A 57671-nucleotide genomic window follows, 5' to 3' on the forward strand; every position below is an offset into this window, starting at 1 on the left:
CCACCAGGTACGACAAACTCGCCATCACATACCGCGCTGGCGTCACCCTCCGCGCCATCCTCACCTGGCAACACCTATTAGGAGACACGCCCTAGCCGACTATTCCTTGGGGATTACCATCTCGAGAAAGTCCGCAATTACGGCACGCATGTGCATTCTGTCTTGCTCATACAGCCATTGCACTTGAAGTCCGTCAAGCAAAGCAATGAATGTGATAGCGAGAGCCTCGGGTGACATTGTGGAGTTCGATTCACCGCGCGAGGCCAGTACTTGGAATATGCCGGTATAGAACTGCCTCAGTGCACGATACCGGGACTGAAAATACTCGTAGGCCGGGTGGTCAGGCGTAGTTGCTTCAGACGACAATGTCGAATGGAGGGCAATGAGACCGGGTTCCGTCTCGTTCTGAACCGCCACTTCTAGCATCGCCCGCACCGCGTTGGCGGGCGTGTCCTCGATAGAAGAACTCGCTTCGAAGTAAACCTGGGTTCCTTTGCTGTCTCGGTACTCGAGCACAGCCAAAAGCAAGGTCTCCTTCGTGGGGAAGTGGTGAAGCAGTCCTGTGTAGCTGATGCCTGCGCGCGCTGCGACATCCTTCATCGTTGCCCCGTAGAAGCCAGAGATACCGAAGGCGTCAACGCACGCTTCGAGAGCGCGTTGGCGCACGGCCGCACTCTTCGCGTATCGGCCGCGAGATCCGGGGTTTGTCACGATCATCGACGTACCTGCCTTCATCTTTGTTGCTTCGCTCACATGCGAATGCCGTAGTTCGATTCGGTTTATGGTAGCGTCTGCGTGAAGTTCGTATTGTGATTCTAGTTTCAAGCGACGTTGATCAAGGGAGATCAGATGACAACCCATAGTTCTGCCAGCGCGCCAAGCTCACTCGAGGAGCTGGCGCCGTCCGCGCCAAAACTCTTGAAGCGGGAGCTGGTCGCCCTCTTTCTGGCGCAGTCCACGCTGTACCTGGCCCTCGTCGTCCCCCCAGCTTTTCACTGGCCATCAAGATCGGGGCGATCGACCCAGTCAACAAGGACACGATCCTGGCCTTGTGCATCGGCATCGGCGGGACACTCATCCTCTTCACGAACCCCATCGCAGGAGTGCTCAGCGACCGGACTCGATCGCGTTTTGGTCGCAGGCGACCTTGGTTCCTCGGTGGGATGCTCATCGCCCTCGCCGGTTCCGCTCTCGTGGGGCTTGGAAACGACGCCGTCACCATCGTTGCTGGATGGGCAGTGGCAGTTGTTGGCTACACCCTGAGTACTTCCATGCTTCTCGCGTACCTCGGTGACAGGCTGCCGGAGGAACAACGCGGGAAGGTCATGGGCATCAACGGCGCGATTACTCAAATCGGTCCGATCGTGGGAATTGTGATTGCTGGTTCTTTCGCCTCGCAGCTTGGGCTGATGTTCCTCATTCCCGCTGCAATCGCATTTCTCGGACCAGTCTGGTTCCTGGTGTCCATGAGAGACAGCCAATACTCCGGTGCTCTCCCGCCGTTCCGTTTCAGCGACTTGACGCGAGGGTTCTACTTCAATCCCCGCCGGCACACGAATTTTGGTTGGGTCATCCTGAGCAAGCTTTTCGTGTACGCATCGCTTGCCTTCGGCGGTCTCTACGGTATCTATTTGCTGCAGGCCCGTCTGGGGCTCGACACAGGCGCGGTCGCCACGCTGATCGCTACAGTGGCGGGTCTCGGAGTCTTCACTGCGATCATTGGTGCCATTGGCGCCGGTTGGCTCTCAGACAAGTTGCGGTCGCGCAAGCCGTTCCTAATCGCCAGCGGTGTGCTACTCGTCGCGAGCCCTCTTATTGTCGGAACGACCACGAGCACGTTGCAGTTCATTGTGGGCGGACTAGTTGGGACATTCGCAATCGGAATCTACGGTTCGGTTGATCAGGCTCTGGCTCTCGACACCCTCCCGTCCGATGAAAACGAAAACGGGCGCTACCTAGCAATCTTCGGTCTGGCCAATGGGATCCCCCAGGCGTTCGGGCCCTTCGCGGCGGCCTTTGTTCTTACCTTGGCGGGCGGTGACTACAGCTGGGTCTACTACGTCGCCGCTGCTTTCGCGGCACTCGGAGCCCTAAGCATCATCCCGATCAGCGTCGGCAAGCGTGCATCCCTGTCCACCGTCAGCATCGACGCTGTGAGCTAGACCAACCGGCAAGCCGACAACGCGCGCACACCGCTCCCTCAACCAGTGACACGAAACCTATGAAGTTGCCTTATCTCAATTCCGACGAGCACACAGAAACGGAGGAACCATGAAGACGTTCAAAAAGAGCTTTCTATGGGGGGCGGCGACAGCGCCGCATCAGGTCGAAGGCAACAACACCAACAGTGACTGGTGGATGCGCGAGGGCCTGATCCCTGGCATGGAACCCAGTGGCGATGCCGTGGACAGCTACCACCGCTACGAAGAGGACATGCAACTGCTGGCCGACGCGGGACTGAACGCGTATCGCTTCGGCATCGAGTGGGCACGCATCGAGCCGCGCCCCGGGCAGTTCTCACTTGCGGAACTTGCTCACTACCGACGAATGATCGAGACCGCGATCAACTTCGGCTTGACTCCGGTCGTTACGCTTCAGCACTTCTCTAATCCCCGGTGGTTCGCTGAGGAGGGGGGCTGGTATGGCCCGCATGCAGTGGAACGCTTTCGGTCATACGTGACCAAAGCCACGACGATCCTCGATGGCGTGGAATGGGTCGCCACCATCAACGAACCAAACATGCAGGCGATGATGGGAATGATGATGGAGGCCTTCGCATCCGGGCCCGTACCGGACTGGCAAAGCCCAACCGTCGAAGGTGAGCCGGACGTGGGAGCTCACTCACTGCCGACACCAGAGCCTCGATTCGGCGCTCCGCTGGTGGAGGCACATCACGCGGTGCGAGACATCATCCGCGAACGTGTCGGCGCAAAAGTGGGCTGGACCGTCGCGAACGGTGCGCTCACAGCAAAGCCCGGGGCTGCGGCGACGCTCATCGACATCCGATATAGAACTGAGGACCTTTACTTAGAAGCTGCGCGCAACGATGACTTCATCGGTGTCCAGTCTTACTCGTCGCAGGAAGTTGACGAGAACGGCCTTGTGCCCCACCCCGCCCACCCCGACAACACCATGGTCGGCACAAGCTATCGGCCCGATGCGCTCGGCATGGCAGTGCGCCACGCGTGGGAGGTCACTGGAGGTGTTCCGGTCCTCGTAACGGAAAACGGAATTGCCACAGATGACGATCGACGGCGCATCGCTTACACCTCCGGTGCGTTGACCGGGCTGCAGGCCGCCATCGCTGATGGCGTGGACGTGCGCGGCTATCTCCACTGGAGTGCGCTGGACAACTACGAATGGGGGCATTGGGGTCCCACTTTTGGCCTCATCGCCGTCGACCGCGCAACATTCGAGCGAACGCCCAAACCGAGCCTTGCGTGGCTAGGCAACATCGCCCTGGACGGGCACCTGTGATCAGCTCGGTACTGCCAGACAAGGACCGATTCGGAACAGATCTGGGCGTGCTCAACATCGCTTCCACACTGCCCGGAGTCATTGGACCGGCCATCGCCGGCGTCATCGTCATTGCCTTTGGTGGGTACCTCGCGATCTACATCGCAGTCGTCGTCATCGCTCTGCTGGGTGCCCTCGCCGTCCTGCCCATCAAGAGTGTGCGCTAAGCGACGCCTCGCACGCTCAGCCAGTCTTCGCCGCCCCGCCCCGCCCCGCCCCGTCACGGACACCACACAGAGTTTGTCGCACCAAAGGAGAAGCACTTGACCACTCTTGCCGTCAATCCATTCCTACCCGACTGGGAGTACGTTCCGGACGGTGAGCCACGCATCTTCGGCGATCGTCTGTACCTTTTCGGATCGCATGACAGGTTCGGCGGACTTAAGTACTGCATGAACGACTATGTGGTGTGGTCGGCGCCCTTGCACGATCTTGGGAACTGGACGTCGCACGGCGTCGTGTACCGCAAGGATCAGGATCCGGGGAACCCGAAGGGAAAGATCGCGCTTTGGGCCCCCGATGTGGTCCAAGGAGCAGACGGGCGATTCTATCTGTACTACGGGATGCAGTTCGTGCCGCGCCTGTCGGTGGCGGTGGCGGACGCCCCCGAAGGGCCGTACGAGTTTCTCGGTCACGTCACTGATCGGGACGGCGCGCCTCTCGGCTCTATCGCCGGCCAGCCATTCCCCTTTGATCCCGGCGTGTTGGTAGACGACGACGGGCAGGTATACCTCTACTTCGGATTTGCGCCGGACAACGCGCTCACCTCGCGGGTGATGGATAAGCACAAACTCGAACACGAAGGAGCCTACGTCGCGACTCTCGAGCCCGACATGATGACGATCGCGGTCGGGCCACGGTTGATCGTGCCGATGGTGGGAAAGAGTGAAGGAAGCGGCTTCGAGGGGCACGAGTTCTTCGAAGCTGCGTCCATCCGGAAGATCGGTGACACGTACTACTTCGTGTACTCCTCGATACATGGACATGAGCTCTGCTACGCGACAAGCAGTCGCCCCAGCGAGGGCTTCCGATTCGGTGGGGTACTGATCAGTAACGGCGACATCGGACTCAACGGGCGCACGCCGAGGGACGCGCTGAACTACACCGCGAACAATCACGGCGGGCTCGTCGAGATCGATGGTCAGTGGTACATCTTCTATCACCGACACACCAACCGGGATCAGGTCAGCCGTCAGGCGGCTGCCGAACCCATCGCCATCGATGGCCATGGGCAGTTCACGCAAGCCGAGATGACCAGCTCTGGGCTAAACAACGGTCCATTGCCTGGAATCGGAGAGTATCCGGCGCGTATCGCCTGCGTACTGCAGTCCGCCGCTGGTGCGAAACCCGTTCCGTACCTGAGCTTTTTTCGAAGCAGGAGCTCGCATCCGTACTTCACGCAGACTGGCCGGGATCGAGAAGGTGACGGCGATCAGTACATCGCAAACCTCCGCGATGGTGCCGTCGCCGGATTCAAGTACTTCGATCTCACCGAGACGCGATCGATCGCGGTGGATTCTCGTCGTGGCGACGGCAAGATTTTCATCAGTACCGAGCTCGACGGCGCCCCCATCGCCAGCGTTCGAGTGCCCACTCATTCGGGACTCAGTCGCGCGTCCCTTCCCGAGGGCCTCGGCAAAGAAACGGCACTGTACTTCCGGTATCGCGGAACGGGCGCAACGGACTTCCACACATTTACCCTTGGTGGCGCCAGCGATGTTTGAGCAACGCTGCAATTCGCACGACTTTGACAGGAGATTCAGATGACCGACACCTTTGAGATCGAGGCCGCTGATCTTGTAGCGAGGTTGAGCCTCGCGGAGAAAGCAACGCTAGGGGGTGGGGCATCTTTCTGGGAGTCGGCGCCAGCGCAAGGCGTGCCGACGTTCGTTATGTCCGATGGCCCGCACGGACTTCGCAGACAGGAAGGTGACGCGGCTGATCACCTAGGTCTCGGCGCAAGTGTGCCTGCTACCTGCTTTCCTCCCGCCGTTGGGCTTGGACAGAGTTGGGATCACGATCTCGTTCGCCGTGTTGGCGGGGCACTCGCGCTGGAAGCACAAGACCAAGGCGTGAACGTACTTCTCGGTCCGGGTATCAACATCAAGAGAGATCCGAGGTGTGGACGCAACTTTGAGTACCTCAGCGAAGACCCGTATCTCACGAGCTTCCTTGCAAGCTCGTGGGTGAATGGTCTCCAGGCGGGCGGTGTGGGCGCATCACTGAAACACTTCGCCGCGAACAATGCTGAATACGACCGCATGCGGCTGAGTTCAGACGTCGCGGATCGGCCGCTCCGAGAGATCTACCTACGTGCGTTCGAACGAGTCATCCGTGACGCGCAACCTTGGACCGTGATGTGCTCGTATAACCGCATCAACGGAGTGCTCGCGTCCCAGAACAAGTGGCTGTTGACGGACGTCCTTCGTCGTGACTGGGGCTTTAAGGGTGCTGTTGTGAGCGACTGGGGTGCGGTCGAAGATCGTGTGGCCGCTGTTGCCGCGGGCCTGGACCTCCAGATGCCCGGAGGCACGGAGTTCTTCAACGGTGCGGTCGTGGACGCGGTGCTCGAGGGAGAACTGTCTGAGACCGACGTGGATCGCGCGGCAACTGCAGTGGCTCGTACTTCGCTGCTGGCTCAACATCACGGTCGAGATGTTTCCGTCGACTACGAAGCGCACCACGCTCTGGCGCGCGAAGCGGCAGTCCGAAGCATCGTGCTCCTCAAGAATGACGGCAACCTGCTGCCCCTCGAGCCTCACGGACGCATCGCCGTGATCGGTGCGTTCGCGTCAGCGCCGCGATACCAGGGTGGCGGTAGCTCACATGTCCGAGCCACCCATCTCGACATCCCCCTTTCGGAGATCCGGACTGCGGCTCCTCGGGCGACCGTGGAGTACGCACTCGGATTCACAACTGATGGATCCGGTGACGCGGCTGCTCTGCGACTTGAGGCAGCGCAGCGGGCACACGACTCCGACATCGCAATCGTCTTCCTGGGGCTCGCTGAGGCGCACGAATCTGAAGGGTTCGATCGCGAGACGATCGACCTGCCCCCAGAACAGCTGGCTGTTCTCGAAGCGGTCGCTGCGGAGCAACCAAATACCGTCGTTGTTCTCTCAGCCGGCGGCATTGTGCACCTCGCCCCCGTGCATCAGCTCGCACCGGCCATTCTATCTGGCGGCCTCCTTGGTCAGGGCGGAGGCGCCGCGATTGCGGATGTGCTCTTTGGGGCAGTGAACCCGTCAGGACGTTTGGCGGAGACCGTGCCTCTTCGTTTGCAAGATGCGCCCAGCTACCTCCAATTTCCGGGTGAGCACTCCCGCGTCGTGTACGGTGAAGGACTGTTCGTTGGCTACAGGGGTTACGACGCCCGCGCGCAAGACGTCCTCTACCCCTTTGGACACGGACTGTCCTACACGGACTTCTCCTTCGATGCTCTGGCGGTCGAAGGGGACCAGGACGGAATCGCTATCGCTGTCAGCGTCCAAAACCTCGGCCCGGTCGCCGGGCGGGAGATCGTCCAGATCTATGCCTCGAAGGTGGATTCGGCCGTAAGTCGAGCCCCTCGCGAGCTGGTCGGTGTTTCTGTCGTCGAGGTGGAGCCCGGAGACAGCGTCACCGTGCATATTCGGGTGGATCGACGAGACCTGGCGTACTGGGATGACCGCTTCAACCGATGGATCGTCGAGGACGGCGTCTATCGCGTTGCCGCCGCGAAGTCCAGTCGCGACATTCAGCTTGAATCCCTCGTTGAAGTCGTCGGCGACGTCGATCGCAGCGTCTTCACGCCGAACTCGACTGTTGCTGAACTGATGTCGAACCCCGCCGCCTCGCCCATCGCGATGGCAGCGTTCGGTGGACTGATGCCCTCCGCCGACGCTGGCGCAGAACTGGGGATGGACGTGATGAAGATGGTTGCATCGATGCCATTGAATCGGCTCATCACCGGAACTCCCGAGGCAGAAGGGCAACTTGGAGCGCTCCTCGAAGCTGTCAACTCCGCTGCTACGGCTCCCAGTGCCGACAACAACTAAGCGCTTCGCCAGACCACCTCAACGAAAGGATCGACTATGACGGAACGATTGACTGGAAAGACCGCCCTCGTCACGGGTGGAGGCAACGGCGTCGGCAAGGCTGTGGCGCTTGCACTCGCAGCTCAAGGCGCTCGGGTCGTTGTCAACGACCTGGGCACAAGCGAACAAGCCGAGGGAGTCAGTCGTGGCGCGGCCGACATCACTGTAGAAGAGATCCATGCCGCAGGTGGCGAGGCCGTCGCGAGCTACGATTCGGTCGCGACCGCGGAAGGCGTGCAGAACGCCGTGGCGATTGCCGAATCGGCCTTCGGTCCAGTTGACATCGTCGTGGCGTGCGCGGGCGCCATCTTCCCGGGAGACCTGTCCGCGACCGATGAGACATGGCACCGCTTCATCGATCTGTTCCTCTCCCAGAAGTTCTTCCTCGCACGCGCAACCGTTCCCGGAATGGCAGAGCGCGGATGGGGACGGTTCATCACAGTCACCTCTGAAGGCGCTCGCGGAACTCTGGGTAACCCGATCTTCGCCGCAGCAATGGGCGGCGTAATCTCTCTCACGAAAGCGATCGCGAATGACTACCGCGCGCACGGTGTCACCGCCAACAGCTTCAACCCCGCAGCTGCCACTCGCCTGTACCACGCGACGATCGCCGACTGGAAGGTCAAACACGACGCGGGAGAGATCACAGACGAGATGTGGGCAGCCATTGAGGCGGGTCCGGGTCCGGCCAGCTACGTCGCACCGATGGTCACTTGGCTGACCACGGATGCGGCGGCGAAGACGACCGGCCAGGTCTTCACCATTGGCGGTGGCTCGGTCACACGGTGGTCATCGTTCGAGCAAGTACGGAGCATCTACAAGGGCGATCATAGATCCACGCCCGAATGGTCTTTGGACGAGCTCGACCAGACCGTTCCTACCGGCCTCTTTGAAAACTAGCCGCCGGCCGCCGGCTCCATTGCCGCCGAACCAAGGACTCTCCGTTGTCGCGATTTCCTGCCAACATCCTCTGGGGTGCATCCGCGCCACCGCATCAGACCGAGGGGAACAACGTCAACAGTGATGGGAGGGCGCGGGAAGGAGTGATTCCGGGGATGGAGCCGAGCGGCGACGGCAATCGACGAGGACGCCCTCGCGGACGTGCTCACGTCGATTGCCGTCTCCGCTCTCTCGACGGGGTCATTCTCAGCCCCCCACGCCGCGCATTTCAGCGTCGAGCCGCTGGGGAGACCTACTCGAAGTCTTACGACGAAGTGCACAGAGCTCTCAGCGGTGTCCCCCTCACAAATGTTGTCAACGCCCCCACGCTCGCCACGATTTGATCCCGGAGCCCTAATGACTTTCATTGACTATCAGGACAAGCGCGTCGTAGTTACCGGCGCCTCGTCGGGCATCGGCGCTGCGGTTGCCACAGCGCTTGTCAAACTCGGCGCGGAAGTGCACGCAGCTGCACGACGCGAACCTGAAGCGAAGAGCGCCGAGTTCCATCCGTTGGACCTTAGCGACCCTGCATCAATCGAGGGGGCAGTGCACAGCATCGGAGGACCTGTCGACGCACTGTTCAACTGTGCCGGCGCCGTGCCCATGAGTCCGGCGCTCGACATCCTCAAAGTCAATTTTCTCGGCACGAGGCTGTTCACCGACCTGGTTGCGGCGAACATGACTGCCGGAGGCGCCATCGTCAATACCTCCTCTGACGGAGGATACGGTTGGCGACACAAGCGGACCCTGCTCCTGGACTTCGTCTCCCATGACTTCGACGACGCGCTCGAGTGGTATGTACGGAATCAGGAAGCAGCGGGACACGCGGACGCGTTCGCGAAGGAAGCACTCAACGTGTGGACGATGCAGCAGTCCGCGGTCCTGATCCAGCGTGGCATCCGGATCAACACCGCAAGCCCTGGCGCTGTGCAAACGCCAATGCTCGAGGCGATCGAAGCCGCGTATTCGACTGAAGCGATCGATCCTGTTCTTTACCCGAGTGGTCGTCGATCGACCGCGGAGGAGCAGGTGGGGCCCCTGCTGTTCCTCAATAGCGACAGCGCCTCCTACGTCAACGGGGCCGATCTGTCCGTGGACGGTGGGTTCTGGGCGAGCTTGTCGCTGACGGGCAGTCTCTGGAACTCCGACGGGGGCCTCAAATGAGCAAGACGAGACCGCAGTGGCTCGGTAGCGGTGACCGATTCGCGCGCTTGAAGCGCATCCAGACGCTCGATCCCGAAGTCGACTACCGCGAAATCACCGAACTGTTCTACACCGATTTCCAGTCCGTGATGGTCGTGCAAGGCGTCTCCGGCTTTCTCTTTACCTTCGCCGCTCCTCGAATGTCGCGGATCCTCAAGGCAAGCGGACAAGCTGAGCATCACACCGCTAAACGATTCGTCGACACGAGCCTCCTCACCGGAGCCGTCATGTCCCACGGCCTGGAGCCCGGGGAAGGCAGGCACGCCGCCCGACGCGTAAACGCAATGCACAGACACTACGACATCCATCCCGACGACTTCATCGCCGTCGGGTGCGATGTTCCCATCATGTCGCTCGAACTCGCCGACAGGTTTGGATGGAGGCCGGTCACCGACACGGAACGCCGCGGCGTGTTAACCCACTACGCGAAAGAAGCCCGCGCGTTCGGCTCACACAAGCCCATCCCTGACACGATCGAAGAGGCGCGTGCGTTCTGGGAGAACTATCTCGACACCGAACTCGCGTTCGAGCCGCAGAACAAGGAACTCGCCGACGCGCTGCTGCAATTCATGCCGACACTAGGGCGTGTCTCCTAATAGGTGTTGCCAGGTGAGGATGGCGCGGAGGGTGACGCCAGCGCGGTATGTGATGGCGAGTTTGTCGTACCTGGTGGCGATGCCTCGTCATTGTTTGGCGAGCGCGAAGAATCGCTCGACGACGTTGCGGCCCTTGTAGGCGTCGGCGTCGAGCCCGGGCGGTCTGCCGCCCTTGCTGCCGCGCCGTTTCCGCGCAGCCGCCTGGTCGCGCTTGTCGGGAATGACGGTCTTGATCCCGCGGCGGCGCAGCTCGGTGCGGATCACCCCGGTCGCGTACGCCCGGTCCGCGATCACCGCATCCGGCCGGGTGCGCGCACGGCCCTTCCCGTGCCGGGGGACGTGGATCTGGGCGAGTACCTCGGCGAGCATCGCGCCGTCGTTGCGCTGCCCGCCGGTGACGATCATCGCCAACGGCCTGCCGCGCCCGTCGACGGCCTGATGGATCTTCGTGGTCAGACCGCCGCGGGAGCGGCCGATGCCGTGGCCCGCCGGTTCAATCTCGTGCCAGGGCAGATTCTTGTGATTCGATCCCGCCCCCTGTGTCCTGCTCGGGCCGGGTGGTGTTCGTCGCATGCTGATGCGCACGCGCGATCGTCGCGTCCACCGACACTGCCCAGTCGATCTTTCCCGCCGCGTCCGCCTCCGCGAGAATCCGCGTCAGCACACGGTCCCAGGTGCCATCCCCGGCATAGCGGCGGTGCCGCTTCCACACCGTCTGCCACGGACCGAACTCGTCACCAGGCAGGTCACGCCACGGGATCCCCGTCCGGAACCGATACGCGATGCCCTCCACCACGCGACGGTTGTCACCGAACGGGTGACCACGCCGACCAGAATTCGACGGCAGCAGCGGCTCAATCCGCTCCCACTGCTCGTCCGTGAACACCCGATACCGCGAACCCGTCGACCTCACCCGACCAGACTGCCGCGAGCTTCACCGAACATATGGGAGACACGCCCTAGTTGGCTCAGCCCGGATGCGATTTGAGGTGAGTTCCGAGCGTTGGATGGTCAAACCGTTTGGGTACGCCTGTTGACTAAGGCATCGACCGGGTCCTCTTTGGAGCCAGATGCGTTGGCTTTCGGGGCGCTCTTCCCGAGCGCCCTCATCGCTGACGGCGAAGGACGCTTGCGCAGACGGGAGGGCGAGCCAATCCCGTAGCCTTTGGGAATGCGTTGATCGAAAATCTCTTTCCGGAGCTCGTCCACCCGGTACTGGGCGGCTTGTGGGTCGCCGCTTGCACTGGCCGCAATTTCTTGCAAAGTCGCGGCGTACGAATCAGTCGGATTCGCCGACCGTTGCCAGCGCACGCGGTGACGACTTCAAAGAACTCAAGAATGATTTCCGCCATACTGATGCTCGGGTCGTACAACCAGCGTACCTGCAGCCATCTGCTTGGAGTTCCGAGAGTCTGTCGGCCGTGGTGACGGGCATCCTGACCGCCGCCATCCCGGCGCTCGGCTACCTCTTCGCCCTGCTGCTCGGCGAACCGTTCGTGCTCGTCACCGCCCTGGGCGGGGTGATCGCCCTCGTCGGCGTCGCCGTGGCCTCGACGGCCCGTGATGCGTCTAGGCGCCGAGAACCTGCAGCGACCGTCGCGCGGCGCGGGCCTCGACGCGGCCCTTCAGCGCCTGGTTGAACGCGACGTAGCCGCCCTCGTTGTGGTTCTTCACGAACAGGCCCTCGAAGGGCTTGGTGAGCGCACCGGAGAAGGTCTCGGTATTGGTCAGCCGCGTCATCCCGTCGCTCATCGGCTCGAGGGTGAAGGTGTGCCCACCGAGGAAGAGGCCGGCGGTGAGGATGCTCGCCGACCACTGCAGCTCGCGGTGCTCGGTGACCGCGGTGACCGTCGAGGAGAACCAGAACCCGGGCATACGCATCTTCAGTCGGGCGCCGACTCGGGGGTGCCGTCGACGCGGGAGAAGTTGCTCCACTCGCCGTAGGCGGGGAAGTCGGAGAGAACCTCCCAGACCTCGTCGGGGGTGGCGGCGATGTCGATCGTGGTGGTGAAGACGATGCTCACGGTCGTGATCCGTTCGTTCGGTGCTGCGGCGAGTGGGTGTTAAGCTAGCTTTCATCGCCTACACGCTAATGTCAATAGCTTCGGCCCAGAGAAGCTATTGACATTAGCCAAATGGGGCGGCACGCTTAGCCACATGACTACTGACGACTGCAGACCCCGTGCCTAGGGCCGGGCTGAACCGCAACCGGGTCGCCGAAGAAGCGGCCGTGATGTCCGACGAGGTGGGCCTCAGCCGACTCACGCTGGCGACTCTGGCCGAGCGACTCGGAGTGCGTCAGCCCTCCCTCTACAAGCACATCGACTCGATGGCCGGACTGCACCGCGACATCGCCGTGCACGCGAAACGTGCTCTCGGCGAGGTGCTCGCCCGCGCATCCGTCGGTCGCTCGGGGCCCGACGCGATCGCGGCCATGTCGCACGCCTACCGCGACTGGGCGGTGACGCATCCGGCCCGCTACGCGGCCTCGAATCTGATGCCCGCGCCCGGCGACGTCGAAGACGAAGCGGTGTCGGTCGCGGCCATCCAAGTGATCGCCGACGTTCTGACGGCCTACCGGCTCGAGGGCGACGACGCGGTCGACGCCATCCGGGCGTTCCGCTCGACCCTGCACGGCTTCGTCTCGTACGAGACCGCCGGCGCCTTCCGCTGGAGCGCCGACGTCGACGTCGACCGCAGCTTCGACCGACTCGTCCGTGGATTCATCGCCGCGCTCGACAGCTGGGCGGAGACCTCCGGCCACACCCTGACCACCCACCTCACCACCATCGGAGAAGACCATGACGATCGCACCTGACCCCGCTACCGGCCCCGACCGCGACGCCGCCACCCGGCTCGTCACGAACTGGGTCGCCCTGTGGAACGGCGACTACGCCCTCGCCGACGAGATCATCTCACCCGACAACCGCGTGCACGCCGCGATGTTCGACGGCGGCGACGGCAGCGCCGTGGCCGGGGTCTCGGGCATGAAGGATCTCGTCGGCCAGATGAGATCGCTGATGTCCGACCTCGACTTCTCGGTCGAGGTCGGCCCGGTCGTCGACGGCGACCACGTCGTGATTCGCTGGGTCGCCACCGGACACTACGGCGGCGGCATCCCCGGTGCCGGTGCGCCGGTGGGCACCGAGGTGAGCTTCCATGGCACCGACATCCTGCGCGTCGAGAACACGCGGGTCGTCGAGTACTGGCTCAACGCCGACACCCTCGACCTGATGACGCAGCTGCAGGTCGGGGCAGGTTGACCGGCGGGCGGGCTACAGCTAGCGGCGGGAGGCCGCCGCGACGGCCTCGTTGTGCACGCGGGTGGGGTACGACTTCGAGATGACGGCGGCGAGGCCGACGGCGGCGAAGGGGATGACCCAGTAGCAGATGATCGAGAGCGGGCAACGCCGTCTTGGTGCCTGGCTTTGCTAAGCAAGCCTGACGACGGCAGGAAAGCTCATCCCCCTTACCCGGCTGCGAGTTTAATCAGCGAGGCAGCACTTAGTGCGGAGGTTACCAAGGACCGAACGCGGAGTTTGGAGGTCTTGGCCGTCTCCAGTGGGGACGTTGTCAGCCAAGAGATCTGGTCGGAAGGGGCCCGATCGTCATGCTGACTGGTACCTAACCGTCGCCACACGCGACAACCGGACCCCGGTACTTGCGGCCATCCAGGCAGTCACTTCGGACTGGGCGAGAGTTCGAACCCGCCCGCTCCGTTGGGCACTCTGCCAATCTGCCTTGGTAGCTCGCCTAACGGCGGATGCCTACCTTTTCGCGCACCCATTCTGCGATCTGTTTGATCGCACGGTCGGCCTCGGGTACTCGTCCGGCGCCGACCACGTACGAGTGCTGCAGCCCGGCGACCGGTAGCTCGCTGACATCCACGCCAGCACTCCGCAGTCGGTCGGCGAAGATCTGGTCTTCGCCGGCCAGGACCTCGTATGTGCCCCACGACACGAGGATCGGCGGCAGACCGCCGAGGTCGCTGTGGATCAGATTGATCCGCACGTCGTCGGACGCAACGTCGGTTCCGCCGATCCATGCCTCGCGGAAGAACTCGAGGAGTTCTTTGCTGAGCAGGAGGTCCTTCTCGGCATTCGTGCGCATGGTTTCGTTGTTGATCGACAGATCGGCCCACGGCGAGATCGAGACGACCGCGAGCGGAGTCGGCTTGCCCGCGTCGCGCAGCCGGATGGCGAGAGCCGCCGCGAGATAGCCGCCGACCGAGTGGCCGATCGTGACGATGCAATCAGGCGCATACCCCTGATCGACCAACCACGTGACCGCCGACTCAAAGTCATCGATCTGCGCCGGATACTTGTTCTCTGGCGCGAGCCGGAAGTCGACCACGAGAGAAGGGATCCCGATCGCGGCAGCAATGTGCCCGGCCGTCTTGCGATCCATCGCTGCCGAACCGACCACGGTTCCGCCATTGTGTCCGTGCAGCAGCACGAACCGAGTATCAGCGCCGATCGGTTCGCACCAGATCGCGGGAACGCCACCGGCATCAATGTCGCGATAGGTCACGTTCTCGGGTTCGGTCGCCATGCGGTGGTTCGCCTCGACGAGCGCTCGGTTGACCTCGAGCTCGGTCGGCGGAACGCGGTATCGCAGGAACCACTCGGCGAACGCAGTCGCCTCGGCGCTCAGGTTGACCTCGGTGGTTTCGGACATCGCTTCTCCTTATTATCGATCGGGAAGGTGCAGGGCAGGTCTTCTTCAACTCGAAAGGCCTAGACGCCTTGGATACTCACTGACTCAGACGACGTTCACGACGGTGCGACCCCGCACTGCGCCGTGCAAGATGGCGCCGCCGTGGCCGATGACCTCCTCGAGCCCGATGGTTGTGGTCAGCCGGTCGAGAACATCGAGATCGAGCTCGTCTGCTAGCACGGTCCAGGCCCGTCGGCGGAGCTCGAGCGACGCATCCACGGAGTTGGCACCGACCAGGGTCACAGCACGCAGGATGAAAGGAAGGACGGATGTCGGCAGGTCGATGCCTTGGGCCATGCCGTTGGCGACGACGACACCCTCGTAGCGTGACTGGGCGAGCACGTTAGCGAGCGTGTGCGATCCGATCGAGTCGATCGCTCCGCTCCACCGTTCGGGCTGTACCGGGGGGCCTCCCGGCGCCGCCAGATCGGTTCGGTCGATGACGTCGTGCGCACCCAGCGAGCGGAGGAACTCGCCTTGGTCGACGGCGCGACCGCTCGAGGCTACTACAGCATAGCCGCGGCGAGCCAGAAGACTGATGGCGATCGACCCGACTCCGCCCGCAGCGCCCGTGACCAGGATCTCTCCGTCACCTGGCTCCACTCCCTCGCGTTCCAATGCGAGCACGGCGATCGCCGCAGTAAATCCCGCGGTACCGATGGCTGCAGCTTGCGACAGTGAGATTGCCTCTGGAACGTAGATCAGGAATTCTGACGACACCCGCGCTCGTTGGGCGTACCCTCCGTTGCGCAGCTCCCCGAGACCCGAGCCGTTCAGCGTCACCCGGTCCCCTGGTGAGAATCTCGGAGAGGATGATTCGGCCACGACTCCGGTAACGTCGATGCCGAGAATCAGCGGCCACCTCCGCACGATCCCCCTGCCTGTTAGCGCCATTCCGTCCTTGTAGTTCAGGCTGGAGTGGGTAACGTCGATGAGCACGTCTCCCCCACCGAGATCGTGCTCATCCACTTGCGTCAGTTCGGCCGGAAGATTCTTGTTCCGAGAGATGATCGCGCGCATCAGGCTGCCTTCCGTCCGATGTCGACGAGGGAGGGGACGAACGACATCGCGTGCTCGGCGAGAGCGGTGATGGTAAGCGCCGGATTGACCCCAGGGTTGGCCGGCAGGGCTGCGGCATCGCAGACGATCATGTTGCGATAGCCGAAGACCCGCAGCTCGGGGTCGATCACGCCGGAGGATGCATTCTCACCGATCACCGCACCGCCGAGCATGTGAGCGGTCTGCGGAATGTTGAAAAAGGCCTCGAAGATACTGCTCTGCGCCACGCCGCCCTTCTGCTCCGCCACCCACGAAGCGACCCGGTGCCCGATCTCGATGTAGGTCGGGGCAGGACGGGCCGGATCGATCTCGCTCACCAGCCGACACCCTCCGCCTCGCCGCTTCTTCGCACGGAATCGGATGGCATTGTCTCGGGGCTGCATCACCAGCATTTGCAGCGTGCGGGTGCTCCACCCATTCTGCGGGCGCACGGCCCAGAGCCGGCGAGGGTGCCGAAGCGCACCGACGATCCAGCGACCGACTCTCTTCGATCTGCTCCCGGATCCGGTCAGCACCGTGAACAGGCGTTGCTGCGTGTCTGCGTTCGGACCCAACGTGAGGAACTCGATCTGCGCATCCTGATCGAGGATGACGCGGCTGCTGGCGGTGACGTCACGCCAGGTCTCCAGGTCTTTCGGAAAGAGCACACTGAGCACCGTCTCGCTGTTGGTGCGGACGAGGTGACCGAGTCTGTCACTGATGCGCGCGAGCGACCCGCGATGCTTGCAGTCGGCGAGCAGCTCGTTGGTGGCGATCGCGCCGCCCGCGAAGACGACGCCCTTCGCGGTGAAGTCGGACCGGACGTCGTTGTGGGCGGAGTTCCGCGACTCCACTGTGACCCGATACCCGTCGGCGCCGTCGAGGGCGCCCAGTGGCGCGACATCCACCACCTCCTGCTCGGCGATGATGCGGGCCCGGCTTTTCTCGGCGAACCAGAGGTAGTTCTTGGTGAGCCTATTCGCCGCGCCGGTGTGACATCCGACCATGCACTCGCCACAACGGCGGCAGCCGGTGCGGTCGGGCCCTTCTCCCCCGAAGTACGGGTCGGGTACCGTCTTGCCCGGCTCCCCGAAGAACACCCCGGTGGGCGACAGGGCGAATGACTCCGGCGTACCGAAGTGAGCCGCTACCTCTCTCGATAGTGACATCGTCGTCGAATCCCAAGGGGCAGTGCGCACACCGAGCATCCGCTCGGCCGTAGCGTAGTGAGGAGCGAGCGTCGCCTCCCAAGAGCCGAGGCGCTGCCATTGCGGATCGTCGTAGAACGCCGGCTGAGCACGGAATAGCACCCCGCCGTACATCAGGCTGCCTCCCCCCACCCCCGTCTGCGCCGCGCTGACGACGTGGCGGAAGAGAGCCGGCCTCATGATTCCATAGAGGCCCTTGCGGGGATTCCAGTCGTACCGCTCATGGTCTGAGGCGGACCGAGGCAGGTCGTCGTCCTCGTAGCGACGTCCGCGCTCAATCACGCCGACGCGATAGCCCTTCTCGGTCAGACGGAGTGCCGCGACACTGCCGCCGAATCCCGAGCCGACAACCAGCCAGTCGAAATCGAATGACGGATCGATTCTGGGAGCGCTTGCCTGCGTCTCGGTGTCGGGCACACCGGCTTTCAGGGAGGACACGTGGCCACCTCTCCGTGACGGGCCCGTAGGGAACGGGCGGTGCTGTGACGATACGGATGCTGAGTGCATGAAATCAACCGAAAACGGGATGCTTCCCGGCTAGACACCAACTTCGGATGGGGTCTTCCCGAGCGTGTTGAGGCGTGTGACCGGCGAGCCATCGAGGCTGAACGTGTAGCGCCCGAATCCCAAGAAGCAGAGGATTCCCGCTCCGACCAGCGACACCAGCACCACCATCGGAACGGTGTAGCCGCCCGTCGCCACGTAGAGCTGGCCGATCAAGAAGATCCCGATGGCTCCGCCGATCGTGAGCATAAAGAAGACCAGGCCCACCACCCGGGCATAGGCGCCGAGCGGAAAGAAGCGTCCGACGATATAAGACGCCACATCCCCTTCGGCACCGAAGGCTACTCCGACCAGGATCGCCCCGAGGAATGACATCGGCAGGGTCGTCGAGGTGAACAGCAGAACCGTTCCGACTCCGCCGAGCACGAACAGCACCACCGCGATGCCGGGCGCATAGAGGCGGTCGAGCAGGAAGCCCACAATCCCATGTACGACCAGGGAGCTCACAGCGAGAGATGACAGCAATAAGGCTGCGGTCTCCGGAGCGTAGCCATGGCTCGCCGAAATGGGAAACACCTGGCTGAGCAAACCGAACAGCGCGGTCGAAACCAAGAGGATACCGCCGAGCAAGAGCCAGAACTGACGACGACGAGCGACCAAGCGGATGCTGGATGAGGCGGCCGCATCCGTTCCCGCGCTCTGCTGCATGGTGGTTCCGGCGGGCAGCCGGGTGACGAAGGCGTAGACCGCGGGCGGGATGATCACGCAGAGCACGCCGACGGCGATGTAGACACCACGCCACCCGTAGCCTGCCTCGATCGCCGTTGCGATGGGGGGCATAAGGATCGTACCCAAAGCCGATCCCACCGCCAAGAGTCCGAGAGCGACTCCACGTCGATCGGAGAACCAGGCGGTCACAACGGTCACATGGGCGACGGGCGTCGACGCTCCGGCCACCGCTCCGAGCAGGATGCACAAGAAGTACCAGTACCCCACGCTCTGGTTGGCCGTCCCCAACAGCACGACGGCGCCCCCGAATGCGAGCGAAATGGGCACAGTGGGAATTCGCGGCCCGAATCGTGACACCAGGATTCCGACAGCGAGAGCACTAATGCCGGCCGCCACGGTGGCGAAGGAGGCTCCGTTGGTGAAGTCGGCGAGCGTCCATCCGAACTCCTCGATCATCGGAACGGCGGCCACGTTGAACAACACATTCAGGGTGCCGGCGCCGAGGATGAGTGCCAGCATCGCGGTGATCACGAACCACCAGCGATTCGGAGAGCGTCGGACGGTGGCGGGCGGGACTGTGATCATGGTGGAGACCTCTCTGTCTCGGGTGGTTCTTCTGTCTCGGGTGGGTCTGTTGCGGAGCGCGGACGCGCGAGCCGGCCGTCGTCATTGACGGCGTGATCGGGTGCCGCCCATACAACTGCCGCAGCCCGAAGCCGTCTACCACCGAAAGTTGGGATACGCCCCCGCGCGGCGTATTAGAGTACGCATTATGTACTCAGCGACGAGGTGCAGATGAAGATGAACGATGCATCTGCCGTAAATCCGGCCGACGACCGCTTGCTCCGTCAGTCCCTCGACGAGTTGATGCGCCGAACACGGTTTCCCGTTGTGTTCGGCGGCTTCGCCCACGAGCAGCGGATCTCCATTTCGCACCTCATCGGCAACGAGCGCAATTCACTCCGCGGGCTGCTCGTCTCCGAGGGCTCCGGTCTGGGTGGCCGTGTGCTCGCCGAGGCTCGACCGCGGCTCACCGCCAACTACGCGTCGTCGCGGGCGATCACGCACGACTACGATCGCGCCGTGCTCACCGAGGGCATCACCACCCTGCTCGCGATCCCTGTCGTCGCCTCCGGTCACGTGCTGGGTGTGCTCTACGGGGGCCTCCGCTCGCACTCCACGATCGGCGGAGTGTCGATCGAGCCGGCCACCATGGTGGCGAAGGAACTCGCCATCCGACTGGAGAGACGTCGCAGAGGTGAGGCCGATACGCACCTAGATGCGAGTACCCCCCGGCGCGTCGCGCCGGCTGATTCCCCCGTTTCGGAGCCGTCGCCTACGTTCACGCCAGCACAGACCGAGGAGCTTCGAAGTATCTACGCGGAGATGCGACGAATCAGCGCTCAACTCCACGATCCGACGGTGCGCTCGGAGCTCGAGTTGGTGGAACGACGTCTGATCGGAATGGCTCAGGTCGACGATGAGCCCGAGCAGCCAGACGAGCGAGCTGTGGCCGCGCTGCTGACGGCCCGCGAGTCGGACGTGCTTAGCCAGGTTGCCCTCGGGCACACCAATGCCGCAGTGGCCATTTCGCTCGGCCTGACCGAGTCCACGGTGAAGAGCTACCTGAATCAGGCGATGCGCAAGCTCGGCGCCTCCACTCGCTTCGAGGCTCTGGCGATCGCCCGGCGCAATCACCTTCTCGTATGACCGCCACGACCGTCCGTGCCGTGCTCTTCGACACCTTCGGTACGGTGGTCGACTGGCGCAGCGGTATCGCCTCGGCCTTCGACACGGTTGCGGCGCGCCACTCCAGCCGTCTCGACTCGGTGCATCTCGCGGATGCCTGGCGGCGTCGCTACGCACCCTCGATGCAGCGGATCACATCGGGCGATCGGCCGTACACGGATCTCGACACCCTCCACCGCGAGAATCTCACGAGCGTGCTGGCAGAATTCGAGCTCCCGTTCGAGACATCGGAGGCAGACGTCTACGATCTCGTCCACGCGTGGCACGAGCTCGCTCCCTGGCCGGACAGCGTGCCCGGTTTGCACGCGCTCAAAGCGCAGTACACCATTGGTCCGCTTTCGAACGGACACACTGCTCTCCTTCTCGAGATGGCGAAGTCGGCCGGGCTGCCCTGGGATCTGATCATCGGCTCGGACCTGACGCAGGCCTACAAGCCTGACCCGGCCGCCTACCTTCGCCCCGCGGCGATTCTGGGGCTCGCTCCCGCCGAAGTCATGCTCGTGGCCGCCCACAACGACGACCTGCGCGCCGCTCGGGATTCCGGCCTCGCGACCGCCTTTGTCGCACGGCCGCTCGAGCACGGCTCCGACCAGTCGATCGACCTCGAGGCTGAGAGCGATTGGGATGTGGTGGCCGACGACATCGTGCACCTCGCCGAACTGCTCCACCCGCGACTCGCGCGGTGAGCTCGTCGGTCAGAATCAGTCCCGGGCCCTCAACCGGGTTGAGATCATCGCGCTGAGGCGGGCGGGCTCGATGCTGCCGTCCATCTCCAGCACTCTGGTCAAGGACCTGTAATGCTCGATCAATGGGGCGGTCTCAGCCTCGTAGATGTCCAGGCGCCGGATCACGACTTCCGGGTCGTCGTCGGTTCTCGCCTCCACCCCCGCCCGGGTGCGCATCCGCTCGATCACCGTCGACCGTTCCACGTCCAAGGCGACCACCGCGGTGAGTGCGGTTCCCTGCGCGGTCAGCACGCGATCGAGGGCATCGACCTGGGCAAGAGTGCGAGGATAGCCGTCGAGGATGAATCCCTGCTCGGCATCGGCGGAGCCGAGTCGCTCCCGTACCATCGCATCGGTGATTTCATCAGGCACGAATGCTCCCGAATCGATGTAGCCGGCTACGGCGACACCCAGTTCGGTTCGCCGCCGAAGGTGGTCTCGGAACAGATCCCCCGTCGAGATCGCGGGGATACCGAGTTTCCGGCTCAACAAGCGGCCCTGAGTGCCCTTGCCCGAACCCGGCGCACCCATCAGAACGAGACGGAACCCACGGTCGACTCCGGAGGAGGGCGAACCGGTCGCCTCAGCATCCGACCTCATATGATCGGCGCTCTCGCCGCTTCCGCGGCAGCCAGGATGGGATCCAGTACCGAGGTGTCCTCGATGGTCGCCGGCACCCGGTAGGGCTCACCATCGATGATCTGCCGCAGCGTCTTGCGCAAGATCTTGCCCGACCGAGTCTTGGGCAGCCGATCGACGAACATGACATCGCGGAAGGCGGCCACCGGGCCGATCCGGGTGCGGACGAGATCGACCAGCTGTGCCCGGAGTTCGCTCTCATCGACCGAGCGACCCGACTTGAGGGAGACGAAGCCCATCGCCCGCTGCCCCTTGAGAGCATCCCTCACCCCCACGACCGCGCATTCAGCCACATCGTGGTGGAGTGCGATGACCTCCTCCAAGGCGCCGGTCGAGAGCCGATGTCCGGCGACATTGATGACGTCGTCGGTCCTTCCCATCACGAAGAGGTAGCCGTCATTGTCGAAATAACCGGAATCGCCGGTGGCGTAGTAGCCGGGGAACACATTCAGATAGGAATCGCGCAAGCGGTGAGGTCCACCCCAGACACCAGTGAGAGTGCCGGGCGGCAACGGCAACCGGATGGCGATGTTGCCCTCCCTGCCGGTTTCGACCTCCCGCCCCTTCGAATTCACGATCGCCACGTCGTAGCCCGCCATCGGAACCGTGCTCGACCCGGCCTTCAAGGGCAACGCGCCGAACCCGACCGGATTGGCGCTGATCGCCCAACCGGTCTCGGTCTGCCACCAATGATCGATGACCGGCACACCGAGTCCTGCGGTGATCCACTGGTAGGTCTCCGGATCGAGGCGCTCCCCGGCCAGAAAGAGCGCGCGCAGCGACGACCTGTCGTAACGGGCGAGCTGCTCGAGATCCGGATCGATCCTGTGGATCGCCCTGATCGCCGTGGGAGCCGTGAACATGACGTTCACGCGGTGCTGCTCGACGACGCGCCAGAACGCTCCCGCATCCGGCGTCCCGACCGGCTTCCCCTCGTAGAGCACGGTCGTCGCACCGATCAGAAGAGGAGCGTAGACGATGTAGGAATGCCCCACCACCCACCCCACGTCGCTTGCCGTCCAGAACACGTCTCCCGGACCGGCGCCGTAGATGTTCCGCATCGACCAGTCCAACGCCACGGCGTACCCCCCGCTGTCCCGCACGATCCCCTTCGGATTGCCCGTGGTTCCGGAGGTGTAGAGGAGATAGAGCGGATCATTCGCGGCTATCGGAACCGGTACGGCGGGGTTTGCCGACTCCGCGAGTTCCGACCAATCGAGCCACGTCGCTCCCGCGCCTGCCGGCACATCCTCGATCGAAGTCGGGAAGCCGTCGCGTTCCTTGAGGATCACCGTGTCGATGGCGCCGTCGCTCAGGCGCAGCGCCTCCCGAACCAGAGGTACGTAGTCGACGACTTTTCCGGGCTCCAACCCCCCGGATGCCATGACCAGGATCCTGGCACCGGCATCGACGATTCTCGTCGCCAATTCGTTCGCAGCGAAACCACCGAAGACGACCGAGTGAACGGCGCCGATCCGTGCGCACGCGAGCATCGCAACGACGGCCTCCGGGATCATCGGCATGTAGATGATCACTCGCTCGCCTCGGCGCACACCCTGTTCTCGTAGGACGCCGGCGAAGATGGCCGTCTCGTCCCGTAGCTGGTGGTAGGTGTAGGTGCGGGACTCCGACGTCATCGCCGAATCGAAGATCACGGCGGCCGCGTCGCCACGGCCCGCTTCGATGTGTCGATCCAGGGTGTTGTAGGACAGATTCAACTCGCCGTCTGGAAACCACGACCAGGAATCCCCCGCGTCTTCGATCGCGGTGCGCGGAGCCCGCGACCAATCGATGCGCTTCGACTGTTCCAGCCAGAAGCGGTCGCGGTCGTCAATGCTCGTCCGCCATTGTTCATGGAATCGGTCCAGCGAGTCGGTCATGTCTAAGCCCTTCAAGCGTTCGTGGCGCACCACTGACGGATCATCCGCGATCCGACATGACCATCACAACGGCTACCGTGCAGAGCCGACACCACCGGAAGTTGGTGCCCTGCTCGAATTACGCCCGGCACGGTTGACTTTGTAAACTCACGCGTCATACAGTCAACGCCAGCAGTCGGACCGGCTGTCGAGAATTCGCTCTTCGAACCCTCTGGCACTGAGTTCCGGGGGTCGGCGAGGGCGAAATATGTCACATGGAGGTGACCACGTGTCCAAGAGCGATGTCGTCGAACTGAGCCCGGAGGCAATTGCCTTTGAGAACCTGCTGCAGTCCGGAGGAGCGCCCACGGAGCTGGATATCCGGCGGAATGCCACCGAGAACCTGCACCGGGCCGCATCCGAACCCGAGGGAGTCACCTATCGGGAGGTCGACGCGAACGGAGTGTTTGGAATCTGGGCCGAGCCCGTGGGTGCGAATACTGATTTCGTGCTCCTACACTCCCACGCCGGAGGATCAGTCGTCACCTCCGCATTCGTCGATCGCAAGCTGGCCGGCCATATCGCCAAGGCCGTCGGCATCCCGGTGCTGGTGGTCGACTTCCGGCGGGCGCCGGAGAATAAGTACCCGGCCCAGCTCGACGACGTCGAGACCGCCTTCGAGTGGCTGCTCGAACAGGGCTATCCGTCCGAGAACATCGTCACCATCGGACACTCGATCGGCGGCTTTCTCTCTCTCGCGGTAGCGCTCCGTCGCCGTGACGCCGGCAAGTCGCTCCCCGGAGCAATCGTGTCGATCTCCCCCTGGGCGGACCTCGGGATCGCCAACGACACCATCGAGTCGAACGCCGAAACCGATAAGGTGTTGAGCCGCGGTCTGCTCGAGTTCTTCCGAGAGGCGTGGATTGGTGGCACCGAGACAGCGGCAGACGATCCCAAGGTCAACCTGAACGCGTCGGATCTGTCGAACCTTCCGCCGACGTTGGTGTCGTGGGGAACCTACGAGGTGCTCGCCGGAGAAGACGAAGAACTCGCTGGCCGTTTGAAGGCCGCCGGGAACCACGTCCAGTCCTTGCCGGTCGCCGGCGCTCAGCACTCCTACGTGTGGGCCGCGGGGCGAGTTCCCGAGACTGACAAGGCTATCCAGGAGATCGCAACCTGGGTTCGCACCTCCCTCGCTTTCTGACCCGCCGAACAGACCTTCTTCACGAAAGAGAAACGACCAATGCTTGCTGCAAGACTGAACCTGGAGACAGGCGAATTCGGCGTGAAAGACGTCCCCATCCCAGATCCCCAAGCCGGTTGGGTACGCGTCAAGGTTAAAGCGTGCGGCGTCTGCCTCACCGACCTCCACATCATCGGCGGCCATCTCCGTGGACCTCACCGGCAGACCGGCGAGATCACCCTCGGGCACGAGATCTCCGGCGAGGTGGATGTGGTCGGCAGCGATGTCGAGGGCTGGACCCAAGGAGATCGCGTTGCGATCTCCTTGCTCCACAATCAGGCTGACGGCGAGCACACCGTCGGGGTCGATTTCGACGGCGGGTGGGCCGAGTACGTCGTCGCGCCTGCATCAACGCTCGTACGAATCCCCGACACCCTCCCGTTCGACGTGGCCTCCATCGTCCCCGATGCCGTGTCGACCCCCTGGGCGGCAATCACCCAGACTGCCGACGTGAGGGCCGGCGAGTCGGTGGCGGTCTGGGGCGTCGGAGGCGTCGGAACCCACGCCATCCAGATCCTGCGATTCGTCGGAGCCGCACCGATCATCGCCGTCGACCCCCTGCCTGAGGCACGGGAACGTGCGCTCCGGCTCGGCGCCGACTATGCGATCGATCCGAACGCCGAAGACGCGGTCGCGACCATCAAGGGCCTCACCAAGGGCACGGGGGTGAACGTCGCCTTCGACTTCGTCGGCATATCGGCTGTCGAGGCACAACTGCTTCAGGCAGCCGCACCATTCGGCCGCACTATCTGGGTCGGCGCCAACTCCCAGCCATTCACCCTCGAGACACCGGGCTTACTGCTGTTCCTCCGCCAGCAGATCCGGGGGCACTATGCCAGCGGCCCTGAGGCGGTCCCCGAACTCCTCGACCTGCTCGCGCTCAACCGCTTGGACTTCTCGGAGTCGATCTCGGGCCACTACCCCCTCAGCGACGTGGCCGAGGCGATCGAGCAGCTCCAAAGCAAGAAGGGCAATCCCGTCCGCCTGGTGATCGTGCCGTAGCCGAGCGCCTATCCGGACAATGCTGACACTCCCGGAACAGACGAGCCGGTCCATTGCGGGAGTGTCAGCGCGTCAACGTCGTCGACCACGTGGCCGTCCTCGCAGATCATCACGGCGTGGACACGGCCCCCACAACGGCATTTGGCTGGCGCGAGCTGATTCATGTCCGCCAGCCGGTTCTTCTGCCCCCAATCGAAAAGGGCTACCAGTGTCGGCGCCAACTCACGACCCGCATCCGTCAATTCGTAGCGCACCCTCGAGCGCTCTCCCGAAACCTCGTACAGTTCGGTGCGCATGATGCCATGGTCGCAGAGCATACGCAGACGCGTCGCGAGCAGGTTTCTGGGGCAGCCGAGTACCGCTCCGAAATCCGAGAAGCGCTGCACTCCGTTGAAGGCCTCACGGATGATGAGGAGGGTCCACTTCTGTCCCAGGACTTCGAGGGACAGCCCGATAGGACAGGTCGAGAGGTCAAGAGTCGCACGCTCATGCATCTGCAGATCGTACGGGGACCGAAGGACTATTGCCAGCTTCAGCGCTGGCCAGCCGGCATGTGTTCCTCACAGAGACCACAGGAAATGACTCGTGGCTGCCGTCGACCAAGTGGCATCGCCGGGCGGGACGATCAACGTCGCCGTGAGCGGTCGCATCGCGACCATCACCCTCACTGATCCAAGCCGCCGTAACGCTCTGAACCGCGAGATGCTAGAGGTCCTCTCTCGTGAATTCGCCCGTTTGTCGGCTGACGTGTCTGTGGCAGCAGTTGTGATTACTGGTGCCGGCGACCAATTCTCGGCCGGCCTGGACATTCGGACACTGGACGAAACGCTTGGGTCGCCATTCACGGACGCGATCGCCTCTGTGGCTCGCTTTCCAGGCGTGACCATCGCCTCCATCCGCGGCATGTGTATAGGCGGTGGCGTCGGGCTCGCCGCGGCCTGCGACCTGAGAATCGCGTCACAGGACGCCGTGTTCGGCGTCACCCCCGCGCAACTCGGCGTGCTCTACCCCGCGCAGGCGACCCAGGCGCTCGTCGCGCTAATCGGCGTAGGTGCGACGAAACGGCTTCTTCTCACAGGAGAGCTTGTCGACTCGCTCACGGCCTCAAACCTAGGACTGACCACCGAAGTTGTTCCCGACCACTCTCTGGAACAGCGGGTCGCGCAACTCGGCGAGACCATCGCTTCGCGATCGGACTACTCCGTCGCCGGTTCGAAGAAAATGATCGATGCAATCGTTTGGGGTGCCGACCCGGAAGAGGTGGAGCGGCAGTGGAGGCAGCAACCTGCCGCCCCAGTCGACGGCGACATCGGCCGACAAGCCTTTGCAGCGAAGACGAGACCGTCATTCCGCTGGAGACGCACAGTCAGGTGACCTTATGACCGTCGCCGCCGACAGGCAGGAGCGGCCGCGAACGGACGGACACCTGATTCGGGGAATCGTCCGGCCGAATGTCGGATCGACTCGCGTGCCCCCTTCAGGGTGAAAGAGCCAGATCAAAGGCATGAGTCCACGCGTGCGGATCGCGGATGAACCGCTCTAAAGGCCCCGTCAAACGATCCAGCCCTGATGATGAACCGTCCTTGACGCGGCCGTCGGCCACCGTTCGGCTGCGATCGTACGCCGCTCCGTAATCGAAGGTGACCTCGCCGCTGATGCCGAAGAGCTCGGCGTCGCGATGGAAGGTGTGAGCCAATTCGGCGTTGCGCAGCAGCGCTTTGGAGGGGATGCAGCCGACGTTGAGGCACACGCCTCCCCAGTATTGCTTTTCGATCGCCGCGATCTGCTGCTTGATGTCACCGAGGACGTCTTCGAGGCTGCGCTCCAGGTGGAGGGTTGCGGTCGTACTGCCCTGGCCACCGTCGCCGCACAGGATACCCCAGGTACGGATCTCGAGCAAGAAGCCGGCCGGTTCCTTGCTCGAGACGCACTGAGAGATCCCGTTCCATGGGATCACCGAAGAGGAGTTCGTGCAGATAGGCGCGACCATTCTCGACGTGCTCTCGGATGCACGCGACGACCGGTCGCAGCAGCGCGAGGACGGTCGCGAGGACGTCTTCGCCATCATTCTCGGCGGTGGCTGCCGCCGCGAGTCCCTTCTCGATCGCCGCCTCGAACTTCCCGTTCTGAACCATAATCATCAATTCGGCGTTGGTCGAGGCATAGAGAAAAAGCGTTCCGACCGCGACATCGGCCCGGTCGGCGACCTGCTGGGTCGTGACGCCGCCGACGCCGTGGGCGGTGAACAGCTCCCGGGCGGCGATCATGATGCGCTGTCGCTTGTCTTCTTGGCGCGTTTCCGACGCCCCTGTAGCCCTTGCTCTTCTCGCATGGGGACGTCTGTTGACAAACTTACTGAGTTACCTCACAATTGAGTGTACTCGGAATAGCGACGAAGGAAGGAGAAGAAGAAGAATTGACAATGGAGGGCTCGGCGCCACACGGGAGTGCCCAACGGACGCGCACGCGAACGGTGCCTGTTGGAGGTATCGACTTCGCTTACCGCGAGACCGGTGACGGGCAAGGCATTCCGCTGGTGGCGTTGACCCACCTCGGCGCAAACGTCGACAGCTGGGATCCGGCTGTCGTCGACCTCCTCGCTTTCGATCGAGGACTCGTGCTCATCGGCTATCGCGGAGTCGCTCCTCTCACGGTCGGATCCGGGACTCGATCGAAGCCATGGCCGCCGACGCGGTCGCTGTGATTCGCACCCTCGGACTCGAGCGGGTCGACCTCTTCGGACTGTCGATGGGGGGCATGGTCGCCCAGTCGATCCTCGGCCACGCGCCGAACCTCGTGGATCGGATGATCCTGGCCGGATCCGGGCCCGAGGGCGGACCGAGTTTGACGACGATGACCGGTGTCACCATCCGCGCAACCGCCCGCGCCATCGCGACAGGGACCGATCCCAAGAGGCTGTTGTTCTTCACCCGTTCCCCCCTCGGCAGATCGGCCGCGACCTCATATCTGCGGCTCCTCAAAGAACGCACCGCCGAACGGGATGCTGCCGTCACACCGGCAGTCTTCCGAGCTCTGCTCGGCGCCGTGGAGCACTGGGGCCACCAGACGGCCTCCCCGACGTCATTTGCCGGGTCCTGATCGTGCACGGCGACAGCGACACGATGGCGCCCCTCAGCAATGTCGATGCCCTGGCACGTCGATTCCCGCAAGCGACCGTGCAGGTCTTCCCTGATTCCGGTCACGGAGTCGTCTTCCAGAACTCCGAGGCACTTACTGAGATCGCGCGTAACTTCCTGCGCCGCTGACCACATCGGCATCAACTCATCCGTCCATCCATCCCCGAACAAACTCGACCTGATCGATTCAAGGAGAATCACCCGCGATGAGAGCATTTGTTTTCGACAAGTACAAGCAGCCACTCCACGAGGTGGACTCACCGGAACCCACCATCGGAGACCGAGACGTGCTCGTGCGGGTTGCTGCCGCCGGGCTGAATCAGCTGGATGAGAAGATCCGCACCGGCGAGTTCAAGCGGATCCTCCCTTACGCCCTCCCCCACGCATTGGGTCACGACGTTGCGGGCACGGTCATCCGCACAGGGGCGAAAGTGCGCACCTTTAAGCCTGGTGATCAGGTCTACTCGCGCGTCGGAATGGCCCAGGTCGGCACCTTCGCCGAGCGGGTCGCAGTCGACGAGGCCGACCTGGCACTCGCTCCTACCACCATCAGCACCGTCGAGGCCGCCTCGCTCCCCTTGGTCGCGCTGACCGCGTGGCAGGCACTCTTCGTCAAGGGCGAGGTCGCGGCCGGGCAGAAGGTGCTCATCCACGCCGGTGCCGGCGGGGTGGGGTCGATCGCGATCCAGCTCGCCAAGCACCTTGGAGCGACCGTGGCAACAACGGCCAGCGGCTCCAACGCCGACTTCGTGCGCGAACTCGGGGCGGACATCGTGATCGACTACCGCACGCAGGACTTCGAGCAGCAGCTCTCCGGCTACGACCTCGTGCTTGACAGTCTCGGCGGGGAGAACCTCCAGAAGTCTTTGCGAGTGCTCAGGCGCGGCGGCAAGGCGATCGGGATCGCCGGCCCGCCCGACCCCGCGTTTGCTCGAGCGGCTAGCCTGAACCCGGTGCTCCGCCTGGCGATCACCGCTCTGACCCGCACGATCCGCTCGCAGGCCACCAGGCTCGGCGTCTCCTATGAGTTCCTCTTCATGGCCTCAAGCGGCACACAGCTCCGCGAGATCGCCGGCCTCATCGACAGCGGCGCACTGCGCCCTGTCGTGGGGAGGACCGTTCCGTTCGAAGAGATCCCGGCCGCCCTCGCAGCCCTCGAGGGGGGCGGAATCAGGGGCAAAGCCGTCGCCATCGTCGGCCTCTGACCGACACCGCCCCCCACCCACCCACGACGTCCCAAGAAAGGACCCCTCATGAGTACGACCAACAACGAGCCCATCATCTCTTCGTACGCGAAAGCGCCCACGAAGACCATCAAGATAGGGGGCACCACCTACGCCTACCGGGAACTGGGCCCGAAGGGAGGCATCCCGGTGCTCTTCTTCGTGCATCTCGCCGCAACCCTGGACAACTGGGATCCGCGCATCATCGACCCCATCGCCCAGAACCGGCACGTGATCACGTTCGACCAGCCCGGCGTCGGCGGGTCCAGCGGAACCTTCCCTGGGACCCTGGAAGAGGCCGCCGACCAGGCGTACAACTTCGTCAACGCGCTCGGTTTCGATCTGATCGACATCTTCTCCTTCTCGATGGGCGGGATGATCGCCCAGGACGTCGTCGTGAAGCATCCTGAGCTCGTCCGCAGACTAGTGCTCACCGGCACCGGGCCACGAGGTGGCAAGGACATGGACAAGGTGGTCGGTGCCACCTACTACGACATGGTCCGCGCCGCCCTCACCCGCTCCGACCCGAAAGAGTTCCTCTTCTTCAACCGTGACGTCGCCGGCAAGCGTGCCGGCAAGGAGTTCATCGAACGCCTCAATGAGCGCACCGTCGACCACGACACGCCCATCACGATCAAGGCGTTCCAGACGCAGTTGAAGGCGATCCAGCGATTCGGCCGCTCCGTTCCTTCGGATCTGTCGATCATCACCCAGCCGACGCTGATCGCCAACGGCGACAACGACCGCATGGTGCCCTCGGCGCTCTCAGTCGATCTGCATCGGCGCATCGCGAACAGCGAACTGATCATCTACCCCAACTCCGGCCACGGTGGTGTTTTTCAGTTCCACGAAGAGTTCGCGCTTGTCGCTGTGGAATTCCTCACGCCATGAGCTGATTCTCAGGCGGCGACGGAGACTCCCTATAAATGTCAGCAGTTTTTCGCGCCTCGAGGATAGACGACAGGTGTGGACAGGTAACCGTGGTGCTGCCCCGAAGGTTGGGTTACATGGGTTACGTAGGTTTGTTCGACAAGCACTGACCGTATCATTCCGCCTCGAGGTTTCCGAGAGCGCGCTCCCGTTTTGCCCGTCTGAAGGCCATCGGTTACATCGCGAGCGGAAACGCGTGGTAATCGTTCTTGAACGTAGGGCATTTCAAATGCCTTGGACTCCGACCTGCGCGCCTCTCCATTGAGAGAATGACTACCAATTCGTCCGAGCCACGCTGCTAGTGACTCGCCTCGGAACCGAAGAGAACTACGTTTGTACACGAGAAGGAGCACGATGTCTGCAAACAACGCATCTCCGAGCCGTCGCGAGCGAAACAAGCAGGCCAAACTCGAGCGGATCATCGCGGCCGCGAGCGAGCTGTTTGCCCTTCACGGCGTAGACGAGGTGACCACGCAACAGATTGCCGATCGCGCGGACATCGGCACCGGAACCTTATTCCTGTACGCAAAGACAAAAGGAGAATTGCTGCTCCTGGTGCAGAACGCCCGCTACGAGGCCGCACTTAAAATGGGACAAGCTGAAGCGCAGACGATCCCCAACACTTTGGATGCTGTGATGGCGATCGTGCGGTCTATCGTCGAATGCAATCGCACCCAGGTCGACAATGGACGCACGTACCTACGCGAAGTGGTCTTCGGCGATGCCCAGGAAATCCACCACGTCGAGGCCCTCGCTATCGTCGCACGCACAGAAGAGGCAGTGGCCACTATTGCCCGTCGTGGCGGCGTCTCGGCTTCCGATTCGGCGATCATGTCCAGAATTACATCAGCAATTATGTTCCTCAGTATGGCCGCGGGGCTTAACGCAGCGTTGGACGTCGACTCAGTCGTCGAGGACATACGTCAGCAGGTTTATCTTCTACTCGGCCCCGTCCGATGAATTGTCTTCAAGCAGCCCCGTCGAAATCAGCTCAGAGTTGGTATGGCTTGCTTGGCTGGCTCACCCGGTTGGCCTTCGATTTCGATTTCGATAAGTCAGCAACATGACGACGTTCGAATCGGGACGACTTTCCGCCACCGCAGCACGGCAGCGCTGCCGGCCCCTCTTCAGCGGCCAGCCCGCTTGATATGGTTGTTCGCTTAGGCGGGCGCGGTTCACAGCCCAACTGAAAACGCTCGTAGCGGCATCTGCTTCCTCGCGCTAAAGGCGAGAGCAGGACAAGAGTGCGCCCGGTGCCGTACCCAGGCATTTGTGGTCGCTGGCTAGTGGCAAATCACTGCAATGTGCGCTGCGCAATCACTCTATCGCTCTAGCACGACCGCGAGGCCCTGACCGACGCCGATGCAGATGGCGGCCACGCTGACGCCGCCGCCTCGGCGCTTCAGCTCGTGCGCGGCGTGGCCGACGATGCGGCCGCCCGAGGCGCCCAGCGGGTGCCCGATCGCGATCGCGCCGCCGTGCACGTTCAGGTTCGCCGGATCCAGGTCGGGCCACCCCGCCAGGCAGGCCAGGCTCTGCGACGCGAACGCTTCGTTCAGCTCGACGAAGTCAACGTCGGCCCAGGTCTTGCCCGCCCGCGCGAGCGCCTTGTTTGCGGCCTCGATTGGGGCGATCGGGAAGTCGTCGGGGTCGACGCCGTGCGCGGCCCGGCCGGCGATCCGGGCGAGCGGCTCTCCCGGCAGCACGCCCTCGCCGGCGAGTAGCACCGCAGACGCGCCGTCGTTGATCGACGACGCGTTGCCGGCCGTCACCGTTCCAGTGCCGTCGGTGGCGAACAGGGGCTTGAGAGAGGACAGCTTCTCCACCGACGTGTCATCGCGGATGCCCTCGTCGCGCACCAATTGGTGTCCGGGCACCTGCACGATCTCGGTGTCGTACGCGCCAGCGGCCCAAGCCGCAGCTGCCCGTCGATGTGACAACACCGAGAACTCGTCTTGCGCCTCACGGCTGATACCCCAGATGTGGGCGACCTTCTCGGCGGCCGCGCCGTTGCTGATGGTCCAGTGTGTCGGTAGCGCCTTGTTTGTCATCCGCCAGCCAATCGAGGTATTCCACATCGTCTGATTGCCCACACCCGGCCAGGGTTTGGCCGACTTCTCCACCACGAACGGCGCCCGGCTCATCGATTCCACACCGCCGGTCAGCACGACCTTCGCGTCGCCGGACTCGATCGCCCGCGCACCCTGGATGACCGCCTCGACCGAAGAGGCGCAGAGACGATTGACCGTGACCCCGGTCACCGAGCTCGGGAACCCTGCGAGAAGGGCTCCGAATCGTGCCACGTTGCGGTTGTCCTCGCCGGCCTGGTTGGCGTCGCCGAAGATGACGTCTGCGATCAATGCCGGATCGATTCCGGTGCGCTGGATCACGGCGCGCATAACGAGAGCCGCCAGGTCATCGGGACGCACGCTGGACAAAGCACCGGCAGCCCTGCCGAAGGGCGTGCGCACAGCGTCGTAGACGAAGGCTCCAGTCATCGTTCTCCTCCAGAAGATGGTGTTGTGATGAAATCCGCTATTGGCAGCCCCACAAGGTCGCGCAGGCCGTCGATAGTGGTGTCGCCGAACAGCTCGCGCACGGCGAAGCCATCGTCGGTGACATCGAATACCGCGTAGTCGGTGTACACCCGTGACACGCATCCCAGACCGGTGAGCGGGTACGAGCAGGAGGCGACCAGCTTGGACTCACCCTTCTTGGTGAGCAGGTCGGTCATCACGTAGAGCTGCTTCGCCCCGATAGCGAGATCCATGGCGCCACCGACTGCAGGGATGGCGCCGGGAGCGCCGGTCGACCAGTTCGCCAGATCACCGTTCGCGGCCACTTGGAAGGCGCCGAGCACGCAGATATCGAGGTGCCCTCCGCGCATCATGCCGAAGGAGTCGGCGTGATGGAAGTACGCGGCCCCGGCGACAGCCGTGACCGCCTGCTTGCCGGCGTTGATGAGGTCGGGATCCACCTGACCGGGCTCCGGCGCCGGGCCCGTGCCGAGCATCCCGTTCTCGGTGTGCAGCACGACCTCCCGGTCTTCCGTCAGGTAGTTGGCCACGAGAGTCGGGGCCCCGATCCCGAGATTCACGTACGAGCCCGAGGGGATGTCGTCGGCGATCCGCTGTGCCAGCTCTTGGCGACTGATGGCGCTCATGACGCCTCCTCCGTGTCGCCCGATCCTGCGGGGGCCAGTGGGCGCCCTTCCAGGTCCACTCCGCCGATGAAGACGCCGTCCTGCAGCCAGGAGCGCTCCCCCACCTCCACGACTCGATCGACGAACAGTCCCGGCGTGACGACGGTCTCAGGGTCGAGGCTGCCGAGCGGCACCACCTCGTCGATCTGGACGGCAGTGGTGGTGGCAGCGGCGGCCATGATGGGCCCGAAGTTGCGTGCCGTCTCGCGGTAGACCAGATTGCCCCAGCGGTCTCCCGCCCGGGCGCTGATGAGCGCGAAGTCGGCGCGGATGGGATATTCGAGCGCGTACAGCCGGCCCTCGATCTCCCGGGTCTCCTTGCCCTCGGCGAGTTCCGTACCCACACCGGTGGGGCTGTAGAACGCACCGATGCCGGCACCGGCCGCCCGGATGCGTTCCGCCAGGTTGCCTTGGGGCACCAGCTCGAGCTCGATGGCGCCCTCCCGGTAGAGACCGTCGAAGACCCACGAATCGGCCTGCCTCGGGAAGGAGCAGATCACCTTGCGAACCCTCCGGGCCGCCATGAGCGCGGCGAGGCCCGTGTCACCGTCCCCGGCATTGTTGCTCACGATGGTGAGGTCGCCGGCACCCTGCGCGATCAGCGCATCGATGAGCTCCACCGGCTGGCCGGCGCGGCCGAAGCCGCCGACCATCACGGTGGCGCCATCCGGGATGCCGGCCACGGCCTCGTGCGCCGAGGCCACGGTCTTGTCGATCATGCTGTCCGCTCCTTCGTCACGAGAAACCTCAGTGCTTCTTCGTGCGATCCGCGGCGCGCGCCACCAGCCAGGCGCCGGGAACGATGAGTGCAGCCGCAGCCGCCTTGATCAGTCCCGGGACGATGAACGGCCACACGCCGGCCTCGAGCACTCCGGCCACGGTGACGGGCTGACCCATCACAGCAGCCAGGATGAGGGCCATGTACGGCACCCCGATGAGGAACGGGATGATCGAGGCGCCGACGAACCCGACGAAGGCCAGCACGGGCTTCCGATCCCAGGCCCGCTCCGCGACCCACCCGGCCAGGAACGCGGCGGGGATGAAGCCCAGCACGAAACCGAACGACGGCATCAGAACGTAGGCGGGGCCGGCGAGGGCTCCGGCGAACACCGGGGCCCCGGCCAGACCGAGGAGCATGTAGGTCGTCATCGCGACCGCTCCGCGCCGGGCGCCGAGGGCCGCGCCGACCACGATGACTCCCAGGGTCTGGCCGGTGATCGGGATGGGGCCGATGAAGAACGAGACCTTCGCCAGCAGAGCGACGAGGGCGACGCCGGCGAGCACGAGGCCCGCGTCGACAGCGAGAGCGCGGGCTCGAGTCGACGGCCGGCCGACCAGGTCGGCGAGGACGGGACGTCGGATGGGTGCTGCAATAGACATGATCGATCTCCTTGTGAAGCAGTCAGGGGGTGGTGCTGAGGTACTCGGCGACGAACGCCGTGTTGAAGTCGCCGCTGCGGAAGCGCTCCGTCTCGAGGACCTTCTTGTGGAAGGGCGCGGTGGTGATGATGCCATCCACGACCATCTCGTCGAGCGCTCGGATCGTGCGGGCGATCGCCTCGTCGCGGGTCTGACCCCAGCAGATCAGCTTGCCGATCATGGAGTCGTAGAACGGCGGGATGGTGTACCCCGTATCGATGTGGGTGTCCATCCGGATGCCGAAGCCGCCGGGGGCGCGGAACGACGAGATGGTGCCGGGGCCCGGTGCGAAACCGCGATCCGGGTCTTCGGCGTTGATGCGGCACTCGATCGCGTGGCCGTCGATCCGCACGTCGTCCTGCGTGATGGCGATCGGGATGCCGCCGGCGATCTGCAGCTGCAGCTTGATCAGGTCGATGCCCGACACCATCTCCGACACCGGGTGCTCCACCTGGATGCGGGTGTTCATCTCGATGAAGTAGTACTCGCGCGAGATGTTGTCGAACACGAACTCCACCGTGCCGGCGTTCTTGTAGCCCACCTCGTGGCAGAGCGACACCGCGGCCTCGGCGAGACCGGCGCGCAGCTCCTCGTCGAGCACCGGCGAGGGCGACTCCTCGATCAGCTTCTGATTGCGGCGCTGCGTTGTGCAGTCGCGCTCCCCGAGGTGCAGCACGGTCGTTCCGTCGGAGATGACCTGGATCTCGATGTGCCGGATGTCGGTGAGGTACCGCTCGATGTAGACGCTCGGGTCACCGAAGGCCACCTCGGCCTCGGACATGATCTCCTGCAGATCCTTCTCGAGGGTCTCGGCCGCCTGCACGACGCGCATGCCGCGACCGCCACCGCCGGCCGCCGCCTTGATCAGCAACGGGTAGCCCACGTCGCTGGCCACGGCCAGTGCTTCGGCGTACTCGGCGATCGCGCCGACGGAGCCGGGCACCGTGGGCACACCGGCGCGGCGGGCGATGATCTTCGCCTCGATCTTGTCGCCCATCCGCTTGATGACGTCGGAGGCGGGCCCGATGAAGGTCACCCCCTCCTGCTCGCACATCGCGGCGAAGTCGGCGTTCTCGGAGAGGAACCCGTAACCGGGGTGGATGGCGTCGACCCGGTACGCGAGTGCGGCACCCACCACGGCGTGCGCGTTGCGGTAGCTCGAATTCGCGCGGGCCGGGCCGATGCACACGGCCTGGTCGGCGAGCTTCACCGGCAGCGAGTCCGCATCGGCCTCGGAGTAGGCCAGCACGCTCTTGATTCCGAGCTCCTTGCAGGCGCGGATGACGCGCAGCGCGATCTCGCCGCGGTTCGCGATCAGCACGCTCTTCACAGTCGACGCGGGCGGGTTGGGGCCGACCGGCGTGGAGCCGGCCGAGGTCGTCGAGACGGCTACGGATGCTGCGTGCTCAGCCATTGCGCTTGATCACCAGCAGGGTCTGACCGTACTCGACCGCCTGCTCGTTCTCGACCAGGATCTGCGTGACGGTGCCGTCGAACTCCGCCTCGATGTTGCTCATCAACTTCATCACCTCGACGATGGCGAGCACCGAGCCCTTGCTGACGGTGTCGCCGACCGAGACGAACGCGGGAGCGCCGGGCTTGGGCGAGGAGTAGTAGGTGCCCACCATGGGCGCCTTGACGGCCACTTCGTCTGCGGCGAGGCCGCCGGAGGCGGCGGGAGCAGCTGCGGCCGGCGCCGCGGCAGGGGCCGGGGCTGGCGCAGCGGCCGGCACCGGCGCGGCAGCGGCGACAGACGCGGGTGCCACAGTGGCGACGGGAGCCGGCGCGGGAGCGGCGGCGGGTGCCGGGGCAACGGCAGCCGGAGCCCCCGGAGCCTGGCGGTCGCGGGAGATGAACAGCTCGACGTCGCCGAACTTGATCGAGAGCTCACGCACGTCGTCGGTCAGGTTGACCCAGTCGACGAGGGCGCGCAGTTCCTTGTTATCGGGCTGGTCAAGCGGCATTTTCGGTCTCTCCTTTGTTGATGCGGATCTGCAGGTCTCCGACGGTCAGCGATTGCGTACCGGTCGAGCTCTTGGCGTACAGCGACTTCACGAGGCCGAGGATGGGGCCGTAGACCTCATCCGGATTGCCGCCGGCCTTCACGGTGCGGATCATCTCGTCGACCTGCGTGCCTGCGAACATCGCGCGCAGGAGCAGCAGGTCGATGCCCTCATCGGGGTAGCGCTCCCGTAGGCCGGGCAGCATGGGGGCGATCGGCGAGGGCTCCAGCGCGATGGTGGAGGACCCGTTGGAGATGATCTTCTCCAGCACGTCGGGGTCGATTGGCCCGAGCAGCTCGCCGTAGTAGCCGAGTGCATACTTCTTGATCTCGTTCGGCACGATCTTGTATCGCTCGCCCGAGATGACGTTCATCACCGCCTGGGTGCCCACGAACTGCGCGAACGGCGTGATCATGATCGGGAATGCAAGCTCTTCGCGCACCCGCGCCACCTCGTAGAGCAGTTCGGTGAAGCGGTGCGAGAGCCCGGCCGTGGCCAGCTGGGAGTGGAAGTTCGAGAGCATGCCGCCGGGCAGCTGGTGCATGAAGTGCAGACCGTTGTAGGCGACCGGGTGACCGACGGGCTTGCCCTCGGCCTCGGCGATGGCGATCAGCTGCTGCGAGATCGTCTCGATGCGCTCGTCGTCGACGTTCACGACGTAGCCCAGGGCGCGCAGGTCGCTCACGATGTCCTGGGTCGAGGGCTGCGCGGCGCCGTTGGCCATCGGGGCGATCGAGGTGTGCAGGGCATCGGCGCCGAGCTCGACGGCCTCGAGGTACACCAGCGGGGCGAGCCCGGTAAGGCAGTGGCTGTGGATCTCGAGCGAGCGATCGCCGATCACCGCCTTGAGGGCCGGCACCAGAGTCCGGATGCGATCGGGCGTCAACAGTCCCGCCGCGTCTTTCAGCATGATGGCGTCGACGTCGGCCTTCTCGATGAGCTCGATGGCCTTCGACACGAAGAGCTCGTCGGTGTGGACCGGGCTCTCCGAGAACGACACCGCTCCGAAGGTCGAGGCGCCGAGCTCCTTGGCGCGGATGAGACCGGGAGCGATGTTGTCGACATCGTTGAGACCGTCGAACGAGCCGATCACCCGGAAGCCGTTCTTGTACAGGCTCTCCACCCAAGCCTCGATCACGTCGTCGGCGAGAAAGTCGAACGCCGCGATGTTCTTCGAGCGGATGAGAGCACGGAACGTGGAGTTCGGCGCGTACTGATGGGCCAGCCGCACCCGCTCCCACGGATCCTCCTTCAGGTAGCGCACGGCCACGTCGAACTGGATCGGCGCGACGAGGTCGACCTGCTCGAATCCGACCTTGTCGAAGTCGGGAGCCATCTGCACGATGTGCTCGGTGCGCATCCGCGTGGCCCACAGGCTCTGGTGCGCATCGCGCAGAGTGGTGTCGATGATCTTGATCTCGCGGCAGCTTCCCGGGGGTCGCCCTCCGTTGGCCATCACCGTGGTGATCGATTCGCGTTCGCCCGTCATCTCTGACCCAACTCCTTTGTTGATTGCATCCATTTTCATATAATGAAAGTCGCTTCTGCTATCTGCCGAAATAATAGAATGTCTGGGCGATGTGTCAAGGTCGAAGTCAGGAGGATCTATGGTGACGACAATCCAGTCCGTCGAGCGCGCAGCCCGAATACTGCTCTTCGTCGCGGACAACGGCGGCGTGCAAGCGGCAGAGATCGCGGCGCGATTCGACCTGACGACGCCGACGGCCCATCACCTGCTGACCACGCTCGTGCAGGAGGGCCTGCTGCGGAAGGACAGCGCTCGACGCTACGAACTCGGCAATGCCAGCGAGCGGATCAGCGAGGGTGTCGCGCGGCAACTGCGACCACCGGCCGAGTTACGGCACGCGCTCTCCGAGCTGGCCCGGCGAACGGGAGAGTCCTGCTACCTCACCGCATGGAGGGGTGACCGCATCCGCGTCATCGCCGTGGTCGAGGGCGACCACGCCGTGCGCGTCTCGGGCCTCGTCGTGGGCTATTCGGAGGACATCCACGCTCGCGTCGGTGCCCGGGTGATGCTCACCCACGCCGACACAGACCTCCGCGACTGGGTGCTGTCCGGCTACGACTACACGCCGCTCACCCCGAACACGCCGCGCAACCGATTCGAGCTCGACGTCGAACTCGAACGGATCGCGGCCACCGGGATCGCGCACGACCGCGAGGAACTGCGCCCTGGGGTCTGCTCGATCAGCGCACCGGTGTGGCTCGACGGCCGCGTGCGGGCCGCCCTCTCGCTGACGGCACCCGCCGAGCGTTTCCGCTCGAACGAGGACGCCTACATCACAGCTCTGCTCGACTGCGCAGCGCTCTGATAGCCGGGAGGAACACCCGAGTGAACAGGAGGAACGCCCGAGTGGAAAAACACCCAGCGAGATACTCCTCGCGCCGCAACGTTGTAAAGCACGAGACCTCCCAGTTCTTGAGCGCCCGATCGCATAACCGCGTAGCTTGCCTTGAGGTAGCGACATGTCGTGTCGATCTCCATGCATGGGTTGCTATCGATTGCATCGACGCCCGCCGGGCCGGGCGAACGCTGGTCGAACAGGAGAGGCTCCGACGTTACGGACTAATGATCGTCTCTGTACTCAGGCTTGCCACATTCGAACAAGACGCCGCGAACCTGTTCTCCGACTCGTGTCGTTCCGTTACGAACACGCCTCGCCCACCCTTGCCTCGACCGGCTATTCAGCGGAATGGGCGAAGGACTCGACGACCCGCTTCCACGATCGACCGCATCGTCCACCTCGCCGAAGTCTTCGCACTGAAACGCGACAGCTACCGACTCCGCGGCCGAGCAGCCGAAAGCCTCCCGGTCATCAGCACTCAACATTTGGCAGACTACAAAACAACCCGGTGGCCTATGCGCCCGTCGCATTGGGTTGCTTCTTGAACGTTGCCGACACTTATGCCCAAACTATCGGTCCAATGTGTTTTCCGTCGCGATACGTCCAAGCCACTTCAAGCTAGGTTTTGGGGTTCGTTTGAACGTTCGTCGGTCCACCGCGATGAGCCCAAATGTGGGTCCCCAGTGCCCCCACTCATAGTTGTCGAGCAGACTCCAATGAAGGTAGCCGCGAACGTCTACCCCATCATTGATCGCCGCCGACAAGTGTCCGAGCGCCTCACGTGTGTACTCGATGCGCCGCTCGTCAGCGTCGGTCGCGATGCCGTTCTCGGTAACGAGAATCGGGAGGCCTGTGCGCGCCCACGTATGTCGAACGGCCATTCCGAGAGCATCGGGTCGATAGGCGGAACCTACAAGTGTGTTGTCCGGGTGTGGCGGGTGTGGAACTAATCCGTCTGCGTCAACTTCTTGCGAGGAGTAGGACTGTACTCCGACGAAGTCATCCCCCGCTGTCGCGTTTAGGTAATAGTCTTCCCATTCGTGGCGAACTACCTCTAGTCGGGCTTCTCCGCCCGGAGCCGCGGTGAAGGCTTGATTGGCCACGGTCCAGCCGACCTTCGCGTCAGTCCTCTGGCGGAGGACATCGCGAGCGGCATGGTGGGCATCAACGAGAGGCACTGCGTAACGGATGTCTGGAGTAAGAAGCGCAACGACACCCTCTTGATTAACGGAGTCGCCTTCGACGGTCGGGCTCTGCCATTCTGTTTTCTGACCTTTCGCGTACGCGGCTTCCATGGTGATCATCATCGCGAGCATGTTCGGTTCGTTGATGGTGGCCACCCACTCAACGTCGTCTAGGATCGGCGCGGCTGCGGCTGTGAAGGCTGCAAACCGTGCGGGAGCATCGGCGGACGTCCACCCTCCGCGTTCGGCGAACCAGCGAGGGCTGCTGAAGTGGTGCAGCGTCACCACTGGAGTAATGCCGAGCTCTCGCGCCGTTTCGATCATCCGTCGGTAGTGCGCAAGCTCAGCCAGAGAGATGTGACCTGGGCGGGGTTCGATTCGGGCCCATTCGATCCCGAAACGATAGCTGGTCAGTCCAGCTTCTGCCAGAAGTCTCATGTCCTCACTGAAGCGGTGGTAGCTGTCGTCGGCGTCGCCACTTGGCTCCATGCCGGGAATCAAGCCTTCGCGAGCCCACCAGTCGCTGTTGACATTGTTGCCCTCGGTCTGGTGTGGAGACGTTGACGCTCCCCAGAGAAAGCCGGATGGAAAGTGTGACATGGGAATCCTTCGTTTAGTTGGAGGAGGGCGGGGGGCCGCCCTTAGGTCCTCAAGGGACGGACCGACATTCTTGGGTACTAGGCGACCTCGACTTCTTGAGCAGCGACGGCTGAGTTGACGGCTAGGAGGAGAGCGTCGATTTGAAGAGTTGCTTCAGGTCCGCCAGCGATTAAACGGTTTAGAGGCATCGAAGCGACCATCTTCATCACGTCCATTCCTAGTTCTGCTCCAGCGTCCGCAGAGGGCATTAGCCCTTCGAAAGCTGCAGTTGCGATTAATGCCGCTGAAGGGTGCGACATCAACTCGGCGACGGTGGAATCTGGCGTGAAATCCGCGACGAGGGCGTCTCCGCTGATCTGCACCTCACATTCGAGCTCGAGTTCTCGGCTGGACTTCGCTGCATAGAGGCGGTACTTGCCGCCCTCCACGACCCAGCGGTCAAGTCGATCGTCCCAGTAGGCCAGATCTCGTCGATGCACACTGACGGTGACGGTGGACGTCGCGCCTGGTTCTAGATCGACAATTCCCACACCGACTAGTTGTAGTTCCTCGGGACGTTGTGGTCGGGTGAGTTAGCGAAGACCTCCGGGCAGGATGTGGGTTACCACACTCGCATCATGCAACCGGAGGTCTTCGTGACTCACGCTAATGCTCCTTTGACGCCCGAAGGGCGTCGTCGTCTCGCTGTTCTGATCGTCGATGACGGCTGGTCCGTCCGTCGCGCGGCGGAACGATTCCAGGTCTCGCCCGCGACCGCCGCGAAATGGGCCGCCCGATACCTGGTGGCAGAACCGATGACCGATCGCAGCTCCCGCCCGAGGACATCCCCGACCCGGTCATCGGACCAGCTGGAACGCCGGATCCTGGCACTGCGATTCACCCGCCGATGGGGGCCTCACCGAATCGGATACCACCTCGGTGTTCCCCGCTCCACGGTCGGGCGGATCCTGGCCCGTCACGGGATGCCACTCCTGCACCATCTCGATCGAGCCACCGGGCTACCGGTCCGCCGCCCAGCTCCGGTGCGCTACGAGAAAACCCAGCCGGGCGAGTTGATCCACATGGACATCAAGAAACTCGGCCGCATCCCCGATGGCGGTGGGCACCGCATGCTCGGCCGGCAGGCCGGCGCCCGAAACAACGATGGTCACGGCCGGAACGGCCGCGGCTACGCGTTCCTGCATCACGCGATCGATGATCACTCCCGGCTGGCCTACTCCGAAATCCACACCGATGAGCGCAAGGAAACCGTGATCGGTTTCTGGCAGCGAGCAAGCGTGTTCTTCGCCGACGCCGGCATCCGCGTTCAAGCCGTGATGACCGACAACGGGTCCGCCTATCGGTCACGAGATCTTGCGGCGGCGCTCGGCCCGGTCCGCCACCAATTCACCCGCCCCTACCGACCACAGACCAACGGGAAAGTCGAACGCTTCAACCGCACCCTCGCCACCGAATGGGCCTACGCCGCGACCTACACCAGCGACGAAGCCAGAGCCGCCACCTACGACACCTGGCTTCATCACTACAATCACCACCGACCCCACACCGGCATCGGCGGCCAAACCCCATCAGCCCGCGTTCACAACCTCACAGGGAACTACAACTAGTTCGCGGGGTGCACGGGATACAGCTGAATCGACTTTTGATGCATAGATTTGGACGATCTCTCGTCCTGCGGTGCTTCCGGTGTTGCGAATCGACACCTTGACAGCCAACCCGTCGTTGCCGGGCTCGACTGCGAGATCTTCAAAGGCAAACGTTGTGTAGGAGAGCCCATATCCGAAGGGGTAGAGCACCTCCTGCTCCCGAGCGTCGTATCCTCGGTAGCCGACAAATGTGCCTTCTCCGTACACCGCCCGCGAGTGTTCACCCGGAAAATTTAGGTAGCTGGGAGCATCTTGCACACGGAGCGGGATGGTCTCGGTGAGACGTCCCGATGGATTTACCGCGCCGAACAGCACGTTGGCGATAGCAGCTCCGCAGCCATGCCCGAGGAGACCGCCGGAGAGGATCGCGGGCACGAGAGCATGCACGGGTGCAAGATGTAGGACGCCGCCGGCCGAAAGGACAACGACTGTATTTGGTTGTACCGCGACAACGGCTTCGAGAACGGCCAGCTGTTCCACTGGCAGATCGATGGTGTCGCGATCGAACCCTTCGGACTCGTTAGATTCTGCCAGTCCAAGGAAAACTACCGCGACATCGGAGTTCCTTGCTCGCTCCACTGCCTCGGAGCACAGAGCGTCGGAGCCACCTGATCCGTCGGTAGTGAAGCCAACTGCATGTTCGACAGTCGCCTGAGGAGCGGCAGCTCGAATCTCGGTCAGCGGAATGTCAAGGTCAGTGACTCGGACGTGCGAGCTACCGCCGCCTTGATACCGAGGCTCAACAGCGAAAGCGCCGATGACAGCGATGCGTCCACTGCGGTCGAGCGGTAGAAGCGCTCCATCGTTCTTCAGGAGTGCGATGCTGCGGGTCGCAGCTTCACGCGCGAGTGCGTGATGAACTGTGTAGTCGACCGAAACGTCTCGCCGGTGGTACCGCGCGAGTAAAGCAGTTCGGGCAACTGCGGTCGCCGCGCGATCGACGTCCCTTTCGTCGAGTGTGCCGTTCAAAACTGCATCTACCACGCTCGCGTTGAAGAATCCGGTGTCGCCTGGCATTTGAAGGTCGAGGCCAGCTGCGACCGCGGCTACACGATCGCCGACGGCACCCCAATCGCTTATGACGGCGCCTTGGAATCCCCAGTCTCGGCGGAGAACATCTGTAAGCAGGAACTTGTTCTGCGAGGCTAGGACTCCGTTGATGCGGTTGTATGAGCACATCACCGTCCACGGGTGCGCGTCTCGGATAACTCGTTCGAACGCGCGCAGATAAATCTCGCGGAGGGGACGATCTGCGACGTCTGAACTCAGACGCATACGGTCGAATTCAGCGTTGTTAGCAGCGAAGTGCTTCAGGGATGCGCCGACACCGCCCCCTTGGAGCCCGTTGACCCATGGGGTTGCCAGATGACTGGTCAGGAATGGGTCTTCACTGAGGTACTCGAAGTTGCGGCCGCAACGAGGGTCCCTCTTAATGTTGATTCCGGGACCGAGAAGCACGTCCACTCCCTGGTCTTGCGATTCCCGAGCTAGTGCCGCTCCGACGCGCTCCATCAGCTCACCGTCCCAGCTTTGCCCCAAGCCGACAGCCGGAGGGAAACATGTCGCCGGGGAGCTAGCACCTAGGCCCAAATGATCTGCTGCCGAACCCTCTTGTCTACGGAGCCCGTGTGGCCCGTCAGACATGACAAACGAAGGTACTCCACGCGCCGCGCTTGACTCCCAGAAAGATGACCCACCTCCAAGCGATGCCTTTTCTGAAAGAGCAAGTTGCGCGACGGCGGCGGACGCTTCTACCTCGATTGTGCTGGGCATCTGAGTCTCCTGTTCCAGCTTGTTATCTCGACTTGTTCGGATCCACTGTTCGGGGTGACACTTCAGCCAAGGGTGAACGCATGAAAGTCCACTGCTCCCTTTCCGCGGTATCGGAAGTACAAGGCAGACGACTCGCTGAGTCCCGGCGGGAGCTCTGCGAGGCTTCGTCCTGACGAGTCGGAAACCCGGACGCTGGCGAGGGGGACGCCGTTGAGCTCGGTGCTGATCTGTAGGTCACCAGAACCGCCTCGAGTGTCGATCTCGATAGAACGGGTGTCTTTGAGGTCGAAGTACTTGAACCCCGCCACGGCGCCGTCGCGCAGGTTGGCGATGTACTGATCACCATTGCCTTCGCGATCCCGTCCGGTTTGGGTGAAGTAGGGATGTGCACTGTGGCTTCGGAACAAGCTCAGGTAGGGAACTGGCTTTGCGCCGGCCGCGGACTGCAGTACGCACGCGATCCGTGCTGCGTATTTTCCGACTCCCGGCAGTGGTCCGTTGTGAAGCCCCGAACTGGTCATCTCCGCCTGGGTGAAGCGACCGTTCTCGTCGATGTCGATTGGTTCTGCGGCTGCCTGGCGGCTGACCTGGTCACGATGCGTGTGCCTGTGATAGAAGATGTACCACTGGCCGGCGATCTCGACTAAACCACCGTGATTATTTGAGGTGTAGTTCAGAGCGTCCTTCGGAGCGCGACCGTCAAGGCCGATATCGCCGTTACTGATCAGCACGCCTGCAAACCGGTACCCCTCTGCGGGGTGGCTGCTGGTCGCATAGCACAGTTCGTGACCGTGGATAGATGAATAGACGAAGTAATACGTGTCGCCGATCTTACGAATCGATGAGGCTTCGAAGAACTCGTGCCCCTCGAATCCGGTCCCCTCGCTCGTACCTGCCATAGGGACTATGAGCCTCGGCCCCGCCGAGATCGTTGTCATGTCGTCTTCTAGAGCGACAACGTAAGCGCCCTTGTGTTCGAGTTTGTGCTTATCCGCGACCCGCGAGGTAATGGGATTATTTGGCGCGAACCCAAAGTAGAGGTATACCTGGTCCATCATCATCTACAAGCACCCCAGGATCGAAGGGGAACGGCTGCCCGGCGATCGATCCGAGTGGTGATCCACTCTGGTCGGAGACATGCCCCAGGAACTGGTATGGCCCTTGGGGAGCATCCGCGACGGCGACGGAGATGCGTGGCACGAACTGCATCCCGTAGTAGAGGTAGAAGCGGCCGTCGCCGCCCTGGACCACGTCGGGTGCCCAGAGGGCGATCTTGCCTTTGGGGTTCCCCGGATCTTGGTCTTTTCGGTATGCCACCCCATGCGACGTCCAATTGCCGAGATCCGTGAGCGGAGCCGACCAGACAACATAGTCGTTCATACAGTACTTACGTCCCCCGAACCGGTCGTGAGACCCGAAGAGGTAGACGCGGTCGTTAAAAATTCGAGGTTCTCCGTCGGGTATGTATTCCCAGTCGGGGAGGAACGGATTGACGGCGAGGTGGGTCAAGATCGCGGCTCCTTATTCGCGGTGACGCACGGGAAGATGAGGGTGCGCAGCTCAGCGACGTGGATGTCAATTGGATTGGGCTCTAGCGCACGCTCTTGATCGGCATGACTGCTAGGGCTCCGAGCAGGGCGATGACAACCACAGCGACGTAAATCGCGAGATACCCACCGAACACAAGCACGATGACTCCAGCGACTGCTGGACCGATGACTCCGGGCAGGGTCGACGCGATGTTGAGCACTCCGAGGTCTGTTCCGAATCTCTCCTTGTCCGGCAACACCGAGCTGATTAGGGCTTGGTCGACCGCGATGAACGTTCCAAATCCAAGTCCGACGAACACAGCGGAGACGATCATCCCCGGCACGGATGGCATCAAGATCGGCACTAGCGCGGCGAGGGCGATGACAAGGCCGCCTGCGAGCACGAGTGGCTTTCGACGTCCGATTCGGTCTGAGAGCGGACCAGAAATGGCCGTGGAGATCAGGATCGTAGGCAGTGTAGCGAGCCCGAGGAGAGGAGCCAGTTGCAACGACTCTTCGACCGGGACGCCGATGTAGTCCTGAAGTATGTAGAGGGAGTAGGTGTTGAGGAGGCTGAATCCGCCAAACAGAAGGAACCTTCCCAGAAACCCCCAGAAGAAGTCGGGATGTTTGATCGGGCTGACCCAGAAGGCTTTGAGGAACGCGAGCACGTTAAAGGGCTGCCGGTGTTCTCCACGATTGTCTCGGTCCTTGACCGCGACGACGAACCAGATGGTGAGCAGAAGTACGGCACCCGCTATAGACGTATATCCAAGGGGGATGTTCTTCACGAAGAAGGATCCGATGATTCCTCCGAGGACGCCTGCAAGCAAAGTCCCCAGTCCGACGAGAGTCGAGTAGCGACCCCTGAACCTAACGGGCACCCGGTCAGGGAGAATTGCCGTGAAGGGCGCGCCCATGGCGTTGAATCCGAACTGTACAAAAACTACTGCAATGGTGAGCGCCGCGATCGAGGGAGCTAGACCGGCTGTAATCATGGCCACCGAGCCAATGACAGCACCCACCAGAATCCAGGGCCTGCGAGCGCCGAATCGAGTTCGAGTCCGGTCAGTTAGAACGCCGGCGAGGGGCATCGCAAGCATTGCAGCAAAGGCGGAAATGGCGCTAATTGTCGCGAGCGCGCCTACCTTTCCGGCGTCGTCGATCTGCTGCGCCTGAACTGCCGCGAAGTAGTTCGTCGCGCTGAATGCCAGAAATGGAACCGCGGCAACGAAGGGGGCAAAGCGGAACAGAGGGCGAAGCTCTCTTGGAAGTTTCTCTTTGGTCTGTTGGCCCATCTTCATCGCCTCTCCAGGCCCGGCCGGAATGGAAGAGGTCAACGGGGTGATGGGTTCAGATGACCTGTTCGGTCGTTGGGTGGGCTCCATTGCCGCTTCTTTCTCGAGTAGTGCGGGATGAGATGACACAAACCGACGCAGTGGCGGTTTCCGCTTGGTGAGAAACCATACTTGAGTCGGTTTCTTGGCGCAAGTGGCATTTGTTCAGAGATCGAGTTGCTCGTTCGTCACGCGGAGCGGACGCACACGTTCACCGATTGGTGACCGTAGGACGCTCGCGCATCGCCGAAGTGTTGGCGAAGAGCAGCCGCCCGGCCACACTCAAGGACAGGCGCCATCGCCGAGTTGCGACTCGTCTGGTACGGGGAGGACCGAGTATTGTGATCGCCACGGTCGCGCATCAGCCTTCAGTGTCGAGTCAGTCCCGTCCGCCTTGGTTCGGCTGAATAGCAATAGCCTCAAAGAAGTCACCGATCAGTTCAGCCATATCTATACTCGGGTCATACAGCCAGCGGATCTGCAAACCATCTTGCAATGCGGCGAGAATAACCGCGAATTTATCAGGATCTAAGGTCGCGGCGAGTCGCCCGCTTGATTGCATGTCTGCGAGCAGGGCAGATGAAGCAGCCTTGTTCTGCTGATACCTGTCCGCGAAAAACTCGTGTGCGGGGTTAGCTGGGTCGGTCGCCTCCGCCGAGAGCCGAGCAAAGAGCTGCACCAGCCCTGGAACCTTTGCGTTCTCGCGAATAAGGTTCGCGATAAACTCCGCGGGGTCAACCGATGGCGACTCTCGCTGTTGAACCCATGCATCCGTGACGAGGTCGTCGCGCCTCCGAAGAACCTCAGCGAAGAGCTCTTCCTTCTTGTGAAAGTGATGCAGCAACCCAGCCCTACTGAGGTTTGCTGCTTCAGCGACCTCGCCGATCGTCGCGCCGTTGTACCCGTGCTCCGCTACCACCTGCAACGCAACATCAACCAACTCGGCCTGTTTGGCGACACCCTTGGGGTACTTGCTATTCGGACGCATGGCTAGATGATATCTGTCTTGCCAAGAGATACCGATCGAGGTATGGTTTCAGCACCCGTTCAAAACAAACTGTGTGCTGGTTTGTTTTTTTAACACAGGAGTTCCGGCGATGGTGCCACGAAACGATGTCGGCGCGACCAACGAGGATCCCACCGTACAATCACTACGAATTGGCATACTCGGGGCGGCGCGAATCACGAAGATCGCGCTCATTGACCCCGCACTCTCGACGCCGGCTGTCGAGATATCCGCTATTGCGGCGCGAAACCGGGACCGTGCATCCCGTTTTGCGCGAGATCACAACATCGGTCGCGTCCACGACAACTACTCCGCCCTCCTGAGGGACCCTGACATTGATGCCGTTTACATTCCCCTCCCGGCCTCCGCGCATGCCGAGTGGACGCTCGCCGCGATCGCAGCAGGGAAGCATGTGCTATGCGAAAAGCCGTTCACTGCTAACGCAGTCCAAGCCGAAAAAGTCGCATCAATCGCCGCCAAGAGCGAATTCGTAGTGATGGAGGCCTACCACACGGGCCATCACCCCATGATGGGACAACTTCGGCAATACCTGTCCGCCGGCACCCTCGGCGAGGTAGTGAGTGCACATGCGAACTTCGCGGTTGCCATCCCACCCGGAACAGATATCCGCTGGAATGCCGATCTCGGAGGCGGCGGACTGCTCGACGTCGGTTACTACCCAGTCAGGCTCTTACGCGACTTGTTTGGCGAGGCAAAGGTGGCCCAGGCACGCGCGCGCGACCGGCAGGGCATAGATTCCTCTCTCACCGCACGCCTGGAGTTCGCCGGCGGCGTGCGCGGCCAGGTCGCCTGTTCGCTGTGGCCCCCAAGGCCTGCGTTCCCTTCGCTGACCATCACCGGCTCGCTGGGAACGTTGCGTGTTCGTATGCCCTACCACCCGCAAACTGCGGGCCTCATCAAGTTCACATCCAAAAGTCACCGGTGGTCGGTCCGTCCAGCCCGCACGTCTACTTACGTCGCACAGTTGACGGCTTTCCGCGACGCAGCGCTCCGCGGCGGGCCAAATATCACTGATGCACCCGCCGCCGTGCGTCAAATGCGAACGATCGACGAAATCTACCAAGCGGCCGGCATGAATCCGCGTTGCTACTCCACCCCACCAGTCTCTCGAGAGGACTAACAATGACAACCACACCCTCACTCACACTCGCGGAGAAGGCCAGCCTCGGCAGTGGCGCAGACTTCTGGTCCACCAAAGCCCTCCGGGGCATCCCTTCCGTCTACCTCACCGATGGCCCGCACGGAGTTCGCAAACAGGGGGACGCTGTCGATCATCTCGGAGTCTCCATGAGCGTCCCCGCAACCTGCTTCCCCCCTGCCGCGGGACTGAGTCAATGTTGGAACAGCGATCTGGTCAGGCAGGTCGGCGCAGCGCTCGGGCGAGAAGCACGAGCGCTCGGCGTCCATGTCCTGCTCGGCCCAGGTATCAACATCAAGCGACACCCACTAGGCGGACGCAACTTTGAGTACTTCTCGGAGGACCCAATCCTTACTGGAGTGCTTGGTAGCGCTTGGGTTGACGGGATCCAGAGCGAGGGTGTTGGGGCATCCCTCAAGCACTTCGCAGCGAATAATCAGGAGAGCGATCGGCACCGAATAAGCTCCGACATCGACCCCCGCACTCTGCGGGAGGTTTACCTGCGCGCATTCCAGCGAGTGGTTGAGGTTTCAAAGCCCTGGACCGTCATGTGCTCATACAACCGAGTCAACAACATTCCCGCGTCTGAGAGCGCATTCCTGCTCACACGGGTACTTCGAGATGACTGGAAGTTCGACGGCGTGGTCGTCAGCGATTGGGGCGCGGTCTCTGATCGGGTCGCGGCCGCTCGCGCCGGACTCGACCTAGAAATGCCCGCCGCCGAGGGTAGCGACGACAAGCTACTAGACGCCGCGATGGACGGTTCGCTCAGTTCGGCAGTCCTGGACAGAATCGCGGAACGGGTCACAGCCCTTGCTCGGAAGGCGCGACTCAATGTGGGTCGCGAGAACGCAGTCGACTTCGACGCGAATCACGCGCTCGCGCGTGACGCGGCGACGCAGAGCATCGTGTTGCTGCGAAACAACAACGGTCTCCTCCCCCTAACTCCGGGCCAGTCGATTGCCGTAATCGGTGAAGCTGCGAGAACACCTCGTTTCCAGGGCGGCGGCAGTTCCTTCGTCAATGCCAAGCGCGTCGATAGCCCGCTGGACGAGATCCGACGAATCGGTGGTATTGATTCAATCGTTTTCGCTGAGGGCTACGCCAGCGGGGACAGCATCTCGAGCGGCGAGTTGATTGAGGAAGCAGTCGAGGCAGCGCGCGAGGCCGAGGTAGCAGTGCTATTCCTCGCCGCACCGCTGGAATCCGAAGGGATCGATCGCAAAGACCTCGAACTCCCCGCAGATCAGATTGCGCTAGCCCGGGCCGTACTTGACGCCAACAGCAACACAATCGTTGTTCTCGCCCGGGGTGGGGCAGTCCGAGTTGGAACGTTGGGCCCGATCCCGGCGATCCTCGATGGTGCGCTACTAGGTCAAGGAATCGGCAGAGCAATCGCAGATGTCATCTTTGGGATCACGAGTCCGTCTGGACGGCTGTCGGAAACTGTTCCCCTGCGGCTCGAAGACACGCCAGCATTCGGCGCCTTTCCTGGCGAGCATGGGCACGCCCTATACGGAGAGGGCCTTCTGGTTGGGTACCGTTGGTACGACACACGAAAAATGGATGTCGAGTACCCATTCGGCCACGGATTGTCCTATACAACCTTCGCTTACTCCGAACTCCAACTCGCGGTCACCGATGAAGGCATAACCGCCACGGTGGTAGTCACCAACACAGGTGACCAGGCAGGGCGTGAGGTCCCCCAGTTCTACGTATCCGTCTCGGATTCCGAAGTTACGCGTCCCGCCCAAGAACTCAAAGCGTTTGACAATGTGTTCCTCGAAGTAGGCGAATCCAAAGCCGTACAGGTGCTTCTTCGCCGCGGGGATCTCGCTTATTGGGACGTGCGAGGCGATAGGTGGACGCTAGAGAGCGGCGAATATATCGTCTCCGTCGGAGCGTCCAGCCGCGATATCCGAGCCCAATCAACGGTCCTCGTCGAAGGCGACTTTGTATTCGTCGAGCTGACTATGCACTCGACAATTGGCGAACTGCTAGCGAACCCGGTGACCAAGAGTGCTATCGCTAACGCACTCACCACAGCTTTCGGACCTACCGACAACCCGGCCGTGGGTGGAAATGTGGTGCAGATGATCTCGCCAAGCCCACTCCACTCCGTTATTGGATTGCTGGGTGAGGCACTTGACGTAGACAAGTTCCAAGTCCTCCTCGCAACCGCGAACTCACAAGAGGTCGAGGGCTAAATATTATGCGATCTGTATCCTTGAACACGCATTGGTTCGTTTCCCCGAAGCGGGGATTGTTCGATGGGATGAACCCAACCATCGCACCGCCGGTCGGGGTGACCCTGCCACATGATGCGATGGTGTCCCTCCCCCGAAGCGCTCAAGCCGCGTCAGCTGAACACAGCGGCTATTTTCCAGGCGGCGCGGTCGAGTACACGCGAGAGCTTAATCTCGACACGGAAGAAGCGGCAAATGTTCACTATTTAGTCCTCGATGGGGTCTACCGCGACGCCATGGTTTACGTCAATGACCATTTCGCAGCACAGCGCCCTGCCGGCTACTCACGGTTCGTAGTGAACCTCGACCCATTTCTGCGACTCGGGGACTCGAATGAACTTCGAATCGAGGCACGAGCCCACCGGGATTCGAGATGGTACTCGGGACTCGGAGTCCACAGAAGCGTTCACTTACTCACAGGACCACGGATCCACATAGCGGTCGATGGAGTGCGGGTATGCACCCCTGATATTGATGACGCTGGCACCCTCGTGGAAGTGGCAACCACGATCGTCAACGAGTCGTCACACACTCAAACCACAACCTGCCATGTCGCGATCCGTAATCCTCGCGGCGAAATCATCGCAACCGACCAGGTGCCAATCACGTTGATCGCCGGTGAGTCGGGAGTTGCGAGGAAGCGAATTTGGATCGCAGCACCAGAACGCTGGAGCATTGATAGCCCCGCCCTCTATCGAGCTGAAGTCTCGATAGGCGAAGGTCCCGAGAATGACTCCGTCTCCACCACGTTCGGTGTCAGAACTCTTCAGCTCGATTCGCGGCACGGTCTTCGAATCAACGGCGACACGGTGAAACTGCGCGGCGCCTGCATCCATCACGACAACGGTGTCCTGGGAGCGCGCTCCATCGCACGTGCCGAAGAACGACGCATTGAGATCCTCAAATCCGCTGGCTTCAATGCCATTCGCAGCGCGCACAATCCATTGAGTCCAGACCTTCTCGACGCCTGCGACAGATTAGGCATGGTGGTACTGGACGAGGCGTTCGATATGTGGGCAGAAGCAAAATCCGCGTTCGACTACTCACTCGCCTTTCCAGAGTGGTGGGAGCGCGACATCGAATCGATGGTTGCAAAGGATTTCAACCACCCCTCCGTAGTGTTTTATTCGATCGGTAACGAGATTCCTGAAACCGGACGCACACATGGCGCTCGGCAAGGCCGACTCTTGGCGGACAAAGTGCGGTCTCTCGATCCGTCACGCTTTACGACCAACGGCATCAACCCTCTCGTCTCAGTCGTAAAAGAGCTACCCGCACTCGCCGGCCACGGCGACGCCAACCGTGACGTAAACGAAACGATGGCCGAAATGGGGTCCTTGATGGACGCGCTGGTCACCTCCGACTTGGTCACGGCGCGTACTGAGGAGAGCTTCGGGGCAGTTGACGCTGCTGGCTTGAATTATGGCGATAGCCGGTATGTTTCTGATGGCAGCACATTTCCACACCGCGTCATCATCGGCACCGAGACTTTCTCGACGCGCGTCCAGGATGCTTGGCCCACGATCCTGGCCAACGATCACATCGTCGGCGAGTTCACATGGACTGGATGGGACTACCTGGGCGAAGCAGGAATCGGCCGGGTCGAGTACACAAAAGAAGGTGGAGCACTGGCAGGCACGTCAGGAGCATTCCCCTGGCAACTGGCATGGTGCGGAGACATTGACATCACCGGTCACCGGCGCCCATCGTCTTATTTCAGGGAGATCGTGTTTGGCCTGCGAGCCCAGCCATACATCGCGGTGCTGCGGCCGCGAGCCGACGGACTTCTACCCTCCGCTGGACCGTGGTCTTGGACTGACAGCATCTCTTCATGGACTTGGTCGTGCGATCCAGGAACGATAGTGTCCGTCGACGTCTATAGCGACGCCGAGACTGTGGAACTGTTTTTGAACGGAACGTCTCTAGGATCTGTTCCAGCGGGATTGGCTCACGGATTTGTTGCCAGGTTCGACGTTCCTTATGGGGTCGGAGAGCTCCGCGCCGTCGCATCTTCCGGAGGCATCGAGACGGGACGATCAATCCTGCGGTCCGCCGTCGGGGAGGTTGCCCTCGCGGTCGAAGCCGAACGGGCCGAAATCCGAGCAACTCCGGACGATCTGGCCTACGTAAATATCATCCTGGTGGATGGCAACGGCGTGCCCTGGCCCGAATCGGATCGGAAGGTTGAGGTGGTCGTGGATGGACCAGGAGAACTCATTGCCTTGGGTAGCGCCAACCCGAAGACAATCGAGTCCTACCTTGACTCATCACACACCACATTTGACGGCCGCTCTCAAGCCGTCGTGCGCCCCACAGGCGCAGGCACGATCGTCATCACTGTGAGCGCCGAAGGGCTAGCGTCGCGCAGTATCACGGTGACGTCTCATGAGTGATCGCGACCTCTCCATAAGCGAGTTGAACTCCACATCGGCAGTTTTGCACGGCATCCGACCCCCATGGTTCCGCAGAGTTGCATGATACTGGGTGCGGGCAGGGCCGCCTTGAGGTCTGCCGGACTGTGAAGGGATGGAGTTTCACGCGAGTCTGAAAATGGGCATCTGGAGAAAGTCTCGGAGACGCATCACGTCGAGAGCCGGCTGGGTGTCGGGCGGAGCCGAGCTGGCATGCTCCCAACAGAAACGAACCTCCCGGATCTTGAGTCGACTAGTTTGAGCAGACCGATCCCCCGGCCGACTCAGCACCGTCACCGTCTACCGGCATCTGACGCGACCATCTCTCTCCAACTGCTCGCGAGACCAAGATTCGGCGAAGGCCAAATAATCAGGATTGCCTGAACGGTGGTCGCGCAGAACCAGGTTTCGTTGCCCCCTGTGTAACTACCATTACTCGCGCTAGCCGCCAAAACACGACGCGGCCTGGCTACTTGTCGAGGTCGACCGGATAGTCATGAGAGGAACCTCGAGTGTCCTGGCCGAAGACCACAAACACCCAACTCAAAGGTGAGCCGCGACGTCAGCCGAGAGCCGTCTCCCCGATGCCCCGAGGCGCTCCTGACAGGCTCCTACCGGAGCGTCGTCCGCGAATGGTGGCGACACCCACACAAATTACCCAGAGCAACCACGGGAAAACGGCAAGCATGGCGTTGCCGAATCCGCCCGACGCGAAAAAGCTGTCCGGAGATGTTCCAGTGAATCCCATCGGCGCCCAGGCCAGGTTAGACAGCGACGTGAGGACAGCGAGCGTTCCCGTCCAGCGCGGAACGACGCCGGATGCAAATGTGAGCAACGCCCCGGTACCGGACACCAGAGCGAGCAGCACCGCGCCCGCAGATCCGAACAATATCGCATGGCCCTCGATCAATGCACGAATGGCAGACGGATCGGGTTCGAGGCCGATTACGTCCAGCGCGGCCCCACCATCCATCGCATCTCCGACGAGAGTTACCGAGACGAACGCGATGCCAGCGCCAAAGAAGATGTCGGCGATCCACTGCAACTCCGGCCGCGCCGTAGTGACCAGCTGACGGAAGCACGCCAAGAAAACAATGAGGGAGGCCATCAGGAATGTGTCCGCGAAGATGACGAGAAAGATCGGCCCGCTGGTCTCCTGTACATGGGAGACCAGCGCCTCCGAATCGTCAAGGTCCGGGCGGCGTCCGGTCGTGAGCTTTGCAGCCACCTCGATGGTCAAGAATAGCGCGACCGCGAGCGCCGACAAACCCATCCAGCGCCGTACGCCTGGAGTTCTCATGCTGCCCTGCTCAGTTCAGGCTGCAGGAGCCATCGTCGAATCTTCGAGTTCGATACGTCGCTTCTTCCCCTGCTTTCGCATTACCGAGCGACGAACCCGCGCCAGTGCGACGTTCGAGGGTACGAACACCTGGCTCTTAATTTGAGCCGCGAATTGGTGCTTCTTTATGAAGGGGCGCAGCCCCTCCTCCCATTCGGTCAACGCAGCATTAATCGATTCCGGATGCTTTTCGAGAGCAGCACCGAGCGCGTCGGCTCCCAGGAGTCCAGCGGTCGCACCCATACCGGAGTACAGCGTGAGGCACCACGCCGAATCGCCCACAAGCACGACCCGGTTGTCGTGCCAGGTGTCCATCTTCACCTGATGAACGGAGTCGAACAGAAAGTCCGGTGCGTTCTCGAGTTCCTCGAGAACATGACCGATCGCACCGTCGCCGTCCACCCCGGCGTACCGCTCGCGGAGGGTCTCGATTGGAGGGCGGTCGAACTCCGCGTTCTCGTTCTTCGTGCGGTAGGTCAGCAGTGCAGTCGGTGGCCGGTCGCCGAACGGGAACACCCACAGCGAACGCCCCGGTTCAGCCAGCACGATACCGTCGCGGTCGGCAAGATTCGGCACCTGCTCGTTCAGAGCGAATGCACAGACGATGGCGTTGAACGGTCTCATGTATTTCTCGTTTGGCCCGAATGCTTGCTCCCTGACCGAGGAACGCAGACCGTCTGCACCGATGACGAGGTCGAACGATTCCTCTCTTACCTCGCCTGTCGCCAAGTCTCGTAGCGCGACCCGCGCATAGTCTGGGAGCGAGTTAATCGCCTCCGGTGAGGTTGCGAAGCGAACCGCGATTACATCCCGCACCCGATCCCACAAAGCTGCCTCGATGTCTCCTCGCAGTACTCCACGCGGCTCTCCAGGCTGGTCGAGGAACCCGACGCTGCGCATCCGGCCGCCGTCGGAGCCAACCTCCCAGGTTCGGCTCCCGACGGGGTTCTCACGCGTGATCGAGTCGAGCACTCCGAGCCGTTCCGCCGCTTCCCGACCCTCAGCGAAGAGTCCGATGAAGTAGCCTCCTGCGCGACGCGCCGGTGCCCGCTCGACGATCAGCGGCTCCCAGCCGATGCCGTGCAACCGGACGGCCGCGGCCATGCCAGCGATGCCGAGACCGACCACGAGAACCTTCTTTTTCGCACTCATCCAGTTTCCCCTTCTCTGTTTACGACGTCTTGTCGCAAAGATTACGACGGGTCGTCCTATAAAAGATGGGAGATTGCTGGAAGCTGGTGAATACTGGGGGCATGCCGAAAATTATGGCTGGGAATCTTGCCGACCACCGCCAGCTGGTGCGGGGCTCGCTGCTCGATGCGTTAGACGAACTGTTGGATGAGCGGGAGTACGACCGCATCACCCTTACTGATGTGGCCGCACGAGCCGGCGTGGCCCGCAATACTATCTACAACT

The 57671-nt window shown here is 62.7% G+C and carries 50 protein-coding genes and 4 pseudogenes (1 of these 54 running past the window's edge); 26 read left to right on the forward strand and 28 right to left on the reverse strand.

The features are described 5' to 3' along the window. Window positions 1-99: 99 nt before the first annotated feature. Window positions 100-753: a TetR/AcrR family transcriptional regulator gene (locus tag BLW00_RS19045; RefSeq protein WP_175494391.1), complete on the reverse strand. Its 654-nt coding sequence runs from the start codon at window positions 751-753 to the stop codon at window positions 100-102. Window positions 754-1049: 296 nt separating this feature from the next. On the opposite strand from BLW00_RS19045, the gene BLW00_RS19050 reads away from it, so the two are divergent. From BLW00_RS19050 to BLW00_RS19085, 8 genes are all read left to right on the forward strand, one after another. Beyond that, on the forward strand, window positions 1050-2162 hold the full coding sequence (locus tag BLW00_RS19050; RefSeq protein ID WP_175494393.1) for an MFS transporter: 1113 nt from the start codon (window positions 1050-1052) through the stop codon (window positions 2160-2162). Between the two features lie 109 nt (window positions 2163-2271). Beyond that, a complete protein-coding gene (locus tag BLW00_RS19055) occupies window positions 2272-3477 on the forward strand; it encodes a family 1 glycosylhydrolase (RefSeq protein ID WP_092557225.1) in 1206 nt (401 codons plus the stop codon). Window positions 3478-3524: 47 nt separating this feature from the next. Continuing rightward, on the forward strand, window positions 3525-3683 hold the full coding sequence (locus BLW00_RS23605) for a hypothetical protein (protein ID WP_175494395.1): 159 nt from the start codon (window positions 3525-3527) through the stop codon (window positions 3681-3683). Window positions 3684-3779: 96 nt separating this feature from the next. Then, on the forward strand, window positions 3780-5240 hold the full coding sequence (locus BLW00_RS19065) for a family 43 glycosylhydrolase (RefSeq protein ID WP_092557229.1): 1461 nt from the start codon (window positions 3780-3782) through the stop codon (window positions 5238-5240). A 39-nt stretch (window positions 5241-5279) separates the two neighbouring features. Then, window positions 5280-7553 (forward strand): glycoside hydrolase family 3 C-terminal domain-containing protein, encoded by a 2274-nt coding sequence (locus tag BLW00_RS19070; protein WP_092557231.1) that lies wholly within the window; start codon window positions 5280-5282, stop codon window positions 7551-7553. Window positions 7554-7589: 36 nt separating this feature from the next. Further along, window positions 7590-8492: an SDR family NAD(P)-dependent oxidoreductase gene (locus tag BLW00_RS19075; protein ID WP_092557233.1), complete on the forward strand. Its 903-nt coding sequence runs from the start codon at window positions 7590-7592 to the stop codon at window positions 8490-8492. 396 nt (window positions 8493-8888) lie between these two features. Next, window positions 8889-9698, forward strand: coding sequence for a coniferyl-alcohol dehydrogenase (locus BLW00_RS19080; RefSeq protein WP_175494397.1), 810 nt, complete (start codon window positions 8889-8891; stop codon window positions 9696-9698). Further along, window positions 9695-10333 carry an oxygenase MpaB family protein gene (locus BLW00_RS19085; RefSeq protein ID WP_092557237.1) on the forward strand — a complete coding sequence of 213 codons (639 nt, stop codon included), beginning with the start codon at window positions 9695-9697 and terminating at the stop codon, window positions 10331-10333. The genes BLW00_RS19080 and BLW00_RS19085 overlap by 4 nt, the downstream gene beginning before the upstream one ends. Here BLW00_RS19085 and BLW00_RS19090 read toward each other — a convergent pair. Both BLW00_RS19090 and BLW00_RS19095 read right to left on the reverse strand, forming a co-directional pair. Then, window positions 10316-11246, reverse strand: a pseudogene (locus tag BLW00_RS19090) (IS5 family transposase). The gene BLW00_RS19085 and the pseudogene BLW00_RS19090 sit on opposite strands and share 18 nt — an antisense overlap. A gap of 656 nt (window positions 11247-11902) precedes the next feature. Next, a pseudogene (locus BLW00_RS19095) lies at window positions 11903-12357 on the reverse strand (SRPBCC family protein). Between the two features lie 209 nt (window positions 12358-12566). Here BLW00_RS19095 and BLW00_RS19100 point away from each other — a divergent pair. Then, window positions 12567-13151 carry a TetR-like C-terminal domain-containing protein gene (locus tag BLW00_RS19100; RefSeq protein ID WP_092557241.1) on the forward strand — a complete coding sequence of 195 codons (585 nt, stop codon included), beginning with the start codon at window positions 12567-12569 and terminating at the stop codon, window positions 13149-13151. Then, complete coding sequence (locus BLW00_RS19105; protein ID WP_092557243.1) at window positions 13135-13596, forward strand: ester cyclase; 462 nt, start codon at window positions 13135-13137, stop codon at window positions 13594-13596. Before BLW00_RS19100 ends, BLW00_RS19105 begins: the two co-directional genes overlap by 17 nt. 490 nt (window positions 13597-14086) lie before the next feature. Here BLW00_RS19105 and BLW00_RS19110 read toward each other — a convergent pair whose 3' ends face one another. From BLW00_RS19110 to BLW00_RS19125, 4 genes are all read right to left on the reverse strand, one after another. After that, window positions 14087-15010 (reverse strand): alpha/beta hydrolase, encoded by a 924-nt coding sequence (locus BLW00_RS19110; protein ID WP_092557245.1) that lies wholly within the window; start codon window positions 15008-15010, stop codon window positions 14087-14089. Between the two features lie 84 nt (window positions 15011-15094). Beyond that, window positions 15095-16069 carry an MDR family oxidoreductase gene (locus tag BLW00_RS19115; RefSeq protein ID WP_092557247.1) on the reverse strand — a complete coding sequence of 325 codons (975 nt, stop codon included), beginning with the start codon at window positions 16067-16069 and terminating at the stop codon, window positions 15095-15097. Beyond that, complete coding sequence (locus BLW00_RS19120; RefSeq protein ID WP_217634432.1) at window positions 16069-17712, reverse strand: GMC oxidoreductase; 1644 nt, start codon at window positions 17710-17712, stop codon at window positions 16069-16071. The genes BLW00_RS19115 and BLW00_RS19120 overlap by 1 nt, the downstream gene beginning before the upstream one ends. 120 nt (window positions 17713-17832) lie before the next feature. Continuing rightward, window positions 17833-19113 carry an MFS transporter gene (locus BLW00_RS19125; protein ID WP_092557251.1) on the reverse strand — a complete coding sequence of 427 codons (1281 nt, stop codon included), beginning with the start codon at window positions 19111-19113 and terminating at the stop codon, window positions 17833-17835. A 216-nt stretch (window positions 19114-19329) separates the two neighbouring features. Between BLW00_RS19125 and BLW00_RS19130 the strand changes: the two genes are divergently transcribed. Continuing rightward, window positions 19330-20238: a LuxR C-terminal-related transcriptional regulator gene (locus BLW00_RS19130; RefSeq protein WP_175494403.1), complete on the forward strand. Its 909-nt coding sequence runs from the start codon at window positions 19330-19332 to the stop codon at window positions 20236-20238. Continuing rightward, window positions 20235-20963: a haloacid dehalogenase type II gene (locus BLW00_RS19135; protein ID WP_092557255.1), complete on the forward strand. Its 729-nt coding sequence runs from the start codon at window positions 20235-20237 to the stop codon at window positions 20961-20963. The genes BLW00_RS19130 and BLW00_RS19135 overlap by 4 nt, the downstream gene beginning before the upstream one ends. A gap of 15 nt (window positions 20964-20978) precedes the next feature. Here the strand turns inward: BLW00_RS19135 and BLW00_RS19140 are convergent, their stop codons facing one another. Further along, entirely contained in the window at window positions 20979-21533 is a 555-nt protein-coding gene (locus BLW00_RS19140) for an adenylate kinase (RefSeq protein WP_092557577.1), read from the reverse strand. Between the two features lie 65 nt (window positions 21534-21598). After that, window positions 21599-23521, reverse strand: coding sequence for an AMP-binding protein (locus BLW00_RS19145; RefSeq protein WP_175494404.1), 1923 nt, complete (start codon window positions 23519-23521; stop codon window positions 21599-21601). 268 nt (window positions 23522-23789) lie between these two features. On the opposite strand from BLW00_RS19145, the gene BLW00_RS19150 reads away from it, so the two are divergent. Then, on the forward strand, window positions 23790-24704 hold the full coding sequence (locus tag BLW00_RS19150; RefSeq protein WP_175494405.1) for an alpha/beta hydrolase: 915 nt from the start codon (window positions 23790-23792) through the stop codon (window positions 24702-24704). 39 nt (window positions 24705-24743) lie between these two features. Further along, window positions 24744-25745 carry a zinc-binding dehydrogenase gene (locus tag BLW00_RS19155; protein ID WP_092557259.1) on the forward strand — a complete coding sequence of 334 codons (1002 nt, stop codon included), beginning with the start codon at window positions 24744-24746 and terminating at the stop codon, window positions 25743-25745. Between the two features lie 8 nt (window positions 25746-25753). On the opposite strand, the gene BLW00_RS19160 is transcribed toward BLW00_RS19155, so the two are convergent. Further along, the gene (locus BLW00_RS19160) at window positions 25754-26239 is read right to left on the reverse strand and encodes a winged helix-turn-helix transcriptional regulator (protein ID WP_092557261.1); all 486 of its coding nucleotides are present in this window, start codon (window positions 26237-26239) and stop codon (window positions 25754-25756) included. Between the two features lie 91 nt (window positions 26240-26330). Between BLW00_RS19160 and BLW00_RS19165 the strand changes: the two genes are divergently transcribed. After that, window positions 26331-27119: an enoyl-CoA hydratase/isomerase family protein gene (locus BLW00_RS19165; protein ID WP_092557263.1), complete on the forward strand. Its 789-nt coding sequence runs from the start codon at window positions 26331-26333 to the stop codon at window positions 27117-27119. Window positions 27120-27327: 208 nt separating this feature from the next. On the opposite strand, the pseudogene BLW00_RS19170 reads toward BLW00_RS19165, so the two are convergent. Both BLW00_RS19170 and BLW00_RS24455 read right to left on the reverse strand, forming a co-directional pair. Further along, a pseudogene (locus BLW00_RS19170) lies at window positions 27328-27525 on the reverse strand (dihydrolipoyl dehydrogenase); the annotation flags it as partial. A gap of 16 nt (window positions 27526-27541) precedes the next feature. Next, entirely contained in the window at window positions 27542-28012 is a 471-nt protein-coding gene (locus BLW00_RS24455) for a TetR/AcrR family transcriptional regulator (RefSeq protein ID WP_092557265.1), read from the reverse strand. A gap of 304 nt (window positions 28013-28316) precedes the next feature. On the opposite strand from BLW00_RS24455, the gene BLW00_RS24115 reads away from it, so the two are divergent. From BLW00_RS24115 to BLW00_RS19205, 5 genes are all read left to right on the forward strand, one after another. Then, window positions 28317-28844: an alpha/beta fold hydrolase gene (locus BLW00_RS24115; RefSeq protein WP_407650982.1), complete on the forward strand. Its 528-nt coding sequence runs from the start codon at window positions 28317-28319 to the stop codon at window positions 28842-28844. Between the two features lie 2 nt (window positions 28845-28846). Beyond that, window positions 28847-29011: an alpha/beta fold hydrolase gene (locus tag BLW00_RS24460; protein WP_092557271.1), complete on the forward strand. Its 165-nt coding sequence runs from the start codon at window positions 28847-28849 to the stop codon at window positions 29009-29011. A 77-nt stretch (window positions 29012-29088) separates the two neighbouring features. Next, complete coding sequence (locus tag BLW00_RS19195; protein ID WP_092557273.1) at window positions 29089-30087, forward strand: NADP-dependent oxidoreductase; 999 nt, start codon at window positions 29089-29091, stop codon at window positions 30085-30087. Window positions 30088-30135: 48 nt separating this feature from the next. Further along, complete coding sequence (locus tag BLW00_RS19200) at window positions 30136-30996, forward strand: alpha/beta fold hydrolase (RefSeq protein WP_092557275.1); 861 nt, start codon at window positions 30136-30138, stop codon at window positions 30994-30996. Between the two features lie 393 nt (window positions 30997-31389). Then, the gene (locus BLW00_RS19205) at window positions 31390-31995 is read left to right on the forward strand and encodes a TetR/AcrR family transcriptional regulator (protein WP_092557277.1); all 606 of its coding nucleotides are present in this window, start codon (window positions 31390-31392) and stop codon (window positions 31993-31995) included. Window positions 31996-32357: 362 nt separating this feature from the next. Here the strand turns inward: BLW00_RS19205 and BLW00_RS19210 are convergent, their stop codons facing one another. From BLW00_RS19210 to BLW00_RS19240, 7 genes are read right to left on the reverse strand one after another with little or no spacing between them, the layout of a single operon-like run. Beyond that, a complete protein-coding gene (locus tag BLW00_RS19210; RefSeq protein ID WP_092557279.1) occupies window positions 32358-33533 on the reverse strand; it encodes a thiolase family protein in 1176 nt (391 codons plus the stop codon). Continuing rightward, on the reverse strand, window positions 33530-34198 hold the full coding sequence (locus BLW00_RS19215; protein WP_092557281.1) for a 3-oxoacid CoA-transferase subunit B: 669 nt from the start codon (window positions 34196-34198) through the stop codon (window positions 33530-33532). The genes BLW00_RS19210 and BLW00_RS19215 overlap by 4 nt, the downstream gene beginning before the upstream one ends. Further along, entirely contained in the window at window positions 34195-34956 is a 762-nt protein-coding gene (locus BLW00_RS19220) for a 3-oxoacid CoA-transferase subunit A (RefSeq protein ID WP_092557283.1), read from the reverse strand. Before BLW00_RS19220 ends, BLW00_RS19215 begins: the two co-directional genes overlap by 4 nt. 28 nt (window positions 34957-34984) lie before the next feature. Further along, a complete protein-coding gene (locus tag BLW00_RS19225) occupies window positions 34985-35617 on the reverse strand; it encodes a biotin transporter BioY (protein WP_092557285.1) in 633 nt (210 codons plus the stop codon). Window positions 35618-35639: 22 nt separating this feature from the next. Then, a complete protein-coding gene (gene accC / locus BLW00_RS19230) occupies window positions 35640-37070 on the reverse strand; it encodes an acetyl-CoA carboxylase biotin carboxylase subunit (protein ID WP_092557287.1) in 1431 nt (476 codons plus the stop codon). Next, a complete protein-coding gene (gene accB / locus BLW00_RS19235) occupies window positions 37063-37620 on the reverse strand; it encodes an acetyl-CoA carboxylase biotin carboxyl carrier protein (protein WP_092557289.1) in 558 nt (185 codons plus the stop codon). Before accB ends, accC begins: the two co-directional genes overlap by 8 nt. Then, window positions 37610-39148, reverse strand: coding sequence for a pyruvate carboxylase subunit B (locus BLW00_RS19240; protein WP_092557291.1), 1539 nt, complete (start codon window positions 39146-39148; stop codon window positions 37610-37612). The genes accB and BLW00_RS19240 overlap by 11 nt, the downstream gene beginning before the upstream one ends. A gap of 118 nt (window positions 39149-39266) precedes the next feature. On the opposite strand from BLW00_RS19240, the gene BLW00_RS19245 reads away from it, so the two are divergent. Continuing rightward, on the forward strand, window positions 39267-39992 hold the full coding sequence (locus BLW00_RS19245) for an IclR family transcriptional regulator (RefSeq protein WP_092557293.1): 726 nt from the start codon (window positions 39267-39269) through the stop codon (window positions 39990-39992). 602 nt (window positions 39993-40594) lie between these two features. Here the strand turns inward: BLW00_RS19245 and BLW00_RS19250 are convergent. Then, on the reverse strand, window positions 40595-41809 hold the full coding sequence (locus tag BLW00_RS19250) for a family 1 glycosylhydrolase (protein WP_175494407.1): 1215 nt from the start codon (window positions 41807-41809) through the stop codon (window positions 40595-40597). Between the two features lie 77 nt (window positions 41810-41886). Next, window positions 41887-42354, reverse strand: a pseudogene (locus tag BLW00_RS19255) (fibronectin type III-like domain-contianing protein); the annotation flags it as partial. A 90-nt stretch (window positions 42355-42444) separates the two neighbouring features. Between BLW00_RS19255 and BLW00_RS19260 the strand changes: the two are divergent. Continuing rightward, window positions 42445-43416: an IS481 family transposase gene (locus BLW00_RS19260; protein ID WP_139256822.1), complete on the forward strand. Its 972-nt coding sequence runs from the start codon at window positions 42445-42447 to the stop codon at window positions 43414-43416. Here the strand turns inward: BLW00_RS19260 and BLW00_RS19265 are convergent. The 5 genes from BLW00_RS19265 to BLW00_RS19280 all read right to left on the reverse strand — a co-directional run bounded on the left by BLW00_RS19265 (window position 43378) and on the right by BLW00_RS19280 (window position 49082). Next, window positions 43378-45228, reverse strand: coding sequence for a glycoside hydrolase family 3 C-terminal domain-containing protein (locus tag BLW00_RS19265; RefSeq protein WP_092557299.1), 1851 nt, complete (start codon window positions 45226-45228; stop codon window positions 43378-43380). The genes BLW00_RS19260 and BLW00_RS19265 overlap by 39 nt on opposite strands. 62 nt (window positions 45229-45290) lie before the next feature. After that, window positions 45291-46289, reverse strand: a complete 999-nt coding sequence (locus BLW00_RS19270; RefSeq protein WP_322788350.1) for a family 43 glycosylhydrolase — start codon at window positions 46287-46289, stop codon at window positions 45291-45293. Beyond that, window positions 46243-46737 (reverse strand): family 43 glycosylhydrolase, encoded by a 495-nt coding sequence (locus BLW00_RS24285; protein ID WP_217634435.1) that lies wholly within the window; start codon window positions 46735-46737, stop codon window positions 46243-46245. Before BLW00_RS24285 ends, BLW00_RS19270 begins: the two co-directional genes overlap by 47 nt. Window positions 46738-46819: 82 nt before the next feature. After that, window positions 46820-48145 (reverse strand): MFS transporter, encoded by a 1326-nt coding sequence (locus BLW00_RS19275; RefSeq protein ID WP_092557301.1) that lies wholly within the window; start codon window positions 48143-48145, stop codon window positions 46820-46822. Between the two features lie 328 nt (window positions 48146-48473). Beyond that, complete coding sequence (locus tag BLW00_RS19280; protein ID WP_092557303.1) at window positions 48474-49082, reverse strand: TetR/AcrR family transcriptional regulator; 609 nt, start codon at window positions 49080-49082, stop codon at window positions 48474-48476. 109 nt (window positions 49083-49191) lie between these two features. Between BLW00_RS19280 and BLW00_RS19285 the strand changes: the two genes are divergently transcribed. The 3 genes from BLW00_RS19285 (at window position 49192) to BLW00_RS19295 (ending at window position 54898) form a co-directional block, all read left to right on the forward strand. Next, window positions 49192-50241 (forward strand): Gfo/Idh/MocA family protein, encoded by a 1050-nt coding sequence (locus tag BLW00_RS19285; protein ID WP_092557305.1) that lies wholly within the window; start codon window positions 49192-49194, stop codon window positions 50239-50241. 2 nt (window positions 50242-50243) lie between these two features. After that, complete coding sequence (locus BLW00_RS19290) at window positions 50244-52466, forward strand: glycoside hydrolase family 3 protein (protein WP_092557307.1); 2223 nt, start codon at window positions 50244-50246, stop codon at window positions 52464-52466. A 119-nt stretch (window positions 52467-52585) separates the two neighbouring features. Continuing rightward, window positions 52586-54898 carry a glycoside hydrolase family 2 TIM barrel-domain containing protein gene (locus tag BLW00_RS19295; RefSeq protein ID WP_281242434.1) on the forward strand — a complete coding sequence of 771 codons (2313 nt, stop codon included), beginning with the start codon at window positions 52586-52588 and terminating at the stop codon, window positions 54896-54898. Between the two features lie 580 nt (window positions 54899-55478). Here the strand turns inward: BLW00_RS19295 and BLW00_RS19300 are convergent. Together BLW00_RS19300 and BLW00_RS19305 are read right to left on the reverse strand one after the other, a co-directional pair. Beyond that, the gene (locus tag BLW00_RS19300) at window positions 55479-56216 is read right to left on the reverse strand and encodes a hypothetical protein (RefSeq protein WP_139256805.1); all 738 of its coding nucleotides are present in this window, start codon (window positions 56214-56216) and stop codon (window positions 55479-55481) included. Between the two features lie 15 nt (window positions 56217-56231). Continuing rightward, on the reverse strand, window positions 56232-57407 hold the full coding sequence (locus BLW00_RS19305; protein WP_092557313.1) for an FAD-dependent monooxygenase: 1176 nt from the start codon (window positions 57405-57407) through the stop codon (window positions 56232-56234). 101 nt (window positions 57408-57508) lie between these two features. On the opposite strand from BLW00_RS19305, the gene BLW00_RS19310 reads away from it, so the two are divergent. Next, window positions 57509-57671, forward strand: partial view of a TetR/AcrR family transcriptional regulator gene (locus BLW00_RS19310; protein ID WP_175494409.1) — the 5' end (the start) only. The gene runs 443 nt beyond the window's last position; only the first 163 of its 606 coding nucleotides appear in the window; its start codon is at window positions 57509-57511; its stop codon lies off the right edge, out of view.

Source organism: Herbiconiux ginsengi (genome assembly GCF_900107435.1).
GTDB classification, from domain to species: domain Bacteria; phylum Actinomycetota; class Actinomycetes; order Actinomycetales; family Microbacteriaceae; genus Herbiconiux; species Herbiconiux ginsengi.

What these genes read in the sequence shown, in the direction of transcription:
- BLW00_RS19055 (WP_092557225.1), top strand. Translation starts at nt 2,272, where the DNA reads ATGAAGACGTTCAAAAAGAGCTTTCTATGGGGGGCGGCGACAGCGCCG.
- BLW00_RS19070 (WP_092557231.1), top strand. Translation starts at nt 5,280, where the DNA reads ATGACCGACACCTTTGAGATCGAGGCCGCTGATCTTGTAGCGAGGTTG.
- BLW00_RS19075 (WP_092557233.1), top strand. Translation starts at nt 7,590, where the DNA reads ATGACGGAACGATTGACTGGAAAGACCGCCCTCGTCACGGGTGGAGGC.
- BLW00_RS19080 (WP_175494397.1), top strand. Translation starts at nt 8,889, where the DNA reads ATGACTTTCATTGACTATCAGGACAAGCGCGTCGTAGTTACCGGCGCC.
- BLW00_RS19085 (WP_092557237.1), top strand. Translation starts at nt 9,695, where the DNA reads ATGAGCAAGACGAGACCGCAGTGGCTCGGTAGCGGTGACCGATTCGCG.
- BLW00_RS19100 (WP_092557241.1), top strand. Translation starts at nt 12,567, where the DNA reads ATGTCCGACGAGGTGGGCCTCAGCCGACTCACGCTGGCGACTCTGGCC.
- BLW00_RS19105 (WP_092557243.1), top strand. Translation starts at nt 13,135, where the DNA reads ATGACGATCGCACCTGACCCCGCTACCGGCCCCGACCGCGACGCCGCC.
- BLW00_RS19110 (WP_092557245.1), bottom strand. Translation starts at nt 15,010, where the DNA reads ATGTCCGAAACCACCGAGGTCAACCTGAGCGCCGAGGCGACTGCGTTC.
- BLW00_RS19115 (WP_092557247.1), bottom strand. Translation starts at nt 16,069, where the DNA reads ATGCGCGCGATCATCTCTCGGAACAAGAATCTTCCGGCCGAACTGACG.
- BLW00_RS19125 (WP_092557251.1), bottom strand. Translation starts at nt 19,113, where the DNA reads ATGATCACAGTCCCGCCCGCCACCGTCCGACGCTCTCCGAATCGCTGG.
- BLW00_RS19130 (WP_175494403.1), top strand. Translation starts at nt 19,330, where the DNA reads ATGAACGATGCATCTGCCGTAAATCCGGCCGACGACCGCTTGCTCCGT.
- BLW00_RS19135 (WP_092557255.1), top strand. Translation starts at nt 20,235, where the DNA reads ATGACCGCCACGACCGTCCGTGCCGTGCTCTTCGACACCTTCGGTACG.
- BLW00_RS19140 (WP_092557577.1), bottom strand. Translation starts at nt 21,533, where the DNA reads ATGGGTGCGCCGGGTTCGGGCAAGGGCACTCAGGGCCGCTTGTTGAGC.
- BLW00_RS19145 (WP_175494404.1), bottom strand. Translation starts at nt 23,521, where the DNA reads ATGACCGACTCGCTGGACCGATTCCATGAACAATGGCGGACGAGCATT.
- BLW00_RS19155 (WP_092557259.1), top strand. Translation starts at nt 24,744, where the DNA reads ATGCTTGCTGCAAGACTGAACCTGGAGACAGGCGAATTCGGCGTGAAA.
- BLW00_RS19160 (WP_092557261.1), bottom strand. Translation starts at nt 26,239, where the DNA reads ATGCATGAGCGTGCGACTCTTGACCTCTCGACCTGTCCTATCGGGCTG.
- BLW00_RS24455 (WP_092557265.1), bottom strand. Translation starts at nt 28,012, where the DNA reads ATGATCGCCGCCCGGGAGCTGTTCACCGCCCACGGCGTCGGCGGCGTC.
- BLW00_RS19195 (WP_092557273.1), top strand. Translation starts at nt 29,089, where the DNA reads ATGAGAGCATTTGTTTTCGACAAGTACAAGCAGCCACTCCACGAGGTG.
- BLW00_RS19200 (WP_092557275.1), top strand. Translation starts at nt 30,136, where the DNA reads ATGAGTACGACCAACAACGAGCCCATCATCTCTTCGTACGCGAAAGCG.
- BLW00_RS19205 (WP_092557277.1), top strand. Translation starts at nt 31,390, where the DNA reads ATGTCTGCAAACAACGCATCTCCGAGCCGTCGCGAGCGAAACAAGCAG.
- BLW00_RS19210 (WP_092557279.1), bottom strand. Translation starts at nt 33,533, where the DNA reads ATGACTGGAGCCTTCGTCTACGACGCTGTGCGCACGCCCTTCGGCAGG.
- BLW00_RS19215 (WP_092557281.1), bottom strand. Translation starts at nt 34,198, where the DNA reads ATGAGCGCCATCAGTCGCCAAGAGCTGGCACAGCGGATCGCCGACGAC.
- BLW00_RS19220 (WP_092557283.1), bottom strand. Translation starts at nt 34,956, where the DNA reads ATGATCGACAAGACCGTGGCCTCGGCGCACGAGGCCGTGGCCGGCATC.
- BLW00_RS19225 (WP_092557285.1), bottom strand. Translation starts at nt 35,617, where the DNA reads ATGTCTATTGCAGCACCCATCCGACGTCCCGTCCTCGCCGACCTGGTC.
- accC (WP_092557287.1), bottom strand. Translation starts at nt 37,070, where the DNA reads ATGGCTGAGCACGCAGCATCCGTAGCCGTCTCGACGACCTCGGCCGGC.
- accB (WP_092557289.1), bottom strand. Translation starts at nt 37,620, where the DNA reads ATGCCGCTTGACCAGCCCGATAACAAGGAACTGCGCGCCCTCGTCGAC.
- BLW00_RS19240 (WP_092557291.1), bottom strand. Translation starts at nt 39,148, where the DNA reads ATGACGGGCGAACGCGAATCGATCACCACGGTGATGGCCAACGGAGGG.
- BLW00_RS19245 (WP_092557293.1), top strand. Translation starts at nt 39,267, where the DNA reads ATGGTGACGACAATCCAGTCCGTCGAGCGCGCAGCCCGAATACTGCTC.
- BLW00_RS19250 (WP_175494407.1), bottom strand. Translation starts at nt 41,809, where the DNA reads ATGTCACACTTTCCATCCGGCTTTCTCTGGGGAGCGTCAACGTCTCCA.
- BLW00_RS19265 (WP_092557299.1), bottom strand. Translation starts at nt 45,228, where the DNA reads ATGCCCAGCACAATCGAGGTAGAAGCGTCCGCCGCCGTCGCGCAACTT.
- BLW00_RS19270 (WP_322788350.1), bottom strand. Translation starts at nt 46,289, where the DNA reads ATGATGATGGACCAGGTATACCTCTACTTTGGGTTCGCGCCAAATAAT.
- BLW00_RS19275 (WP_092557301.1), bottom strand. Translation starts at nt 48,145, where the DNA reads ATGGAGCCCACCCAACGACCGAACAGGTCATCTGAACCCATCACCCCG.
- BLW00_RS19280 (WP_092557303.1), bottom strand. Translation starts at nt 49,082, where the DNA reads ATGCGTCCGAATAGCAAGTACCCCAAGGGTGTCGCCAAACAGGCCGAG.
- BLW00_RS19285 (WP_092557305.1), top strand. Translation starts at nt 49,192, where the DNA reads ATGGTGCCACGAAACGATGTCGGCGCGACCAACGAGGATCCCACCGTA.
- BLW00_RS19290 (WP_092557307.1), top strand. Translation starts at nt 50,244, where the DNA reads ATGACAACCACACCCTCACTCACACTCGCGGAGAAGGCCAGCCTCGGC.
- BLW00_RS19295 (WP_281242434.1), top strand. Translation starts at nt 52,586, where the DNA reads ATGGTGTCCCTCCCCCGAAGCGCTCAAGCCGCGTCAGCTGAACACAGC.
- BLW00_RS19300 (WP_139256805.1), bottom strand. Translation starts at nt 56,216, where the DNA reads ATGAGAACTCCAGGCGTACGGCGCTGGATGGGTTTGTCGGCGCTCGCG.
- BLW00_RS19305 (WP_092557313.1), bottom strand. Translation starts at nt 57,407, where the DNA reads ATGAGTGCGAAAAAGAAGGTTCTCGTGGTCGGTCTCGGCATCGCTGGC.